Raw genomic sequence first — 55994 nt, 5'->3', positions numbered from 1 at the left:
GGCGGCGGCCTCGACGTCATCGGCCCGGTTCTCGGCGACCTGGTGTCCTTCGCCTGGTGCGACCGCCTGGCCCGCGCACTCGCCCCGATCAGGGACGTCAGCAGGGACGACCCCGGCGGCAACCTGCCCGGCGCGCTGCGCCTGCTCGACCTGATGGGCATGCCCGCGCCGTCCGCTCGGGCCCTGGCCGCCCGCTGGGGTCCGCGTGGCAGCACGGAGGCGCTGATCGGCGTCGGCCCCGACGGCCCGTTCTCGGTCGACCTCCGGCTCGACGGCCCGCACGCGCTGGTCGCCGGCACCACCGGCGCGGGCAAGTCGGAGCTGCTGCAGACGCTGATCTGCTCCCTGGCCGTGGCGAACCGGCCCGACCAGCTCACGTTCGTGCTGATCGACTACAAGGGCGGCGCGGCCTTCAAGGAGTGCGTACGCCTGCCGCACACCGTGGGCATGGTCACCGACCTGGACGGCCATCTCACGCAGCGGGCCCTCGACTCGCTCGCGGCCGAGCTGCACCGCCGCGAGCGGCTGCTGCTGTCGGCCGGGGCCAAGGACATCGACGACCACACCGGCCCGGGGATGCCGCGGCTCGTGCTGATCATCGACGAGTTCGCCGCCTTGGTGACCGAGCTGCCCGACTTCGTGGCGGGCCTGGTGGACATCGCCCGCCGGGGACGCTCGCTCGGCATCCACCTGATCCTCGCCACCCAGCGGCCCGCGGGCGTCGTGTCGGCGGACATCCAGGCCAACACCTCGCTGCGGATCGCGCTGCGGGTGACCGAGCCCGCCGAGTCCGTCGACGTCATCGACCTGCCCGACGCGGCACACATCTCCAAGTCCACGCCTGGCCGCTGCTACGTGCGTTCTGGGATGGGGCCGGCGGCGGCCGTGCAGACGGCCAGGGTCGGCGGACGCAGCCCGTCCTCCGGCGGCGACCCCGGCGTCCGCCTGCGGGTGCTCGACGTCGACTGGCGCGGCCTGGGCCGTCCTCTGCCCGCGCCTCCTCAGCCGCAGGGGGACGACTCCGCGACCACCGACCTGACGCTGATGACGGACGCGCTCATCGAGGCCGCCGGGCTGGCCCGGGTGCCGGAACAGCCCAGCCCGTGGCTCGACCCGCTGCCCGTCCGCCTCGTCCTCGACCTGCCCGAGGAGACGAGCGCCGGGCCGGAGGTGGCGCCCGTCCCGTTCGGCGTCACCGACCGTCCGTGGGCGCAGGACCGGCAGCCGCTGGCTCTCGACGTGGCGCACGGCGGCCATCTGCTCATCGCGGGCGCGGCCCGCACGGGACGGTCGACGGCGCTGCGCACGATCGCCGGGTCCATCGCGGCCCGCACCTCGCCGGAGGACGTCCACGTCCACGCGGTCGACTGCGGCTCCGGCGCGCTGCTGCCGCTGGTCGCGATGCCGCACTGCGGCGCGGTGGTGACCCGCGACCAGCTCGACCGCGTCGAACGGCTGCTGACCCGGCTGCGCGCCGAGGTCGGCCGCCGCCAGCAGTTGCTGGCCGAGGCCGGGCACGCCTCCCTGGCCGAGTACCGGCAGGCCGGCAACCGCCTGCCGTGGCTGGTGTTCATGCTCGACCGGTGGGAGGGGTTCGTCGCCGCGTTCGAGGGCTACGACTACGGCCGCCTGATCGAGGCCACGCTGCAGCTCATGCGGGAGGGGCCGGCGGTGGGGTTCCGCGCGGTGGTCACGAGCGACAGGTCGGGGCTGCTCGGGCAGGTCTCGACGGTCTTCGACGACCGGCTGCTGCTGCGCATGTCCGACGTGGCCGACTACGGTCTGGCCGGGCTGCCGGTGAAGGGGCTGCCGGCGTCCATGCCGGCCGGACGGGCGCTGTCGATGGGCGAGCACGGCATCGTGGAGCACCACGTCGCCCTGCTCGACGCGGACCCGGCCGGGCCGGCCCAGGTGGCCGCCCTGCAGTCGCTGGCCCGCGCCGCCGGAGGCGCTTCTGAGGGTGCGTGGCGGTGGAAGGGCGAGCCGCCGTTGCGGGTGGACGCGCTCCCCGCGCGCGTCACCGCCACCCAGACGCTCGCCCTCGAACCGTCGTTCACGCCGCCGTCCCCGCTGTGGGCGCTGGTCGGGGCGGGTGGCGACGCGCTGCGGCCGCTCGGGCTCGACCTGCTCGCCCACGGGCCGGGCGCGGTCGTCGCGGGGCCGTCCCGCTCGGGGCGTTCGTCGGTGCTGGTGACCGCCGCGCGGTCGCTGATCTCCCATGGCACGCCGGTCGTCGCGGTCGCGCCCCGCCGCAGCCCGCTGCGGGACCTCAAGGGCGCGCTCGCGGTGCTCGACGGGAACGCCACCGACCTCGCCGAGCTGGTGTCCGACCTGAGTCGGTACGTCGTGCTGGTGGACGACGCCGAGCTCGTCAACGCCGACAGCCCGCTCGGCACGGCGCTGGAGGAGATCCTGCGTACGGGGCGGGACGGTGACCACGGGCTGCTGATCGCGGGCACCACCGGGGACCTGGCCGTGGCCTATCGCGGGTTCGTGGCGGAGGCCAGGAAGTCGCGTACCGGGGTGCTGCTGTCGGTGCAGGGGCAGACGGACGGCGACCTGTTCTCGCTCCGCCTCCCCCGCGGCGCCGCCGGCGGCCCGCAGGGCCGCGGCCTGCTGGTCACCACAGGCACCCTCACCCCCATCCAGTCCGCCCTCCCCGACACCCCCTGACCCTCACCACCCGCCCGCACGGCTGGGCGGTCAGGGCTCGTCGGCGGGGAGGGTGAAGAAGCGGACGTGGAGGGGCCGGGCGTCCGGTGGCGCCTCGCCCTGCGGGTGGCCGTACTTGAGGAGCAGCGCGATGTACTCCTCGTAGAAGCGCTCCAGCCCCTCCTTGGTCATGCGGGTCATCGCCCTGGAGCCTCTCGCCCAGCCGGGGTCGGCCCGGAAGGCGGCGGGGAAGCGGTCGATGAGGGCGAGGTCCTCCTCGAAGTGGACCCGGTGGAACTCCTCCAGCGCCTCCCGTCCCTCCGGCGGCAGCTCACCGGGGTCTGGCAGCCGGATGTCGCGGGGCAGGACGGCCCGGCGCCACCAGCGCTCGCGGCCCGACGAACGCTCGGGGATCTCCTCGATGAAGCCGTGCTTCTCCAGCTGGCGCAGGTGATAGCTGGTGGTGCCGGTCTTGGCGCCGAGCAGTTCGGCGAGCGTGGTCGAGGTGGCAGGACCGTGCGCGTTGAGGTGCGTGAGCATACGGCGGCGCATGGGGTGCGCGAGCGCCTTGAGTCGCTCGGGATCGTCGAGAAGAAACCGCTCGCCCAGCTCGTCATCCTTCATGACGAGCAGCCTAGTACCGCAGAACGATATCTGCAGACATCTCTTTGCCGAGACTTCTCTGCAGACTATCGTCGGCAGTATGAACCGCATTCACGCGGCCGCGGTGGCCGCTCTCTCCACCGTCACCCTGACCATCGCCCCCGCCATCTCCCTCGCACCCCCGACCACCGGCACCCCGGCCCTCACCGGGCCACTCGCCGCCGCGACACCATCCGCCGCAGCGGCGTCCGCGCGGGGAGCGGACGCCGACCTCGGCCGCGCGCCCGGCGACTCCCCCCACGCCCCTCTCAGCCCGGCCGTCGCCGGGCCGCTCGCATCCGGGCGGGGGGATCGCGGTGATGTCGGTCGTGGTGTGTCGCCGCTGGTGGTGCCGGGGGATCTTGTCAGCAGGGAGGTGAGCTTCTCCGGAGGTGGGGGGCTCATGCTGCAGGGCAGCGTGGTCCGGTCGCGGGAGGCCGCTGACGCGCAGCCCGGGATGGTGCTGGTGCATGGGGCGGGTAGCGGGCCCCGGGAGAAGGTGCTGGAGGAGGCCATCGCCTTCGCGCGGCAGGGGATCACCGTGCTCGTGTACGACAAGCGGTCGGTCGGGTACTCGCTCTTCCGGCGGTCGTACGGGGACCTCGCCGACGACGCGCTCGGAGGGGTCGGGGCGCTGCGGCGGCAGCCGGACGTCGACCCCGCGAAGGTCGGCATCTGGGGGTTCAGCGAGGGCGGGTGGGTGGCGCCCGTCGCGGCGGCGAAGTCCCCCGACGTCGCCTTCCTCATCCTCGTCGGCGCCAACGGGCTCGCGCCGCTGCGCCAGCAGACCTGGGCGGTGGCGGCCGCGCTGCGCAAGTCGGGCGTGAGCGGTCCGCTGGTGGACGTGAGCGTGCCCAAGCTCTACCGGGTGATCGCGGACGGCGGGATGTTCCCTGAGCCGTACTTCGACCCGGCGCCGGTCGCCGCGCGGGTCAAGCAACCCGTGCTCGGCGTCTGGGGGGTGCACGACCTGCTGACACCTCCGCGCGAGTCGCCGCCCCGCCTGGCCGAGGCGCTGGAGCAGGGCGGGAACCGGAGCTACACGTTCCGGTTCTTCCCGGACGCCGACCACGCCGCCCATCTGAGCCCTGACGGCGGCGTCACGCGTCTGCCCGACCTCGCCCCCGGCTACGCTGACCTGGTCGGAAGCTGGGTCGCCGACGTGACCTCGGGACGGGTGCCGACGGCCTCGGTCTCGGGCCCCGCGCCCGTGCAGCCGGACGACACCGTGCCCGTGCCACCACCCGCGTGGTGGGAGTCGGCGGGCATGCAGCTCGCGGCGCTCAGCCTGTTCCTGGTCGCGTTCGGCGGCTACCCCGTGGCCGCCCTGACCCGCCGTCTCAGGCGGCTCAGCCGGCGCGGCACGGCGACGGCTTCCACGACTCCAGCAGCCATGGCTCCCCGAGCTCCTACGGCTCCTCCCGCTCCTGCGGCTTTCGCGGCTCCCGCGGCTTGCCTGCGGCCGGCGCGGGTGGTCAGCGCGGGCGGGCTGGTGACGATCGCCGGCGCGTTCGTCTTTCTCGCGTACCAGATCATGATCGGCGGGAAGCTGGCCGCGCCCGGGCCGGTGGTGGCGGACCGGCCACTGGTCTGGCTCGCGCTGCAGGCGCTGACGGCGGCGACCGCGGTGGCGACCGCGCTGACCGCGACGCGCCTGGCGCGGTCGTGGCGGTCGATCGGCGTCGGCGAGAGGTTCAGGCTCGGGCTGCTGGTCGCGGGCGGGGTCGTGTTCGTGCCGTGGGCGCTGTCATGGGGGCTGCTCCTCCCCTGACGGCGTCCCCGGACGGGCTGCCGGCCCCGGCGTTGTACGGGGTGCGGGGCCGGAGTGACCTTTATGCTGATGCGCGGGTTATGTCCTGTGGGAGGGGCTGTGCAGACCAAGAAGGACCTCTACCAGGCCCACCGGCTGCAGCAGCAGCGGCTCGGCATGGCGCTGCTGCAGGCGGAGCCCGACGTGCCCGAATCACCCATGCGGCGGCAGAACGTGGCCACGTTCGGCGGCGTCCTCATCGGCGTGCTGGTGCTCGCCGTGTTCGGGATCTGGGGCCTGGTCAACCCCGGCAACGCCACCAAGCTCACCGACCCGGGGCAACTGCTGGTCGAGGAGGAGACCGGCGCCGCGTACGTGTACAGCACGCAGCAGCACCGCCTGCTGCCGGTCGCGAACTACGTGTCGGCCCGCCTGGTCCTGGACGCCCCTGAGATCACGACCCGCGTCGTGTCCGCCGCCTCGCTGTCCGGCTATCCCCGGGGTCCGCTCATCGGGATCTCGGGGGCCCCCGACTCGCTTCCCCCCAAGGACAAGCTGGTCAAGGCCCCCTGGTCGGTCTGCGTGGCGAACGGCCCGGACAACAACGGCGTGCACAAGCCGTACACGACGCTGGTCGGTGGGCAGGACGTCGGCGGGCGGCCGGTCGGCGGGGACGCGATGGTGGTCTCGGACGGGCAGCAGAACTGGGTGATCTGGGGCGACCGGCGCATGCGGGTGGCCGCGCACGGCGTGCGGGCACTCAACGTGCAGCCCCGCCCGGTGCCCGCCGCCTGGTTGAACGCCCTCCCGGTGGGCCACGACTTCGACGGCCCCGACGTGCCGGGCCTGGGACGCAAGGTCCGCACCGCCGGCAAGGTCACGGCCACGGTGGGCCAGGTGTTCATCGTCCCCGGCCTGCCGGGCACCGCCGAGCGCTGGTACGTACGGATGGCGGACGGCCTCGCGCCCATCTCGCCCCTCCAGGGGCAGCTGCTGCTGGAGAACCCGGCCACCAAGAAGGCGTACGGCAAGCTCCAGGCGAAGCCCATCCAGATCGACGCCGCCACGGCCAACGCCACGCCGTCCGGCAGGACGCTCACGGACCCGACCCTGCCGCAGGCCATGCCGAAGGTGGTCGACCTGCCCGGTTCGGTGCCGCTGTGCACGGTGTACGCGGACACGAGGACGGGCTCCGCCGCGGCGAAGGTCACGGTCGGCAGCAGGATCGTGATCCCCCCGCCGCCGGCCACGGCCGTACCTGGCCAGTACGACCAGGTGCTGCTGCCGCCGGGCACCGCGGCGGTGGCCGGGGTGTTGCCGGGCGAGGGCCAGCTCGGCGCGGTGGCGAGCTCGCTGTCGCTGGTCACCGACCAGGGCGTGCGCTTCCCGCTGCCCTCGGCCGACGTGCTGGCCAAGCTCGGCTACGCCGCCGACGACATCGCGCCCGTGCCCGCGAGCATCGTGCACGGCATCCCGCAGGGCCCGCCCCTCGACCCGGAGGCGGCCCGGTCACCGCTCAGGTGAGCGGCTCACCAGCCGATCTCCGGCATGATCGAGGCGTCCTCGAGCTTGCTCGCGTCGAACTGGCTCTGCGGGTCGTCCACGAGGTCGGAGGCGGCCGGGTCGTAGATCGCGGCGGCCTCCAGCAGGTTCGGCTGCTTGTCGGGCACGGCGCTCAGGAGCGGCAGGTCCCGCGTGTACTGGTTGAGGCCGACGCCCACGGCCGCCATGATCGCCGAGACCTTGAGCACGATCTTCCAGTGCTGGGCGAAGATCCTGCTCAAGGTTTTGTGCCACTCCGCCGTCAGCGTGATGGCCTGCCGCTCGGCGTTCAGCCACGTGGGCACCGATATCGCCGCGCCGGCCCGCGCCACAAGGACGTACCTCGCCAGCAGGGCCAGCAGCGCGCTGAACGCATAGCAGAACATCATCAGGCAGTGGGTCGCCTGCGCCGAAGACTTCAGCGCTTCGCCACTGGCGCGCCGGTTGTTCTCCAGTGTGGTGAGGTGCTGGTCGAGGAGCTGGACCTTCTCCTGGAAGGATTCGTACGCCCGGCCCTTCCAGTCGCCCGACTCGCCGATCTGCTGGGCCAGCCGTTGCAGCTCACTACGCAGGCTCTGGAGGTCCATCGGACCCTCCGCCGCCATCGGCGGGCGCCACTCCTGCTTCTCGGTCGTGATGAGAACCGCCGGCTGCCCGGCGTCGCTCGGCGTCTGGTCGAGCCACAGGTCGGCGCCCCTGTCCTGTTCCGCGGGGTCGGAGACCAACATCCCCATGAGAGCGGCCAGCGGGGACGCGTACGGCATGATTGTCGCCGCCAGCGACGCGATTGCGACGGCGCCCAAAAAGTTGGTCAGATCACCCTCGTAGGCCACGGCTCCTCCTCCTTGCCCAGCACGGCGGGGGCATGTTCGTCGTCCAGGCCCCAGACTTCCTCGCCCTCGCCCGCGTGGGGGCCGCGCTCGCGGTCCTGCTGGTCCTTGTTCGCGCCGCCTCCCGTCATGGGCGGCGGGTAGAGGGGCACGCCGGTGTTGAGCGCACGGGCGATGCTCCCCTGCGAGCCGAGGCCCTGTGGGCCGTGCGCGGCGCCCGCGCCGCTCCCCTCGCCGAAGCCGACACCCGTACGCGGTATGCCGGTGCCCAGCCCGTCGGGGACCTTCGGCTGCGAGAGGCCGGAGGTGGGCAGGCCGGAGGTGGGCAGGCCGGAGGTGGGCAGGCCGGCGTTCGACAGGTTGCGGTCGAGGCCGGCCAGGTCGGTGGCGGCGGGCTGGTTCACGCCGTCGAGATCCGGCATTTTCGGCTGGTCGAGGTCGGGCCGGTCGAGATTCGGTTGTTCGAGGTTCGGCTGCTCAAGGTTCGGTTGTTCGAGGTTCGGCTGCTCCGGATTCGGTTGTTCGAGGTTCGGTTGTTCGAGCTGCGGCTGGTCGAGGTCCGGCTGCTCGAGGTTCGGCTGGTCCAGATCGGGACGGTCGATGCCCGGCTGGTCGATGCCGTCCAGGTCCGGCCGTTTCACGTCGCCGAGGTCGGGGCGCTCGATACCGAGGTCGTCCGCCGAGGGCCCGTCGATGCCGAGGCCGCCCGGACCGCCCAACCCGCCGGTCTTGGGCAGCTTGCCGAGACCGCCCATGCCCGGGCCGCCGAGGCCGGGCCCCGGGTCGGCCGCCTTGCCCGCCTCCTCGGCGAGCCGGGCGTTGTCGGCCGCCGTACGCAGTGCCTTCTTCCAGGATTCGAGCACCTCCCGGCCCTGCTCAAGCGCGTCGGCGGCGTGGTCGCGCATGTTGCGGTGCGCCACGTTGAGCCCGCCCCCGATGACGCCGAAGGTGAGGGTGTGCAACTCGATGGCCCGGGTCTTGTCGCTCATGTGGGTGAAGGTCTGGCCGTACATGCCCACGTGGTTGCCCAGGTCGCGAACTTTGGAGTGCGTCATCGCGAAGTCGGGGTCGTTGGCCCGTGGGCCGATACCGGCGGCGGACGGTGTGTCGCTTCCGGGCGACAGCGAGTCGGACATGCAACCCCCTTGGTCCCATCAGCCCCATACGCTACGACAACCGCGGATGCCCCGTACAGGCGAACAGGACGACATCGCGGGCGGTCACCACTTACCGAGCAGAGGCGCCACCCATAGCGATATTTCCGATTAACCAGCAGATCGCCCCATTGATATGGAAAATTAACGACGCCTCATGTGATGCTGGGGATGGATGTTCACTACTGTGACGATCAAGTCGACAGCGGCCGAGCTGCTGGAGTCAGCCGGTCAGCAAGAGAGGGAGATCCGTGGGCGCCGAGCCGCAGACTCAAGTAAGCGAATCCGATCTCAAGGCCGCGATCACTCTCATCGAGGACGCCGCCCAGAGACTGCGTGACATCCAGCGCAACCTCGACACCGCGGGCGTCACGCTCAAGGCCCACTGGGTCGGCCAGTCGGAGGCCGCCTTCGACGCCGTCCACAAGAAGTGGCACGAGCGCATGGACGTCATCCTCGGCAGCCTGACGCGGCTGGCCCAGAACATCGGAACGAGCGGCACGAACTACGCGGCGTTCAACCAGGAGCGCACCGAGGCGATCAACAAGATCGCCCAGATGATCAGCGCCGCTCCGATGTCGCGCTGACCCCCCTGCCCACCTGGAAAGTCTGGAGGCCGCGATGCCCGCGGAAGACATCTTCGACGTCACAAAGATCAACTACGGCGGTCTCGACGAGGGCGAGGTAGCCTTCGCCAAGGCCTACAACGACATGGTCACGGTGCTCGACCAGCTGGAGCGCGACCTGCTCGCCAAGAGCGCCATCTGGCAGGGCCAGGCCAAGACCGTCTTCGACGAGGTGCGGCAGCTGTGGGACCGCGAGGCGAACGACATGTCGCAGTTCATCGACCTGATGAAGCAGAACATCAACGTCACGTCGCTCAACATGCGTGAGGTCGAGCGGATCAACTCCATGATCTTCGACGGCCGGTAGGCACCGGACGACATCCCAGGGCTTCGGACATCGGAGGGGGGACATTGGGCAACGAAGGTGGCGTCGACGTCAGCCGGAGCGCGATCAAGAACGCCAGGAGCGACCTGGAGGACGCGCTCAAACTGTTGCGCGGCGAGAGCAAGGACGACGGCGGCACGGCGCCTCCGCTCTTCACCGCGTCGTCGCCCGTAAGCCGGCTCCTCTCCGACCACGAAGCCATGGGCGGCTTCTGGCCGGCCGCCGGCGGCTTCCAGACCAGCGCCGCCAACGGCATCACCGCCGTCACCAGCGCGTACGAGGAGATCATCTCGCAGGTCGAGAACGCCATCGAGCTGTTCGACCAGGTGCTGAGCAACTACGACGGCGTCGAGACGGGCAGCGAGGCCCGGTCGCGGTCGGTGCAGGTCTGATGGCCGAGCTGCAGCACGAGATCAGGACGCACCTCGACACCACGGTGTACGACGGCGTCACGCTCGACATGGTGCGCGAGAACATGGCCCGCAACAAGCCAGAACTGCTCCGCTCGGCGGCCGCCGAGCTCCTGCAGGCCAAGGACCGTCTCGACAGCCTGGCCGCGGTGCTCGAGCATCACCTGAACAAGCTGGACCAGCTCTGGACGAAGAGCGACGACTCCCGCGTGGCCAAGGCGTCGCTGCGCCGGCTGCAGGACGCGGCCGCCGACGTGTCGACCACGATCAGCAACGCGTCCGTGAACGACGATCAGTGCCCGGCCAACCCGCAGGGCGTCGCTCCTGCGTTGCTGCTGCAGGCGCACACCCTGGCCGAGTACGGCGGGAGCAACCTGCCCGAGTCGCCCGACCGTGACGTCTCCATCCTGGAGGCCGCCTTCCAAGGCGGCGTGATGGGCGCGGGAGGGGGCGCGGTGGTCGGGGCAGTGGCCGGGGCCGGCGTGGGAGCCGGACCCGGCGCGGTGATCGGCGCGGTCTTCGGCACCGTGGCGGGCGGCGTCACGGCCTTCTTCACCGACGGCCCGTTCGGCAACATCGTCGGCGAGTCCAAGCAGGAGAAGGACGCCAAGCTCGCCAAGGAGCACCTCCGGCTGCTGAGCGAGGCGACCCGGGCCAACAACGAGGTGTTCCCGCAGCGGCTGCAGACCGATATCCCGCAGTACTACGCCCCGTCCCCGAACGTGCCGCGGACGCCCTTCAGCGGCGGCGGGTACCCGGCCGTCGGCGCCGGCTTCCCCGGTGGAGCGGGCGACGGCCCCATCGGTCCTGGCCTGCCAGGCCAGGACGGGCTGTTCGACCCGAGCAGGCACCAGATCCCCGGCATGGACGGCCCGGGCGGGGCGGGCACGCAGCCAGGCCCCGGCGGCACAGCACCCGGCACAGTGCCTGGGACAGTGCCCGGCGCGCTGCCCGGAGCCGGCACGGGAACGGGAACAGGTGCGGGAGCGGGCGCGGCCCCCGGCACGGGGGCCGGTACGGGGGCCGACGCCGGCTACGGCGCGGGTCCCGGTCTCGACGGCGCCACGGGGCCCGGCGCGAACCCCGGTCACGGCGACCTCGCCGCGGGCGGACCCTCGGCGGGCCGCTCCGGCACCTCGCTGGCAGGGCTCCCCGACCCGTCCGTCCCGTACACGAGCGCGACCTCCCCCTCGGCCACCGGCCTCGGCAGCCCGTACGGCTCCACCGGCCAGACCACGACCGGGATCGGCAGCGCGTACGGCTCGACCGGCGGCGGAGTCGTCGGCGCGGGCGGCGGCGGCGCCGCGGGCCCGGCGTCCGTGCGCGGCGCGGGTGGCCTGCCGATGGTCCCGATGGTCCCTCCCTCGGGGAGCCGCGGAGCCCAGGAGCAGCAGGAGTCGACGCGCACCACGTACGTGCTCGACGACGAGGACTACTTCCGCAGCGACGAGACGACCACGTCGCCGTACATCGCAGGTGACAAGAGAGGCAGGGCATGAGCCGCGCGCCCGAGAAGGGATCGCCCCCACCGGAGCTCGCCCTGGCGCCGGACTTCCCCGGGCTGGGCGAGGACGACGGCCGGGGGCCGTACGTCGACCACGGCGAGCTGCGCGCGGTCGTCAAGCGGCTGCGCAAGCACCTGGGGACCCTGCGCGGCAACCCCCAGCCCTCCATGAGCGCCACGTGGAGCGGGCCGGGCACCGTGGGCGAGGTCGCGGGGCTCGGCAACGTCGGGCCGGCCGAGACGGGCGCGTGGGAGGTGGCCTCCAGCTTCGGATACAACACCAAGCAGGCGTACGAGGTGTTCGGCGACAGCTACTACCGGCTGCTCGAACAGGCCGAGCGCTGGGCGGACGCCGTGGAGCAGGCCATCTCCAACTACGAAAAAGGCCACATCGACAGCAGTGCGTGAGAATCGGCGGGGATGACGGAGATGGGCGACCAGTGGCAGCCGATCAGGGTTTACAGCTACCTGGGTGACCCGAAGCCGGGCTTCGGCGTCACCAGGCAGCGCGTCGTCGACTACCTGAACGGCGCCGACCCGGATTCGGTCGAGCAGGCGGGCCACAGCTACGTCGAGGCGGCAAAACTGATCCGCGGGCGGGACGGCATCCAGGGCGCGCTCATGAAAGCCGCCGAGGAGCTGTCCGAGGTGTGGCGCGGCGAGGGCGCGACGGAGGCGCTGAAAGCGCTGCGACTGCTGCACGCCAGCGCGGGCGCGCTCGGCGACGCCATGGACAGCACCGGCGAACCCATGACCCGGTACGCCGAGGCGATCCGGCGCTACCGGTCCAGCGTCCCCGCCCCGTCCGGCGGAGCGAAGAACACCGACGGCGGCGGCACGACTCCCCCGGTGATCGGCCAGGACACCGGAAGCTGGGGGACGGGCGGCACCGCCGCGGTGCTCGCCGACGACGCGGCCCGCGGGCACCTGGAGCGGCTGAACAACGAGATCGCGGTGCTGAACAGCCAGATCGCCGACGGGCTCGCGTTCAAACTGCCCGACATCCAGCCGCTCGACGTGGACACCGTGCGGGCCGACCGCCTCGACCCCGGCAGCGGGACGAACACGCCGACCGGCACCACCGCGTACTGGAACGGCGGGGGTTCCTCCGGCGGGGACGGCTCGGGGCAGGCGGGCGCAGGCGGGACCGGCATTGGCGGCGCCGCCGGAAGCGGTGGAGGCAGCGGCGCGCCCAACTCACCCGGCGGCCCGCAGGATCCGTCCCAGGACTCGCCCCAGGACCAGGGGCCGGGCCAGGGTCAGGGTCAGGACGGCGACGCGGGCCAGGGTCAGGGCCAGGACGGGAACGCCGGGCCGGGCGGGCAGAACCCCGCGCAGCCCGGCGCCGACGCCGCGCCGCAGGGGCCAGGCGACCAGCAGGACGTGCCTCCGGTCATCGGCGACACCTCGACCCAGCTCGCCGACGCCGCCCCGCCGACCGCACAGCCACAGACCACGACGCCGCAGACCGCGACAACCCTCACGCCGCAGCCGACATCGCAGCCCACGACGCATCCGACGACCGGGAACGTGTACGCGACGCCGAACGTCCACACCCCACCCGGCCAGTTCTCCACCACGCCCAGCCCGTACACCCCGAACTCAGGCACCTGGTACGGCTCGGGCGGCGCGGCCACGACCGCCGGGCCCGCCGTGCTCAGGGGTGGCGCGCCGACGCCGGGCGGGGGTGTGATGGCGTACCCGCCGGGGATGAGCGCGGCGCACGACGAGGGGCAGGAGCACACCCGCGAGATCTACGACCCCGAGGGCGACTTCTGGTCCACGCCGCAGTCCACGTCCCCCCACCGCATCGGCTGACCCGTCCCGAGGTCCTCATGGGGTGGGTCGGACGCGTTCAGCTGACCCCCGGCTCCGGGCGCGGGGTCTTTCAGGAGGTCAGGCGGGTGTGGAGGCGGTCGAGGTGGCCCATGACGTCCTCGAAGGTCCGGTCGTAGGCGGCGGCGGCAGCGCGGGCCTGCTGCTCCATGCCGTCGGGGTCATGGGCGAAACGCATCGGGTTGTCCTCGCCGAACGTTTCCTCCATCGCCTCCGACACCTGACGCCGCAGGTCGGCCGACGCCTCCTCCAGCACCTCCTTGATGCGCGCCGCCAGCTCGCCGGACGGCAGCCGCATGGCCTTGGGGTGCAGCCGGAGATCCTTCAGCCCGGTGCCGCCGAACTCGACGGTCACCAGCCCGTCCTCGTCCTCCGCACGGCCCACCAGTTCGGCGAGGGTCTTCTGGAGCTCGACCGAGCGCGCCATCTGGGCGTCGGCGTTGCGCAGGATCCGGTCGAGGTCGAGCCCGCCGAGTTCACGCTCGATCATCCGTACCTCCTCGAAAGCCACCGAAGACGCTGACAGCCACAAACCCTAGCGTCAGGAGGGGCTGGTGGGGATGTCCCGTTTCGGGCCGATCCAATCGAAGTCCTGGTAGTGCGGCGGCAGGCCGCCGTTCCTCGCCGGCTCCCCGAACGACGGGTACTCCTCGGAGTCGATGGTGATCGTCCGGAAGTTCACCGCCGCGTCGCCGCCGGGCGTGACGTAGCCGAACTGGTGGTTCTTCTTCACCATGGTCGACAGCACCTCGCCGCCCTCCTTGAGGGTGGTGGTCAGCGACGTGGCGATGAAGAGCGTGGCGACGTTGACCTGGGCGGTGATGTACTTCTCCAGCAGCAGCCCCCACACCGAGGTGTTGGGCACCCGCTGCAGGCTCTTGGCGACGACGAGCAGGCCCATCGCGGCGAACGACACCCGCATGACCCACGTCCAGAAGCTCCGGTACGACGCCGCGATCTCGTCCAGCATGCCGGCGCCCTTCGACAGCACGCCGCGCAGCACGCCGATCTCCCGGTGGAACATCCACAGGACGCGCTCCAGCTCCTCGGCGTCGCGGGCGATCCAGCCGGACCTGGCGGTGTTGAGTATCTGCGGGATGAGCTGTTTGATGCCGTCGTCGAGCCGCGCGGACATGCCGCTGTCCCAGACGGACACGGCCCGCGCCATGCCGGGTTCGTTCGCCAGCATGCCGCCCGCGATGGCGACGGCGGGCGCGATGCCGACGGCGAGCCTGCCCGTCCGCTTGAGCGCGTCGAGCGCCTTCTCCCCCAGCGACGGCAGGTAGGGGTTGTGCCGGGCGGCCACCGCCTGCGCCGGCATCATCGGCGAGGTGTACGGCCCGGGCTGCGCCGGGTACGTCGGCGGGCCGAACCCTCCTCCTGGCACCGGGCCTCGTGGCGTGGCGGCGTAGGGGTTGCCCGGCACCGGCTGGTTCGGGGTGACGCGGGTGTGCGCCCAAGGGTCCGGGGTGCTCATCAGCGATACCTCACGATGCTGGCCTCCTCGGCCGCCCGCCAGTTGCGCCTGGCCCGCTCCAGAGCCTGGGTCCAGCTCCGCACCGCCTGCTCGGCCTCGCCGAGGGTGGTGCCGGCCCAGGTGCGGAACTCCTCGTACGCGCCGCCGATCATCGCGCCGCCGATCATCCCGAAACCGAGCCCGTCGACGGCGGTGAGGGCCTGGAGCCCGTGGACGAACTCCAGAGCCGTCAGCAACTCCTCGTCGATGCGCTCGCGGGTGTGCGCGATGGTGGAGGAGGTGACGAAGAGGTCCTGTCCTGGAGTCGCCTGCTTGATCGTCATAAATCCGGATTCTTGTCAGCCGAACCGGCGGCCGTCGATCGCTTGCCGTGATCTTCACATCCGCTTCAGCACCCCGACGGCCCCGGCTCACCCGCGGTTCACCGGACGCCGATGACGTGACGCCCATGGACTTCACCGAACACGACGTGGACGAGCTGCTGCGCGAGAACGAGCGGGAGCTGCGCCGCCTCGCCGAGGCGTCCGCGAACCTGCGCCACGTCAGCGGCAAGGGCGAGAGCCGCAGCGGCCTGACCTCCGCGGTCGTGGACGCCGACGGCCGCCTGCGGAGCGTGGCGTTCTCGCCGCGCGTCCTGCGCCTCGACACCGCCGCCCTGGCGGAGGAGGTCGTCCAGGCGGTCCGTCAGGCGCAGGACGACCAGGACCGCCAGGCCCGCGAGCTGCTGGCCGTGCCGGACGCGCACACGCTCGGGCCGGCGGAGATCGCGCGGCAGTTCGAGGAGTTCCACGAGGCGTTCAGGACGGAGAGCGCCGACCGGAACGAGCGGCTGCGCCGCATGGCCGCCACCGACCCCCGCGACGCCTGACCGGCGGTGAAGGGGCGCGGCGCCCTACCCCGCGAGCCCGCGGATCCAGACGTAGAGGTCGAGCACGCCGAGCGCGAGCGGGAACAGTGCGACCAGCAGGATGACGTCCACGATCTCGCCCGCACGCCCCCAGAACGGCGACAACCGTCCGGACGGCAGCCACAGCCCCAGGCCGACGACCAGCATGGCGAGCCACAGCAGCACCATCACCACCGCCGCCGCGCCCACGACCCCGGCGCCGTCGGCGAGGGTGAACGCCATGGCCGCGAGGCCGCCGAGGCCCGAGCACAACAGCCAGAGCCGCTGACCGAGCCCGTGGAACACGCGGGCGCGCAGCAGCAGGACCAGCGAGAGCACGACGGCCATCGAGCCGGCCATCCAGCCGGGCGTGGTGACGAGGTGGACGAGGGCGCCGATCGCGGTCAGCGCGATGCCGATGACCATGCCGGTGGCGTACCTGCCGGCCTGGGCGGTCCTGGCCAGGATCGCCTCGCTGTCGAGCCGCTGGTTGTCGGCGCGCAGCTCCTCGGCGTTGGTGGGCATCGCCGGCAGCGGCACCCGGGCGATCCGGAACGCCAGCGTCGGGATCAGCGGGCTGAGCGCGATCAGCACCGTCACGGCCATGGCGGCCACGCCGGCCGGAGGCGCCGCGAACACCATCACCACGGCCGCCGCGACGGAGCCCGCCACGGCCGCGACGGCCGCTCCGAGGAAGCCCGCCACGCCGTCGGCCACCACCGCGCCGCCGATCGTGGCCGCGAGCGCGGTGCAGGTCAGCGCGGCCAGCAGGTGGGGCGCGCCCAACCCGCTCGGCGTGGAGCCGCTGACCAGTCCCTCCAACCCGGCAAGGAACGCGTACGGGAGGGCGGCGTAGCCGATCAGCGCGCCCGCCGAGGAGTCGCCGACCGCCCGCGACAACGCCGCGGCTACGCCGAGCAGCAGCGCGGCCAGCATTCCCGCGACCACGGTGACGCCGAGCGGCGGGCTCCCGGACAGCACGAGCACGGGCACCCCGAGCGCGAGCAGCACGGCCGCCGCGCCCGCGCCCAGCGCCCTGGTGTGCCGGCTCTCCCACTTGCCGGTGCTCTCCTTCACGCCGGTGGCGACCACGTCGGCCACGTCGTCGTAGAGCGCGGGCGGCAGCGCCGACTGGCGTGGCCGCAGGTAGAGGATCTCGCCGTCCAGCACGCCCAGCGCGGCGAGCGTCTGCCCCAGGTCGAACGGCGCGCCGCCGAGGCGCTGCAGCACCCAGCCGGGCGCGGCGGCCGCGTCGCCGCCGGCCTCGCCGACCGCCCGCAGCAGCCCGGGAAGCACGTGCGGCAGCGGTACGTCGACCGGCAGCGCGAGGTCCACCCGGCGGCGCGGGGCCACGATCGTGACGTGGCACAGCGGAGCCAGCGGCGACATCGGCGCTCGCGCCTGCGGGTGCCCGCCGGGGTGCATCGGTGGCTGCGGCGGTCCCGGAGGCATCGGCTGGTGGGCGAGCGAGGTCACGGCCACTCCAGAAACGACGACAAATCCTAAGAAAGACGGCATGGCGAACATAGCCGTATCTGGTAAGAAAGTGTCTCAGGTGACAGGAGGGTTGTCCCGCGAGTGAGCATCGTTGTCGTACGACGGCCTGAGCGCCGGCCGAGTCCCCAGCCACCCCGCGGCGAGATCCTGCTCGAATCACCGCCCGAGATCCCCGAGGTCCAGCCGGCCGGCCTGGCGGGGATGCTCATGTACGTCCCGATGCTGGCGGGCGGCGCGGCCATGGGCCTGATGTTCACCGCGAGCGGCCACGCCAACCCCCTGATGTACGTCGCCAGCGGCCTGTTCGCCGTCTCCATGCTGGGCATGACCCTCGGCCAGTTCGGCCGCAGCTCGGGCGAGCGCCGCGACCGGCTCAACGGGCTGCGCCGCGACTACTTCCGTTACCTGTCGCAGATCCGCAGACGCGTCCGCAAGGCCGCCGTCCAGCAGCGCGAGGCCCTCGAGTGGAGCGGCCCGGCACCCGACACCCTGTGGTGGGTGGCCATGGGCCCCCGCCTGTGGGAGCGCAGGCCTCGCGACGACGACTTCGGCACCGTACGGCTGGGCACGGGTGTGCAGAAGCTGGCCGTGCAGCTCGTACCGCCCGACACCAAGCCCGTCGAGGACCTCGACGCGCTGACCGCGGGCGCGCTGCGCCGGTTCGTACGGGCGCACTCCACCGTGGCCGGGCTGCCGGTGGCGGTCGCGCTCGACTCGTTCTCCCGCATCAACCTGAGCGGCGACCCGCGCGCCGTACGTGCCCTGGTCCGCGCGATGATCGCGCAGCTGGTCGTCTTCCACTCCCCCGACGACATGCGGGTGATGGTGTGCGCGGGCAAGGAGCGGATGGCGCACTGGGACTGGGTCAAGTGGCTGCCGCACGCCCTGCACCCCGAGGAGGTGGACGCGGCCGGACAGGTACGGCTCATGAGCGAGACCATGACGGCGCTCGACCAGCTCGTGGGCGACGACATGAAGGACCGGGCCAGGTTCCGGCCGGGCGGGAGCTCCGACGCGCTGCCGTACCACGTGGTGATCGTGGACGGCGGCCAGGTTCCGCACGACTCTCAGCTGGGCGGGGACGCCATCCAGGGTGTCACGGTGATCGACCTGTCAGACGCGGCGGCCCCGGTCGAGGAGGCCGCCACGCTGCGGCTGGAGATCCGGCAGGACGGGTTCCACATGGTGCGGATCGACCACGCGGGCAAGCAGTCCACGACCCGCCTCGGCGATCCCGACGTCCTCGACTACGCCCGCGCCGAGGGCCTGGCCAGGCAGCTCGCCCCCTTGCGCGCCTCGGCCGGCTCGGGCGGCGAGACGCAGGACCTGCTCGGCACCAACATGACGCTCACCGACCTGCTCGGCGTGGGCGACCCGGCGCTCATCCAGCCCGCCCTCACCTGGCAGCCGCGAGCCGGCCGCAACAGGCTGCGGGTGCCCATCGGCCTGGGCGGCGACGGCCGGGTGGTCGAGCTCGACATCAAGGAGTCGGCGCAGGGCGGCATGGGGCCGCACGGCCTGGTCATCGGCGCGACCGGCTCCGGCAAGTCGGAGCTGCTGCGCACGCTCGTCCTCGGCCTGGCCATCACGCACTCGTCCGAGATCCTGAACTTCGTGCTCGTCGACTTCAAGGGCGGCGCGACCTTCCTCGGGCTCGAGTCGCTCTCACACGTCTCGGCCGTCATCACCAACCTGGAGGACGAGCTCCCCCTGGTCGACCGCATGCACGACGCCCTGCACGGCGAAATGGTGCGGCGGCAGGAACTGCTGCGCGCCTCGGGCAACTTCGCCTCGCTGCGCGACTACGAGCGCGCCCGCGAGCAGGGCGCCGACCTGCGCCCGCTGCCGACGCTGTTCATCGTGCTTGACGAGTTCAGCGAGCTGCTGGCCGCCAAGCCCGAGTTCGTCGACCTGTTCGTCATGATCGGCCGCCTCGGCCGCTCGCTCGGCGTGCACCTCCTGCTGGCCTCGCAGCGGCTGGAGGAGGGACGGCTGCGCGGCCTCGACACGCATCTGTCGTACCGGATCGGCCTGCGGACGTTCTCCGCCATGGAGAGCCGGGTCGTGCTGGGTGTGGCGGACGCGTACGAGCTGCCGTCCGCGCCGGGCAACGGATACCTGAAGTTCGACACGACCGGCATGACGAGGTTCAAGGCCGCGTACGTGTCGGGCGCCCACCACGGCGACCCCGCGCAGGCCGTCGCGTCCGGCGCCCAGGCCCCCGTACGCGAGGTCGTCGAGTACGGCCCGGACCTGGTGCCGCTGCCCGAGCCGCCCGAACCCGCCGACGACGAGGAGGAGCCGGACGACGAACCCGCCTCCGCGGGGCAGCGCAGCCTGCTCGACGTCGTCGTGAGCCGACTGGCCGGGCACGGCCCCGCCGCGCACCGCATCTGGCTGCCGCCGCTGGCCGAGCCGCCCACCCTGGCGCATCTGCTGCCGCCGCTGTCGGTCACGCCCGAGCACGGGCTCACCACGGCCGGCTGGCAGGGCAGGGGCAAGCTGCACGCCGTCATCGGGATCATCGACAAGCCGTTCGAGCAGCGCCGCGACCCGTACTGGCTGGACGTCTCAGGAGCGGGCGGGCACGTCGGCGTGGCCGGAGGCACCCAGAGCGGCAAGAGCACGGTGCTGCGCACGCTGGTGGCGAGCATGGCGCTCATGCACACCCCGCGCGAGGTGCAGTTCTACTGCCTCGACTTCGGCGGCGGCGCGCTGGCGTCGCTGGAAGGGCTGCCGCACGTCGGCGGCGTGGCCACCCGCCTCGACCCGGAACGCGTACGGCGCACGGTGGCCGAGCTGGGCGCCCTCCTGGAGCGGCGCGAACGCGACTTCGCCGAGCAGGGCGTCGAGTCGATGGCGGCCTACCGCCGGCTGTGCGCGGAAGGCGCGATCGAGGGCGACGGCTGGGGCGACGTGCTGCTGGTCGTGGACGGCTGGCTGACGCTGCGGCAGGAGTTCGACTCGCTGGAGCCGGTGATCACCGACCTCGCCGCCCGCGGGCTCGGCTACGGCATCCACCTCGTCGCCGCGAGCAACAAGTGGTCGGAGTTCCGGCCCAGCGTCCGCGACCTGCTCGGCACCAAGATCGAGCTGAAGCTCGGCGACGCCTACGAGTCGGAGGTGAGCAGGAAGAAGGCCCTGGCGGTGCCAGAAGGCGCGCCGGGGCGCGGGCTGACCAAGGACGGCTTCCACTTCCTGACCGCGCTGCCCAGGATCGACGCGGTGCAGGACGTCACCGACCTGGCGGCGGGCGCCCGTGCGCTGGTCACGGCCGTGCGGGAGTCGTGGCAGGGGCCGCCCGCGCCGCCGGTCAGGCTGCTGCCCGCCGTACTGCCCGTCTCGTCGCTGCCCGAGGAGCCCGAGCGGATCCCCATCGGCATCGACGAGGCGACCCTCGCCCCCGTGTCGCTCGACTTCGACGCCGACCCGCACTTCGTGGTCTTCGGCGAGAACGAGAGCGGCAAGTCGAACCTGCTGCGGCTCATCGCGGAGGGCCTGGTGGCCAGGAAGGAGCCGAGCCAGGCCATGATGATCGTGGTCGACTACCGCCGGTCGCTGCTCGACTCGGCGGCCACCCCGCACCGCATCGGCTACGCGGCCTCCAGCGCCGCCGCCGCCGACCTGATCAACGACGCGAGGGGCGCCCTGCTGAGCCGCCTGCCCCCGGCCGACCTGACGCCCGAGCAGCTGCGCGACCGCAGCTGGTGGCAGGGCTCCGACCTGTACATCGTCGTCGACGACTACGACCTGGTCGCGACCTCGTCCAACCCGCTGACACCGCTGGTCGACCTGCTGCCGCAGGCCCGCGACATCGGTCTGCACCTGGTGCTGTCGCGCCAGATGGGCGGCGCAGGGCGGGCCATGTTCGACCCGGTCATCCAGCGCCTGAAGGACATGGCCACGCCCGCGCTGCTCATGTCGGGCAGCCGGGACGAGGGCTTCCTGTTCGGCAACGTCCGCCCGCAGCCGCTCCCGCCGGGCCGGGGCCACCTCGTGGACCGCCGGCACGGCTCCCGGCTGATGCAGACCGCGTACCTGGACACCGAGGGGGCGGCGCATGGCCGATCTTGACCTCCACCTGTCGGCGCTGGAGAAGTGCCGTACGGCCATCTACGTGACCGCCGGCCAGTACCTGGACATCCTGACCGACCGCAATCCCGGCGAGCTGACCTACGACGACCGCGGCGAGGTACGCAACCAGCGCACGCCCGTCGCCAGGGAGACCTTCGGCGCGCTGGACGACTCCGCGGCGCTGGCCGCGGAGGCCGGCCGGGTGTGGGACACGATCATCGGCGAGATGGACGCCGCCCGCCGGAAGCTCAAAGGGGTCGAGGGCGGGCTGAGCAGCGTCGAGGAGAACGTCCGCACCGCGCACCGGGCCACCTCGTGAGCGCCGGCCCGGCGCCGGGGAGGGACGAGCTGGACGCGATGCTGCGGAAGGTGACCGGCGCGCCGGGAGACATCGACGACCTCGCGCGCGCCTGGCGGAGCGTGGCCGGCGAGATCGAGGAGTTCGCGGGCGGGATGTCGGCGGCGGTCCGTACGGCGGACGACGCCTGGCGGGGCCGCTCGGCCCAGCAGTTCGTCACGTACATGGGCAGGTACGGCGCCGCGGCGGGCTCGCTCCGGGCGGCCCTGACCGGCTCCGCCGCCGCCCTGGAGTCGGCCGCCTCCGCGCTGCGCGAGGCGCGCACGGAGATCGCCGCGATCTGCCGCGACCTGGACACCAGCCTGGCGAACTACCGCAGGCGCTTCTACGCCGACCAGCCCGACGCCACCGAGGCCGACCTGCGGCCTGGCCTGGCCAGGCTGGTCGGCCAGGCGAGGACGGCTGCGCAGGAGTGGGTGGACAGCGCCGACGAGGCCGTGACAAAGGCGAAGAACACCGTCAAACAGTTCGTGGACGAGCACGGCCCCACCTTCCGCGCCATTCCTGACGTCTCCCGCCAGGAGTTCACGCCCGCGCCCGGCCGGCGCATCGAATGGCTGCGCGAACCCGGCTACCAGGAGCGCGGCGGCGTCCCCGCGACCACCGCCCTGTCCGGCGCCCCGGCCGCCGCTCATGCCCCCTCGTACGGACCGAGCGGCCCGCCGCCGGCCGGCGGCGGGCCCGCGCCGACCGAGCAGGTCAGGAAGTGGATCGAGGAGGCCATCGCGATCCTGGCCCGCCACGGGGTGCCGGCCTCGAAGATGAACCCCGACGACATCTGGACGATCGTGCGGCACGAGTCGGGCGGCAACCCCCATGCGATCAACAACTGGGACTCGAACGCGGCCCAGGGCACGCCGTCCAAAGGACTCATGCAGACCATCGACCCGACGTTCAACGCGCACGCGCTGCCCGGCCACCGCGACATCTACGACCCGGTGGACAACATCATCGCCGGCGTCCGCTACGCGATCTCCCGCTACGGCTCGGTCGCGAACGTCCCCGGCGTGGCCAACACCAGACAGGGCCTGGGCTACGTCGGCTACTGACGCGCACCACGCACCCACCGGCCCCCGCGCGCGACAACCGGCCGGCTCCGGGCCTGGCGCGATCGGGCGAACCGCTCAGCCGCAGTTGCCCCAGGAGGTGCTGGTGCTGCCCGAGCCGGTGCTGCCCGACACGCGCACGCACTTCCCCCTGGCCGGCAACGTGACCGGACCCGCGTAGTAGTCGAAGCTGCCGCTGTCGGTCAGGGTCCCGCCGCCCTGCACCTCCAGCTTGACGCTCACGGACGTCCGCACGCCGATGTCGGCGGTCTTCATGGTGACGGCGCAGTTCTCCCCGGTGCTGTCGTTCCACAGCTGGTACGTCACCCCGCCGGCGAACGAGCTGGAGCGCTGGACCACGAAACCCGACCCGCACGCCGCCGTGGGCGTGTACGGGTTCTGGGCCTGCGCGGCCACCGTCGGCTTGGCCGAGCTCTTCGTCGGCGTCGGTGCCGCGGTCGTCCGCGTCGGCGTGGGCCGCGCGGACGTGCGCGTCGGTGTCGGCCGCGCGGACGTACGCGTGGGGGTGGGCTTCGCCGACGTACGCGTCGGGGTCGGCCGTGCGCTGGTCCTCGTCGCCTGCGGCTTACGGGACGGCGTCGGCGTCTTGCGCGGCGACGCCGTCCGCTTGCCCGTGGCTGTCGGACGGGACGTCGGCACCACGACCGGCTGCGTCGGCACCACCGGCACCGTGGGAACCGTCGTCAGCTCGGGCACCGTGGGCGAGGCGGACGTCCACTCCGACGGCAGCTGCATCGGCCCGACGCTCTGGTCGTTCGTGGCCCACGGCACGTCGGCCTCTGGCTGCGTCCGCGGGTCGCCGGCCTGGTCGGCCCCCTGCGGCCCGGTCGGGGTCGGCATCGGCACCGGGGTGGTGCCGGGCTGCGCGACGGAGGCGGAGTTGACCTGGTTCAGCTCGACGTACCTGTTGGCGCCCCACAGGCCGACGGCCGCGACGAGCGCGACCACGCCGACCCCGGCGACCACCATCATGGGGAAGCCGCGACGCGGCACCTGGGAGGACGGGCGGGGCGACACGGCCTCGCCCCTGACGGCGTACGGCGGCGGCGGGCCGTCCTCCGGCGGCCCCCACATCGGCGCCTCGGCCCGCTGCGGCACCCCCGCCACCGGCACCCCACTCAACGGCCCCTGCACCGCCCCCGGCGGCGGCCCTTGCGACGGCACCCCTTGGGACGGCCCCTGTGGCGGAAGCACCTGCATCGGCCCGTGCGGCGGCCCTTGTGGCGGCAACACCTGCCCCGGCCCCCGAGGCGGAAGCACCTGCATCGGCCCTTGCCCCGGCCCCTGAGGCGGAGGCACTTGCATCGGCCCTGGCGGTGCCTGCATCGGCCCTTGCGGCGGCAGCACCTGCATCGGACCTTGCCCCGGCCCCTGAGGCGGCAACACCTGCATCGGCCCCGGCCCGTGCGGCGGCGGGACCTGCATCGGCCCCTGCGGCGGCACCCCGAACGGCCCCGGCCCAGACATCGGCACCCCGACGACCGGCTCCCCGGAAGTCCCTCCTTGAACCGGCCCAGCAAGGGGTCCCGACCCGGCAGCAGAACCAGCGACCGGGCCTCCAGGCACAGGCCCGGCTCCAGCACCCGCCCCGGCCCTCGGCCCGGCAACAGCCCCCGACCCCGGCCCAGCCACAAAACCCTGCCCAGAGCCAGGACCCCGCTCAGATTCTGCGGACACCGGACCAGAGCCAGGACCCCGCTCCGATTCTGCGGACACCGGACCAGAATCGGAACCCGAGCCGGAATCGGAATCCGAGCCGGAGCCAGGTGCGGGACCGGAAACAGGACCGGCACCGTTGACGGGCCCCTGCTTCGAGCCCTCGGCCACGGAACCAGGAACGGGACCCGGACCTGAGTCGCCACGGGAACCACGGACAGCCCCCTGCGCCGCGTCCGCGGAATCAGGTTCAGGGGCCGAGTCCGCAGAATCCGGGTTAGGCGTCGAAGCCACAACCGCCGAAGCAGGCACGTCACCCACAGAACCCGGCTCAGCGGCCGAGCCCGCAGAAGCGGGGTCAGGGGCCGAACCAGCCGAAGCCGACGCCGAACCCACGGGGACCGGGTCAGCGGCCGAACCGGCCGGGGCGGAGGTCGAGCCCTCAGGAGCCGGGTCAGCGCTCGGGTCCGAGGAGGCCGGGGCTGCGGTCGTGGTTGCGGAGACCGGGGCGGGGGTTGCGGGTTGGGCGTCGGGGGTCGAAGTGGTGGGGGGTGGGGTGGTTCTCTGGGTGGATGGGGTGGGGTTCTGGGTGGGTGGGGTGGGGTCGGCGGGGTGGCCGAGGATCTGCATGAGGGCGCTGTAGGCGGTCGGGCGCGAGCCCGCCTCCTTGGCCATGGCCGCGAGCAGCACCCGGCGCATCAGCTCGGCCTCGACCCCGACCCCGACCCCGACCTCGGGCTCGGCGTCGAGGACCGCCTCGCGCCCGTCGAACGGCGGCTCGCCGGTCGCCGCGAACACGATGGTCGCCGCCCAGGCGAACACGTCCGCGTGCGGGCCGTACGGGATGCCCTTGAGCTGTTCTGGGGCCTGGTAGGCGACCTCTCCGACGGGTTCGCCCACGGCGGCGTCGGTCACCCTCGGGCCGTCGGGGCCGAGGATCACGTTGTGCGGGGTGAGCGAGCGGTGTGACAGGCCCGCGAGGTGGACGGCCGACAGGGCGGTCAGCACCCCGATGGCGATTCTCTCCAGCGCGTCCCCGCTCAGCGGACCGTCGTCGGCGATCGCCCGGGCCAGGCTCCTGCCCTCGACGTACTCGCGGACGATGTACGGCCTGCCGTCCAGCGACCCGGTGTCCAGGACCCTGGCGACGTACGAGCTGGAGACCCGCTGGGCGGCCGGCAGCCCGGCGGGCACCTCGGAACCGGACCCCGGCTCGGCAGAGGGCGCCTGTCCCGACCCGGCGGACGCCACGGGAGCCGACCGCGCGGACACATCCGGATCCGGCTGGGTGAGGGCGGGCAGGAGCTTGATGGCGACGGTGGGCGCATCGTCGGCCTCGCGGCCGAGGAAGACCTCGCCTCTCGGACCCTGTCCCAGCAGACCGATGATCTCGAAAGCGCCGATCCGCTCGGGATCTTCAGGTCGTAAAGGGAGCATGTCCCGCCCTTTCCCCAAAAAGCATGATCGGGGACATTCAACCAGATGGGTCACACCAGCATCAGGAGTTTCGGACCGGTGAGCTGACCGTTCACCGTCCCGTTCCCTCGAAGCACTCCTCACGGAGGAGGACCTCAACGCCCTGGACGCCATCCTCTGCGCCGGCCCATCGGGATGAACGCCCGGGCCACCAGCACGAGCAGCCCGAGCCCGAGCCCGGAACCGGCGACGGTGAGGGCGAGCCGGACGGCGTCGCGGTCGACGGGCGGGGCCTTGGCGACCGCGCCGCGCGGCAGCGGGCTCGGCAGCGGCGGCGCGACCACGGGGGCGCCCTCGGGTTCGAGCGGCAGGATCGCGCTGAGGGCGAGCATGGGGTTGACCATCCCCGCGCCCTTCCCACCGCCGACCGCGCCGTCGGCGGTGGCGATGATCCGCCGTCGTACCTGGGCCTGGTCGAGCCGGGGGAAGCGGGCCCGCACGAGCGCCGCCACCCCGGCGACATAGGGGACGGCGTAGCTGGTGCCGTCGAGGTCGGTCCGGTAGACGCCGCCCGGCCAGGTGGAGGTGACGTCCTGCCCTGGCCCCAGCACGGACACGGGCGTCTCCTTGTTGGAGAACTCCGCCAGCGCCCCGTTCGGCCCTGACGCGCCCACCGCGAGCACCCCTTCGTAGCCCGCCGGGTACTCGGGGACGGGCGTGCCGTCCTCCTTCGTGGTGTTGCCGGCGGCGGCCACCACGACGACGTCCTTCGCGAGCGCGTACTCCACGGCCCGCTTCAGGTCCGGCTGATCCGCCGTCGAGATCGACAGGTTGATGACGTCCGCGCCCTCGTCGGCGGCCGACTCGATGGCCTTGACCAGCAGTTTCGGGTCACCGTTCCGCTCGGAGTCGGTCTGCTTGTACGACAGCAGCCGCACCCCCGGCGCCACGCCGTAGAACGGGACGCCCTTGATGTACTGGGCGCCGATGATGCCGGCCACGGCGGTCCCGTGCCCGACGCAGTCGTTGAAGCCGGTGCCGACGAGGTCGGCCCGGCCGGCCAGCCGGATCTGCGGATGGGACACGCCGCTGTCGATGACCGCGACGGTGACACCGGCGCCGGTGGACAGTTGCCAGGCACGCCTCGGGTCGAGCCGCTTCTGCGCCCAGGACTCGCCGATCGCCAGGGTGCCGCGGGCGGGCCGGCAGGCCTCACGGGCGACGGCGGGCATCAGCGGCAGCTGCAGAGCGAGCGCGCTCGCCATGAGGGCGCGACCAATCATGGCGGCAAAGCGTAGCCTGCCCGGCCAGAAGGGGCAGAGCGGCGATCAACGGAAGAAGCCCCGGCGCCGTCGCCAGGGCCTCAACCCGCGGTCACCTCGTCGCGGACTCGATGTTCTGGCGGTACGTGCCGATGACGCGCGACGCCTCCCTCAGCTCCTCGGACATGCGCTGGAAGGAGACGCGGTAGTTCTCCCACGCGTCCTTGAACTTCTGGGCGCCCGGGCCGGTCCAGACCGTGCCGACCTTGGCGGCCTCCTTGTTGAGCGCCGCCATGGTCGCCTGGACGGCCTCGGCCTGCTGGTCGAACTGGGCCGCCATCGTCTGCATTTCATGCGGGTCGCCGCCGAGCATGCTCTGGCTCATGCATACCTCCTGGAACGGGTGAAAGCGCCATCACAGTAAGACGGCCCACCAGGCGTCGCCCGCGTTATGCCAAGCGGCTATGGTCTACCAGAGGATCGTTCGGATGCGCGCGGGGAGCTGTCCGTCCATGCGGAAGATGGTGGTGACCGGCCCTGACCGTGCGTCGGCCGTGCCCTCGTCGTGCCCCCGCATCGCCGCCGATACCTTTCTGTTCCCGGGCTCCTCGGGAGCCGGGCGCGACGCGGGGCAGGTGCCCCACGTGACGGCGGCACGTCGCCCGGCCGCCGGACCGAGACGGAAGACACGAGGAGAGGACGTAGTGCGGTGCGGAAGGTTCTGATCGCCAACCGCGGCGAGATCGCCGTACGGGTGGCCCGCGCGTGCAAGGACGCGGGGATCGGCAGCGTGGCGGTCTACGCCGACCAGGACCTCGACGCCCTGCACGCCAAGGTCGCCGACGAGGCGTACGCGCTGGGCGGGCAGAGCCCGGCCGAGACCTACCTCGACATCGCCAAGCTGCTCGACGTCGCCCGCCGCTCGGGCGCCGACGCCGTCCACCCCGGCTACGGCTTCCTCGCCGAGAACGCCGACTTCGCCCAGGCCGTCATCGACGCCGGGCTCGTCTGGATCGGCCCGCCGCCCTCCGCCATCGCCGCGCTCGGCGACAAGGTACGCGCCCGCCACATCGCCCAGAAGGTCGGCGCGCCGCTGGTCGCCGGCACGAAAGACCCGGTGTCAGGCGTCGACGAGGTGGTGGCCTTCGCCGAGGAGCACGGGCTGCCGATCGCCATCAAGGCCGCGTACGGCGGCGGCGGGCGCGGCATCAAGGTGGCCCGCCACATGGAGGAGGTCGCCGAGCTGTACGAGTCGGCCGTGCGCGAGGCGGTCGCCGCGTTCGGGCGCGGCGAGTGCTTCGTCGAGCGGTACCTCGACCGGCCGCGCCACGTCGAGACCCAGTGCCTGGCCGACCACGAGGGCAACGTGGTCGTCGTCAGCACCCGCGACTGCTCGCTGCAGCGCCGCCACCAGAAGCTGGTGGAGGAGGCGCCCGCGCCGTTCCTGACCGACGAGCAGGTCGAGCTCCTGTACGCGAGCTCGAAGGCCATTCTCAAGGAGGCCGGCTACGTCGGCGCCGGCACGTGCGAGTTCCTCGTCGGCCAGGACGGCACCATCTCCTTCCTCGAGGTCAACACCCGGCTGCAGGTCGAGCACCCGGTCACCGAGGAGGTCTCGGGTCTCGACCTCGTACGCGAGATGTTCAGGATCGCGGGCGGCGAGCCGCTCGGCTACGACGACCCGGCGCTGCGCGGCCACGCGATCGAGTTCCGGATCAACGCCGAGGACGCGGGCCGCAACTTCCTGCCCGCCCCCGGCACGCTGACCGTCCTGCGCCCGCCGTCCGGGCCCGGCGTGCGGCTCGACTCCGGGTACGAGGCCGGCATGACCGTGCCGGGCACGTTCGACTCCCTCGTGGCCAAGCTGATCGTGACCGGCCGCACGCGGCAGGAGGCGCTGGAGCGGTCTCGGCGGGCGCTCGCCGAGTTCGAGATCGCCGGCATGCCGACCGTGCTGCCGTTCCACCGGGCCGTCGTGTCCGACCCGGCGTTCACGTCGTCGCCGTTCTCCGTCCACACGCGGTGGATCGAGACCGAGTGGGACAACACCGTCGAGCCGTACGCGGGCGACGTGACCGCCGCCGAGGCGCCCGAGCGCGAGTCCGTCACGGTCGAGGTCGGAGGCAAGCGGATCGAGGTCGTCCTGCCCGCCGGGCTCGGCGCGGGCCAGGTGCCCTCGCCCGGGCCCGCCCGGGCGCCGCGCCGTTCCGGCGGCGCGGCGAAGAAGGGCGCGGCGGGCGGCGACGCGCTGGTGAGCCCGATGCAGGGCACCATCGTCAAGGTCGTGGCCGCTGACGGCGACACGGTGAACGAGGGCGACACGGTCGTGGTCCTCGAGGCCATGAAGATGGAGCAGCCGCTCACGGCCCACAGGTCGGGCACGGTCACCGGCCTGGCGGCGGCCGTCGGCCAGACGGTCACCGCGGGCGCCACGATCTGCGAGATCAAGAACACCTGAGCCACCCCCGGCGCGTGACCGATCCCGGTCTCTTCCGCCGCGATGTACGCCTATGAGCGTCCGGACGGGTAGCGTGCCCCTTGAGGAACTTTGCCGACCGCCCGTTCGTCCTCAAGGGCGAAGGAGGCTTGCTGCCCATGACTCATTCGCTGCGCCGCGCAGGGGCCGCGATCGTGGCTCTGATCGCCGGTCTGTTCGTCGTACTCGCGTTGTCCCCTGCCGCTCAAGCGGCGGCTCCCCCTGACGCGAAGTCGGTGGTGTCCCACTGGAAAGACCAGAAAGACCCACTCTTCGTCGCGCCGGGCTCGGCTCTGTCGTCGGACCAGCAGTCGGAGATCCGCGACGCCCTCAAGGGCGCCGACACCAGCGTCTACGCCGTGGCGCTCCCCGACGGCACCCTCGACGGGTCCAGCATCGGGGCGTACATCAACCAGCTCAACACCGCGGCGGCCGCCGCGGGCCGGCCGCGGGCGACGTTCGCGGTGCTCGACGGCACGACGCTGTTCGCCGCGTCGAGCGCGCTGCGCCAGTCGGGCCTGGCGGGTGAGCTGGCCAACCGGTCCGTCACCGCCAACGAGGGCAACGTGGTCGACGGCATGAAGGACTTCGTCAACCGGGTCGACCTCGCGGCGAACGGAAAGGTCCGCAACGCGCTCGACTCCGGCAGCCAGGCCAACCCCGGCGCGGGCGGCACGGGCGCGCTGATCGCCCTCGGCGCTCTGGTCGTGGTCGGCGGCGGCGGCTACCTCCTCTACTCAAGCAACAAGAAGAAGAAGCAGGCCATCCAGGACGCCAAGGACCTCGCCGCGGTCAAGCAGACCGTCGACGAGGACGTCACCAAGCTCGGCGAGGAGATCACCGCCCTCGACGCCGACGTCACGCTGTCCGGCGCGGGTGGCAGGCACATCGACGAATGGCAGACGGCGCTCGACTCCTACGAGAAGGCGAAGACGCAGCTCGCCACCGTCGAGCGGGCCGACCAGGTCCGCGAGGTCACGCAGACCCTCGAGGACGGCCGTTATGCCCTGGCCGTGGTGAAGGCCAAGGTCAACAACGAGCCCGTGCCCGAGCGGCGCGCCCCCTGCTTCTTCAACCCGCAGCACGGCCCGTCGGTGCGCGACGTGCGCTGGGCCCCGCCCGGTGGCGCCGTCCGCGACGTGCCGGCCTGCAAGATGGACGCCGAGGCCGTGGAGCGCGGCTTCGACCCGCAGATGCGTGAGGTCATGGTCGACGGTCAGCGCCGGCCCTACTACGACGCGGGCCCGGCCTACCAGCCGTACGCCTACGGCTACTACGGCGGCTTCGGCGACGTCATGACCGGCATGTTCATCGGCACCATGATGGGCAGCATGCTGAGCGGCGGCTTCGGCCTGGGCGGCTACGGCGCGGGTTACTCCGAGGGCTACGCCGACGCGGGCGGCGACTTCGGCGGCGGCGACTCCGGTGGCGGCTGGGGCGACTTCGGCGGAGGCGGCGACTTCGGCGGGGGCGACTTCGGCGGCGGCGACTGGTAACCCACCGCGTAAGCGTCATGGAGGGGCTCCGCACGAGTGGCGGGGCCCCTTCCTTGTGCCCCGCGAGTGCGGACCCCGCGAGTGCGGGCCCGGCGAGTGCGGGCCCGGCGGGTGCGGGCCCGGCGGGTGCGGGCCCGGCGGGTGCGGGCCCGGCGGGTGGGGGCCCGGCGCAGCCCCTGCTTGTGCCCGCCCCTCGTGGGGCGAGCAGAATGGCCCGTGTGATGTATGTCGCCGAGGGGCCGCGGGTGGCGCTGCGGTACGTCTGCCTCCAGGACTTCGACGAACTCGTGGTCCTGCACAAGGAGAGCGCCGAGATGCTGGCCCGCTGGATGCCGGGGCAGCCCATCGTCACGTACGAGGACTTCGAAAGATACCTGTCCCGGTTCGCCGACGAGCTGCACGAGGGCTTCCTCGTCTGCCGGCGCGACACCGGCGCGATCGTGGGCCGCGTCAACGTCAACAACATCGTCCGCGGCACCCATCAGAGCGCCACCATCGGCTACTGCGCCTACGCCTCCACGACCGGCCACGGCTACATGACCGAGGGGCTGCGGCTGCTCGTCGGGCACGCGTTGGGCGAGATGGGGCTGCACCGGCTGGAGGCCAACATCCAGCCGACGAACGCCGCCTCGCTCGCCCTCATCCAGCGCGTCGGCTTCCAGCGTGAGGGCTACTCCCGCAACTTCCAGTTCATCGACGGCGCCTGGCGCGACCACGAACGCTGGGCCGTCACCGTGGAGATGCTGCCCTAGTCGTTCGTCGGGAGCAGGGTGCCGAGCGGGCCGAGGTCGAGGTTGAGGTCCTGCGGCGTCAGCCCGAAGCGGTCGCACAGGTCACCCATCGCCTCCTCCAGGCGCATCAGCGTGACCCCGAGCGTCTCGATCTGGTCGTCCGTCAGGTCGCCCTGCTCCATCCTGCGGACGCACTGCCGCTCGACGAGCTGCCGCACCAGTTCGACGACGGTCAGCACGAGCCGGGTCAGGTCGCGTTCCACGGTGTCCGGGTCGGCGACGATCCGCCGGCTCGGCCGTTCCACCGGGCTCACCGGGGTCCACCTCCCTCGAGTTCGTCGATGGACACGATGAGGGCCCGCAGCGAGATGCGGACCAGGTCGACGTCGGCGATGGACAGCACCAGGTCGCCGGTCACCACCACGCCTCCCGCCAGCAGCCGGTCGAGCAGGTCCACGAGGGCGACGCGCTCGGGCGGCAGTCGTTCGTGGGCGACGACGTCCCGCATCACCTGGTCTCCATGACCGTGAACGAGTACGGCGCCCAGGGTCCGGTCACCCGTAGCTCCACGCCGTCGCCGCCGAGGTCTCGCGCCAGCTCGGCGAACTCGTCCTCGCGCTTGTCGTCCACGAGGTAGGCGCCGTTCAGCAGCATCCAGTCGTGCCGGCCCGACAAACTGGGGTCCTGGGCGCGGTGGCGGCAGCCCGCCACCGACAGCGCGCTCAGCGCCCGGTGGATGTGGTCGGCGCGCTGGAGTGCCTGGCGGCGGATCTGCTCCCTGCCGCGCAGGTTCGCCCGCCGCCGCTGCAGGTACGCGGTCCCCGGCCGCCCCGCGTGCGGAGTCGCCGCGGCGGGCTCGTCCTGACCGTCCGCACCGTCCGCGGACGCGACGGCGTACGCCTTGACGCCCCACTCGCGCCGCCCGGTCACGTGGTCGAGCACCCGCAGGAAGTCCTGCCCGCGCCGGTCGAGCAGGTCGCGTACGGGCCCGTCGCCGTCGTACACGGTGACGAGCCGGACGGGGGCCGTCGCGGTGGCCGCCGCCACGGCGTCCACGACGCGGTGGTGGGCGCGGGCCGTCTCGGCCACCCAGTCCATGTCCTCCAGCGACCGCCGCAGCGGCTGCTCGCCGAACCGGTCCAGCGGCACCGTGCTCACGTACGCGACAAGCCCCGGCCCGCCGCTGATGGTGCGTACCGGCAGGTCGGCGACGCCGTCCGGGCACTGAGACAGGACGTCGCGGGCCACGGCGTACAGGTAGGTGCCCTCAGGCATCGAGGCCCTCCTGCTCCAGCGCGGACAGGCGGCGGCGCAGGCGGCGGTTCTCCTCCACCAGCTCGCGGTCCCTGCCCGACAGCCACGGGTCGTGCTGCCACCAGTCGATGCCGAGTTCCCTGGCGGTGTCCACGGACGCGATCAGCAGCCGCAGCTTGATCGTCAGCAGTTCGATGTCCAGCAGGTTGACCCGGATGTCACCGGCGATCACGACGCCCCGGTCGAGCACCCGTTCCAGGATGTCGCCGAGGTTGGTCGGCTCGCGGTTCATGGGTGCGGCTCCGTAGCCGGCGCGCATGGGGCCGCCGGACTGCATGACCCGGTCCATCAGTACGCCTCGCTGAAGTCGGCGTTGGCCCGCCGGTAGCGCCGTGTCCTCCGGTACGACACCAGACGACCCTCCTTGTCGATGGTGAGCAGATAGATGGCGAGCATGTCGCTGGAGGAGGGGATCCGGCGGCTCTCGACGACCTCGACGCTGACGAGCCAGCCGTCCTCGGTCGGCTCCACCGAGGTCACGCCCTCGGACTGCCTCGAGGTGAGCTCCGTGATGTGGCGAAGGGCGATGCCGCCCGCCGTCGCGGCGTTCAGCGGGCGGCGCGGACGCTCGGGCGCGCGCCCGCGTGGCCCGGACTCGTCGGGCTCGTCCGAGGTCTCGGGCGGATGGGCGCGCGTCTTCATGACGCCCGCGCGTCGGGTGGTGGGCATCGATCACCTCCGGGTGGTGGCGGTCAACCGTTGCAGCGCCTCGTCGACCGCACGGCGCTCCTCCTCCTCGGAGATCAGCCCGGCGCGCCGGGCCTCCTCGATCTCCTCGAGGCGCCGCCGTACGGACGCGGGGTTGTGCAGTTCCGTCTCTGCCTGTTCCTGAATCCGTTGTGCGAGCCAGACCAGACCGCGCAGCGGCCCGTACAACGGAAACGTCAGGAGTCCCGTCACCAAACCCACGGCTCAGACCTCCTGCTGCGTGGTGACGAAGTCGTACGGGGCGAGCGGGCCGAGCAGGCGCAGGTCCACGCGCCCCTCCCAGCGTTCGCCGAACGCCGTGAGCGTCTCCTCCAGCTCCCGCTGCCTGCCCGTCTCGACGAGCAGCGCCACGTGCACGGCGTCCTGCTCGTGCGTGGGCTCGCGGACCACCGCCATCTCGTAGTGGCCGGAGAGCCCGTCGACCAGCAGCTGGGTGTCCATGTCGCGCTTGGCCTCGATGCTCTCGGCGACGATCTCACCGAGCCTGATCCGTTCGTCGCGGGTGGCCATCTCGTCCCGCCCGCGGATGAGCCGGCGCAAACTCTCGGCCTCCGGGCTCTCGGCGAGGATCTCCGACAGCAGGGCCCGTTCGACGTAGCGGCCCCGGACGATGAACTCCGCCATGCCCTCCAGCTCGCGCAGGGCCGCGCTGAACTCGTCGTGGTGCGGTTCGAGCAGCTCCCGCACCACGGCGTCGGCGTCGGACAGCACGGCGCCGAACCGGAACGGCAGCACCGGCGACTTCGCGGCGGTGGCGTCGAGCAGCCGTTCGTGGGCGTAGTAGTCGCCCGGGCTGCCGAGCGGCTCGCCGGCGTCGACGTCGCTCACGAGCGCGGCGATCTCGCCGTGGCGGACGAGCCGCACCTTGCCCGCGGGTTCGCCCAGCCCTTCGGTCTCGGGCGGGCTCTTCAGGTCGGCGGGCACGATGCCGTAGACGTAGGAGGCGAGGTTCTCGGCCTTGCCGGCGCGCTGTTTCGGCACGGAGGCCGTGGAGACCTTCGGACGTCCCATGGTGCTTACTCTTCCTCTCGCTGGACTCGCGGCCGCCTGCGCGGCGCCTCGCGCGACTCGCGCGGCTCACGCTCGACGGTGACCTCGGGCTCGTCCTGCCGCTGACCGGTGAGTTCGCCGGCCGCCGAGCCCTGGACCATGTCCTGGGGCTTGCCCCCACCCTTGGTCGCGGCGAGGACGTCGGTCAGTCCCTCTTCGCTCTCCGCGAGGTCCAGCCGGTTGGCCGCCTCGGCGAAACGCAGGTACGTGTCCACGCTCGCAACCACGACCCGGGCGTCGATCGTGAGGATCTCGATCCCGACGAGCGACACCCTGACGTACGCGTCGATCACCAGCCCTTTGTCGAGGATGGTGTCGATGACGTCGGCCAGGCCCGTGGGCGACGGACGTCCGGCCATCTGGCCGGTCCCGGCCGGTTGCACAGACGTACTCATGGATATCTCCTCTCGTTCGTGTTGCCTGCCCATCAAAAAGGACACAGAACCCCATACAACAAAAAAACCGACAGGCTTGCCACACTTTGCGCGTACGGGTGGACACGTTCCGCGTTCTTGGGGAGAACGGGCGTTTCTACCAGGTCGCCACGAGCTCGCCCGCCAGGTACCTGCGCGCGTTCTCGAGCTGCACCCGGTTGATGGTCTTGATGCGGTCGAGCCTGGCCCGGTTGTCGGCGATGATCCGCTGCTGGCTGTCTCGGTACGCCGCCCGCCGCGCGGCGTAGTAGCCGGTGGTGTCCCGGCACGCCACGTCGGCGGTGGCCGTCGCGATCTCGGCCGCCGTCACCTTGCGCGGCTGCCCGGACTTCGCCGTACGGGCCCATCGCGGGTCCGCGACGGCGGCCCCCGCGTAGGGGTAGTCGAAGCCCTCGTCCTTCATGCAGTCGCTCCACACCTGCTCGGCCCGGCGGACCCGCGGATCGGCGGACGCCTGGCCCGACGCGTCGTTGGCCAGCAGGAAGAAGTCCTGCTCCTCGCGCACCCTGGCGGCCTTGCTGCCGAGCAGGCCCACCGAGCCCTGGTCGAGGATCGCCTCCGTCCGGCGCAGGCAGCCCCCGGCCGGTACGGCCCTGCCGTGGAACTTCCCGCGCTTGCCCTCCAGCACGACGATCTGCTCGTCCGACACGGGATAGGTGGTGTAGTCGATCACGGGCGGGCTGGGCGGCCCGGCGTAGCCGTAGATCTCCACCTGCCGGTCGCCCAGCCAGCCGAGATAGGCCGCGTTGCGGTGCTCCTCCGGCCCGCGAGCGCTCGGCGGCGAGGGCTTCAGCTCCACCCCGTACGTACGCGTGCAGTCGGCGAGCAGCCGGAACCGGACCTCGTCCACCACGCGGCGCTCGGCCGCCGACAGGTCGTAGGCGTCGAGCGGGAGGGCGAGGTCGAAGCCCGCGTCGCCCGCGCCGCACCCCGAGAGGGCCGCCACGAGCAGCACGGCGACGCCACGCGCAACGGTCACTGCGGAACTCCGTCTGACGGCATCGGCACCTCGCCGATACTGCCACCCGGCGCCCCGCCCGGTGCGCAGGTACACCACTACTGGCTTGACAGGCGGAACGGGTGCGCTCAGCGTTGCGGCATACGCGCCACTTCGAGGGGGTTCCGTCATGGCCGTACACGAGATCCGCATCAATCCCGCACTCCCCCTGCGTGACGAACCAGGCACCGGCCACAACCGGTGGCATCCGGACATCCCACCCGTCGTCCGCTGCGCCCCCGGCGACGAGGTGGTCATGGAGACCCGCGACGCGTTCGACGGCCAGATGGGCCCCGACGCCACGCTGAAGACCGTCGAGGCCCCCGACCTCGACCTCGTCCACCCGCTCACCGGCCCCGTCCACATCGAGGGCGCCGAACCGGGCGACCTGCTGGAGATCGAGATCCTGGAGGTCGTCCCCGACGGGTACGGCTACACCGTGCAGGTGCCCGGCTTCGGGTTCCTGCGCGACGAGTTCCCCGAGCCGTTCATCGTGCGCTGGCAGCTCGCGGACGGCTGGGCGGTCTCCGACGACCTGCCCGGCGTCCGCGTCCCTGCCGCGCCGTTCATGGGCACGATCGGCCTCGCGCCCGGCCACGACTCGCTGGCCAGGATCACCGCCCGCGAGCAGGCGGCGCTGGCGCGCGGCGGCTTCGTGCTGCCTCCCTCGCCCGCGGGCGCGGTGCCCGCCTCCCCCGCGGGCGCGGCCGGGCTGCGCACTATCCCGCCGCGCGAGCAGGCGGGCAACATCGACATCAAGCAGTCAGGAGCCGGTACGCGGCTGTACCTGCCGGTCGACACGCCGGGCGCGCTCTTCTCGGCGGGCGACGCGCACTTCGCGCAGGGCGACTGCGAGGCGTGCGGCACGGCCATCGAGATGAACGCGACCCTCCGCGTGCGCTTCCACCTGCACCCCGGCGAGGCCGCCGCCAAGGGCATCCGCGCCCCGCGCTTCGCCCGCTCCGACTACTGGGTGGCCCCCGAGTACGCGGCCCCGCGCCGCTTCTACGCCACGACCGGCATGTCGGTCACCCGGGACGGCGAGGTCTTGGCCGAGAACGCCACCCTGGCCGCCCGCAACGCCCTCCTCGACATGATCGACCACCTCGGCGAACGCGGCTGGACGGCGCAGCAGGCGTACGCCATCTGCAGCGTCGCCGTGGACCTCAAGGTGAGTCAGCTGGTCGACGTCCCGAGCTTCCTGGTCTCGGCCTTCCTCCCGGAGGACATCTTCACCGGCTGAAGGTGGGGGCGAGTGCTCGGGCGAGCCGCTCCGTCCAGGCGCTTGCCTCGCCTTCGACCTGCGGGTACTCCCCCTGGAACTCCGGCCAGTCCACGTCCAGCGCCCGGATCGCGTCCGGGCCGAACTCCGCCACCTCCCGTTCGGTGAGCTCCTGCGACAGCGACAGCACCTGCCGCAGGAGCTCCGGCGGGAGGGTGAACCGCTCGGCCAGCAGCACCGCGTCGTACAGGTCCTTGCCCTGCGGATACATGTCGGTGGCCAGCCAGAGCAGCTTCCAGGCCAGCGAGAGCTCGGGCGTGGCCGCCTGGACCAGCGTCGGGTCGCCGCCCCCGGCGCGCGGGATCAGCGCGGGCTCCGGCGGCGCCGGCAGGCGCTCGTCGAAGACGAAGTCGAGCTGCACCGTGCCCGGCGGCAGGTCCTCGGCGTGCCAGGTGAACAGCAGGCGGCGCCCGGGGGCCCGCTCGTAGGTCCAGATGTCGTCCACGGCGATGTCGCCGGCGTCGAGGGTCACCGTGCCGGACACCCGCGGCGCGCCCGCCACCGCTGCGATCAAACCCTTGAACATCGCCGCCGTGAGCGGGCTCTCCAGGGTGACGCTCTGGGGTACCACCACCCAGTCGAGGTCACCCGGGTCGCGAGCCTGCTCCCCGATCCACGCCTCCAGCAGGAGGCTGCCGCGCAGGACGAGGTTCTCGCACCACGGCGACCCGGCGACGACGCGGACCAGATGGTCGATGACCGTGCGGCGCGCCCATCGCCATCGGCGTCCGGTCTCCTCGTCCGCGAAGACGGGCTCGCCGGCGCGGAACGCGTGGACGAACTGCTTCAGGGCCGGGTCGAAGATCGGCGGCTGACGGACCTGGCCGCCGTGCGCGGCCGGAAGGTACGTCCCGGGGAAGTGGGGAGAGCCCCGCTCAGGGGTCCGCTCGCCGCCCCACCGCTCCCATGACGTGGTCATCGCTCCTCGATCCAGCCGGCGTCGATCGCGGGGTTGTCGTCGTGCACGACGAACTCCCGCTCGGTCTCCTGCACGGCGAAGCCGCGCGAGCGTAACTCCGCCACGAGCGCGTCGAGACGCCGTCCCGCCTCGGCGAGGCCCACGCCCCGGCAGCGCTGGGTGACGAAACGCTCGTGCGTGCCGTCGTCGCGCCGCCTCCTGGCGTTGCGCGACACGTGCGCGGCATGCCGTCCGCCCACCTCCGCCAGCGCGGCCACGTCATCGCGCGCCACGACCTTCACGTGATGCTCGAAATAGCAGCCGGCCAGCTCCACCGCCTCTGACGCGCTGCGCGGCACGTCCTCGTTCCACGGCGCGGCCTCGATCTTGACCCGGGCGACCGCGAAGCCCTCACCCCGCAGCCGGGCCACGCAGGCGTCCGCGGCGACCCGCTGGTCGGTGAGCGTGCCGCGTCCGGCGAGGGTGACCATCGGCTGGGACGGCACCTCGCCCCTGGCCAGCACGATGTGCGTGAGCTTCGCATCGTTGCCCGCCGCCCACCGCGCGAGGCGCTCCACGTCGTCGCCCTCGGCCGCGACCGTCACGTGAACGTCGAAGACCCCCGCGAACTCCGGCACCGGGGCTAGATCGACACGCCGGGCTGCATGAGGCGGCGGGCGGCCTCGGTGACGGAGCCCGACAGCGACGGGTAGACCGCGAACGTGTGGGCCAGCTGGTCGACGGTCAGCCGCTGCTGGACGGCCACCGACACGGCGAGGATCAGCTCGGACGCGCGCGGCGCCACCACGACACCGCCGAGCACGATGCCGGTGTGGGGGCGGCAGAACAGCTTGACGAACCCGTCGTTGAAGCCCTGCATCTTGGCCCGCGCGTTGGTGGCCAGCGGCAGCTTGACCACATTGGCCTCGATCTCGCCCGCCTCGATGGACTGCTGCGACACGCCGACCGCGGCGATCTCGGGGTCGGTGAAGATGTTGGAGGCCACGGTGGCCAGCCGCAGCGGCTGCACGGCCTCGCCCAGCGCGTGCCACACCGCGATGCGGCCCTGCATGGCCGCGACGGAGGCGAGCATCAGCACGCCGGTGCAGTCGCCGGCCGCGTAGACGTTGGGCGCGGACGTGCGCGAGACCTTGTCGACCTTGATGAAGCCGCCCCTGTCGAGCTGCACCCCCGCCTCCTCCAGCCCGATGCCGGAGGTGTTGGGCACCATGCCGACCGTCATCAGCGCGTGCGACCCCTCGGCCGTGCGGCCGTCCTCCAGGGTCACCACCACGCCGTCGGCGGTGCGCTTGACGGACGCCGCCCGCGACCGGCCCATGACGTTCATGCCGCGCCGCCGGTAGACCTCTTCGAGCACCTCGGCGCCGTCGGCGTCCTCGTTGGGCATCATCCGGTCGCGGCTGGAGACGAGCGTGACCTCCGCGCCCAGCGACCGGTAGGCCCCGGCGAACTCTGCGCCCGTCACGCCCGAGCCGACCACGATGAGGTGCTCGGGCAGCTCCTGGAGGTCGTAGAGCTGCCGCCAGTTGAGGATGCGCTCGCCGTCGGGCTCGGCCCCCGGCAGCACGCGCGGGGTGGCGCCGGTCGCGATCAGCACCATGTCGGCCCGGATCGTACGGTCGCCCGCCCGCACCACCTGCGGGTCGACGAGCCGCCCGCGCGCCCTGACGATCTCGACGCCCTCGGCCTCGAGCCGGGTCGAGATGTCGGCCGACTGCGCCTGCGCTAGCTCCTTGACGCGCTTGTTGACCAGCGGCAGGTCGACGCCGACCGAGCCGACGTCGCCGTCGGTGCCGCCGGTGAACGACACGCCGAGCGAGGCCGCATCGAGGAGCGCCTGCTTGCGGACGGAGGTCGCGATCAACGTCTTGGACGGCACGCAGTCGGTCAGCACGCACGCGCCGCCGGGGCCGTCCTGTTCGACCAGCGTGACGTGGGCACCCAGTTGGGAGGCGACCAGCGCTGCCTCGTAGCCGCCCGGTCCGCCGCCAATGATCACGATGCTCGTCACCGTTCCATTGTCCCGTACGTACCGGACTGCACTGCAACCGGCCTCTGACCACTTCCGGAGGAGGCGTTCGCGACCTGGGATGGTCGGGATTTTCATCTGATTTGCCGTTTAATACCGGCATGCAGGAGGACGATCTCCGCGTGTGCCTGCGGGTGCTCGCCGAACTGGCCGAGGCGCCGCACGACGACCCCGATCTCGTACGCGTCCAGCAGGCCGTCAGCGCGTTCACCAAGCGCACCCGGCAGAACGCGCGGGCCGCGGAACGGCGCCGGCGGGTGGCCGAGGACGCCGCGGCCCTGGCGAGCCCTCGCCCCGGACCCCGGACGGAGGCCCACGCCGTCGTGCCGCTCCAGGAGGGCCGGGCGGAGTACCCCCCGGCGGCCGGCAGGTGGTCGCCGGTCGGCTCCGGCGACAAGGTGCGGCGGTGCTACATGTGCAAGAGCCATTTCCTGGGCGCGGGCCGGCTGTGCCCGCCGTGCGACGCCGAGAACCGGGCGCACAGGCACGCGCGCGCCGACCTCACAGGCAGGCGGGCCGTGGTCACCGGCGGCCGGGTGAAGGCCGGGTTCGAGCTGGTGCTGAAGCTGCTGCGGGACGGCGCCGAGGTGACCGCGATCACCCGGTTCCCGCATGACGCGCGCCGCAGGTTCGCCGCCGTGCCCGACAGCCCCGACTGGGCCGCCAGGCTGACGGTCACCGGGATGGACCTGCGCGACGTGCCCACGCTGCTGCGCTGGTGTGACGCGCAGGTGGAGGCGGGCCGGCCGCTGGACATCCTGGTGAACCTCGCCGCCCAGACCGTACGGCCCCCGGCGCAGTCATATGCGGCGCTGCTCGCGGCCGAACGGGCCGCCGAGCTGACCGCCGGGCCCGCCACGGTGCTCACCATGGAACTCGCCGCCGCCGACCGAGACGGCCTGATCCCCGATCTGTCGCCGGACAACTCCTGGACGCGCCTGGTCGAGGACGTCGATCCGGTGGAGTTCCTGGAGGTGCAGCTGATCAACGTCACCGCGCCGTTCCTGCTGCTCGGCCGGCTCCGCCCGCTGCTGGAAAGCTCGCCGCACCCCCGCAGGTACGTGGTGAACGTGTCGGCGGCCGAGGGCCAGTTCGACCGGCGCTACAAGAGCCCGGGGCACCCGCACACCAACATGGCCAAGGCCGCGCTCAACATGCTGACCCGCACCAGCGCCGACGAACTGGCCACCCACGCCGTCTACATGACCAGCGTGGACCCCGGGTGGTTCTCCGACCAGCAGCCGGAGCCGGACCGCCGCCGACGCGCCGCGGCCGGTTTCCGCCCGCCGCTGGACGACGTGGACGCGGCGGCCCGCGTCTACCACCCGATCGTGTGCGGCGAGCGCGGCGACCCGCCGTACGGGTGCCTGCTGAAGGACTACCGGGTCGCACCCTGGTGACCGGTCAGGCAGCCGCGGCGCCCGCGGCGACGAGCAGCTCGGGCAGGGTGCCGACGAAGCCGCGCGCCAGCAGCAACAGCGCCACCGTCCACGCCTTCGGCCGTCCGCCGAGGTTCTGGTGCACCAGCTCGGCCAGCCGGCGCAGCACCCGCGGATCCGGCGGCGCCGCCGGGCCGGGCGCCAGCACGGCGTCCGGGGACACCATGGACAGCACGTCGTCGGCCGACAGCTCGCGATGCCGCAGCGCGTCGGCCACGCGCGGCCCGTAGACGGCGGCGGCGTCCCAGTCGGCCCACCGCGAGGGCGAGCGAAGCCGGTGGCGGGGACCGTGGCCGGTCTCGTCGCAGAAGAACGGCCGCAGGACGACGTCCCCTGCCCTGCCGGTCAGCGTGCGGAGCGCCGCCGTGCCGCGCAGGCCGGGAATCCACAGCGACTCCGCGTACAGCTCCAGGGCCTCGGCGGGGAGGACGGAGGCGATCTGCTCGGCCGTCAGGGTGCCCGCCACGAAGCCGTTGCCCGCCACCTTCACCGCGGCGGGCGCGCCCAGCAGCGCCAGGCGCTCGCAGACGTCCGCGAGCAGCTCGGGGGTGGGCGCGGTCACGAGCGGCGCCACCTCGGGGTGGTCGGAGACGGCCTGCCGGAGCAGCTCGTACGGCGTGTCGTGGCGCAGCGCCAGCAGCCGCGCGACCGGGTAGGGGAAGGGCCCCTCGCGCCGCCGCCGTTCCGGCTCGGCCGCCAGCAGGGCCGTCCAGTCGATCCGGGGCGCGCAGGGGTGCCGGCGGTGGACGACCGAACGCACCAGCGCCGCTGACCCCAGCGGGTCGCGGCCCGCCGCGTCGCCCAGCTCGGCCACCGAGGTGAGCCATTCCGGCCGCCGCACCCTCTCGCTCAGCTCACGGAGCCGCTCGGCGCCGTCCTGACTGCGCAGCGCGGCCCGTACGTACGCGCCGACGCTCGGCTCGGACTCCTCCGGTCCCCAGCGAACCCCGGGCAGCCGGTCCTCCAGCTGCCGCAGCTCGGGCGAGCGGTGGGTGTCCAGCAGCAGCCGGCAGGCCCGTACGGCGCCGTGATGCTCCGCGCCGGGGCCGAGCGCGCGCAGGGCGTGGGCGGCGATGTCGGGGTCCGGGGAGTGCAGGAGAGCGTTCAGCAGCCGTACGGAGCCGGCTTCCCGCAGGACGTGTTCCGGCAGCGGGACCGGGGTGACGCCGTCGCGCCGGGAGGTCTGGCCGGCCAACTGCCGCAGGACGTTGCGCGGCGTCGCGGGCGACAGGAAGAGCGCGCCGTTGACCTCGGGGTCGTCCAGGTCCAGCACCCGGCCGAGCAGGCACGACTTCGGGTCGTACAGTGCCGGATCGGTCAGCAGGTCGGCGGGCGGGCGGCCGGCGCGCCGCAGTGACGCCTCGACGACCGCCTGGTTGAGCATTCCGTAACTGGTGTGGGCCCGCGTGGTCAGCGTTCCGAAGCTGGTGTAGGCCTCAGAGGTCAGCGGGTCGCCGAGCAGCGCGTCCAACTCGCCGGGGGTGGCGAAGCGCAGCAGGCCCGCGGCGCAGGCGCGGATGTCGGCCGCCCAGACCCGGGCGACAGCGGCATAAGTCACGGACCGACACCGTACGGGGTTGGAGATCACCTCCGCCACCGCCGGCATGCCTGACCGTCGCGTGACACGGCTTCGTACCGGAGGTGGGACGACTCGGCCGCGGGGCGTGACAGGATAGCGCGGTAGCTGGATGAGCATCACCCGTCGAGAGGGGTGGGTCGTGGCTTGGCTTTCGCACTCGGGGAAGCCGAATGACCGCAGGCTTTACGCTGCCTACGGCTCCAACACGGATCCGGAGCAGATGGCCATGCGTGCGCCGCATTCCCCGATCTGGGGTGTGGGCTGGCTGCAGGGCTGGCGGTTGACGTTCGGCGGCTACGACACGTCCTGGGAGGGCGCGCTCGCGACGATCGTCGAAGATCCCGACGAGCAGGTGTTCGTGGTCCTCTACGACGTGCCCGAGTGGGAGGAGACCTCGCTCGACCAGTGGGAGGGCGCGGTGCGCGGGGCCTACCACAAGGTCCGGCTGCGCGTGCAGACGCTCGACGGCGAGGTCGTGGCCTGGTTCTACGTGCTCGACGGCTACGAGGGCGGCCTGCCCTCGGCCCGCTACCTGGGCAGCCTGGCCGAGGCGGCCGAGCGCGCCGGCGCACCCGACGACTACGTCAAGGAGCTCCGGCAGCGCCCCTGCACGTCGATCTGAGTTCAGAGCACGTAGCGCGTGAGGTCGGCGGTGAGCAGGTCGGTGAGGAAGGCCGCCTGTCGCGGGTCGTCCCAGTCGCCGACCTCGCCGCCGTTGACGACGGTCCACACGCCCCACTCCAGCAGCATGTAGACGAGAGCGGTCGGCCACAGCTCCCGCTCGGCGTCGGTCAGTGACACGTGGGCGAGGTAGGCGTCGCGGAAGGCCGTCCACTCCTTCTCGTCGAACAGCCGCGCCGGCCCGCCCACCAGGTCGTTGTGGAAGAGCAGCACCGCGAGGGCGAGGTCGAGCAGCCGCGGCAGGCGTTCCCCGTTGTCGGGGTCGACCAGCACCGGCCCGGTCCCGGCGTACACGAGGTTGACCGCCTTGTAGTCCATCGACGCGTCGGCCACGGGCAGGGCGGCGTCGCGGATGGCCGGCAGCGTGGTGGTCATGAACGACCCCAGCAGCGGGGTGAACCGGGCGAGCACCTCATCGCGCAGGTCGGGCCGGTGGGCGGCGAGCACCTTGTCGAGCCCCGTGACGTCCTCGGCGACCGACTCCTCGTCGTGGTCGGGCCACTCGAAGTCCGGCAGGCCCGTCGAGTCGGCGGCGTCACCGGCAGCGTGGAGGCGTCCGAGCAGGTCGCCCGCGGCGCGGACGTCCGACGGCGAGCCGTCGTAGGCGCGCCCGTCGATCCACGGGTAGGCGACCCAGTCGTCGTCGCCGATGCGGTGCGGCCCGGCCACCGGCGTCACCACCGGCAGCCCGGCGCCCGCGAGGTGGCGGACCCAGCGGCCCATCTCCTCGGCCGCGTGGGTGCGTTTGACGGCGACGGGCACTCCGTCGACCACTCCGCGGAACACCGGCGCGTAGGCGTAGAGCGAGTCCTGCGGCTCGATGCCGAACCGCAGGAACACGTCTGCATATTCCGTCATATGGGCGACTCTAACGACGGGGGGAAACGCTTACCACCGAATTCAGCTCAGGGGCTTGCCGCTGGTCTCCTTCAGCACGAACACGTAGACGATCGTCGAGACCAGGGCCAGCGCCGACATGTACCAGGGGAACAGTTCGGGGTTCCCTGCCTCCTGGAGGGCGGTGCCGATGAACGGCGCGGTGCCGCCGAAGATCGCGACGGTCAGCGAGTACGGGAACCCCGCGCCCGCCGCCCGCACCCTGGTCGGGAAGAGCTCGGAGTTGACCGCCGCCGAGATGGAGGTGAAGCAGCCGAGGAACACCATGCCGACGAGCTGCACGACCAGCAGGCTCGCGTACGCGTCGGTGAGCAGGCCGAGCAGCGGCACCGGCAGCAGGAGGAACCCTGCCCCGAACGTGATGAGCATCGGCCGGCGCCCGATCCGGTCGGAGAGCATGCCGAGCAGCGGCTGCAGGATCATGAAGAAGACCAGCGAGATCGTGCCGATCTGGAGCGACTCGGCCTTGTCGAAGCCGACGGTGATCTGCGCGTACGTGGGCAGGAAGCTGGTCCAGGTGTAGTACGCCACGGTGCCGGCGACGGTGATGCCCACGATGGTGGCCGCCGACCTCGGGTGCTGCTTGAGGAAGTCGAACATGCCGGGCCGCTCGGCCCTGCCCTGCCGGATCTCCTCCGCCACCGCCGAGGTCTCGTCGGCGCCGCTGCGGATCCACAGGCCGACGAGGCTGAGCACGGCGCCGACGACGAACGGGATGCGCCAGCCGTAGCTGTCCATCTCGGCCGTGGCGAGGACGGTGGCGAGCACCGCGGCCAGACCCGAGGCCAGGAGCTGGCCGATGGTGGTGCTGACGTACTGGAAGCTCGAGAACAGGCCGCGGCGGCCCTCGGGGGCCGACTCGACGAGGAACGTGGTGGCGGCGGCGAACTCGCCGCCGACCGACAGGCCCTGGACGAGCCTGGCCAGGGTGAGGATCGCCGGCGCGAGCACGCCGGCTGCCGCGTACGTGGGGGTCAGTCCGACGATCAACGACCCGACGCCCATGAGGACGATGGTGAACGTCATGGCGGCCTTGCGCCCGTACCGGTCGGCGAACGCGCCGACGACCAGGCCGCCGAGCGGGCGCATGAAGAACCCGACGGCGAAGACGGCGAACGAGCTGAGCAGCGGCACGAGGCTGTTGCCCGAGCTCGTCGGGAAGACCTGCGCGGAGAAGTAGGTGGCGAGGAAGGTGTAGGCGTACCAGTCGTACCACTCGACGACGTTGCCGATGCTCGCCGCCATGAGCTGGCGGACGCGGCTCTTCGGGATGCCGAGCGGTGACGGGGCGGTGGGGGATGTCGCCACGCTGCACTCCTTTACTGACGTGTACCGGATGCCTTACTGTGCAAGTCGGAGACCAAAACAGTCAATTGTCGTGGAATATATTTATCTTCCCGACACAGAGATGGCTTCAGGTGGACGTTCTCGACCGGCGGCTCGTCGCCGCATTGCAGGTGAGCCCGCGCGCCTCCTGGGGCGAGATCGGTCGCGCCGTGGGCGAGCACGAACGCACGGTCGCCCGGCGGCTGCAGCGGCTGATCGCCGACGGCGTCGTCCGGGTCACCGCCATCCACGACGACCTGCGCACCGGCCACGGACGCCCGGTGCACCTGCACGTCCAGGTACGGCCGGGCGCCGCCGGCCACGTGGCCGGGGCGCTGGCCGAACGGCACGACACCCGGTCGGTCTACACGCTGACCGGCGCCGCCGACATCGGCTGCGAGCTGGTCGCGCCCACCCGCGAGGACCTGCACCGCATCCTGTCCGAGCAGCTCACCGGCATCGACGGGATCGAGCGGACCCAGGCGCAGGTCGTGCTGCACACGTTCCGTACGGTGGCGGAGTGGCACGCTCCCTGTCTGACCGAGCAGGAGGTGGCCGAGCTGCGGCCGGCGCTGCCTCCGGCGTGCCTGCCCGACGAGGACGGCCTGTCGCCGCTGGAGCAGCAGATCGCCGACCTGCTGGTCGCCGACGGGCGCATCGCGTTCACCGCGGTCGCCGAACGGCTGGGGCTCTCGCTGCCGACCGCCCGCAGACGGCTCACCTCGCTGATCGAGCGGCGGCTGCTGCTGCCGCGCGCCGAGGTGGAGCCCGCGCTGCTCGGGCTCGAGGTCGAGGCGATGCTCTGGCTGAAGGCCCGTCCGCACGGCCTCGACCGCGCCGGCCGGCAGCTGGCCGCGCACCCCGACGTGCGCTACTGTGCCGCGACCACCGGAAGTCACTCCCTCATCGTGCAGGTCGTCGCGGCCCACGAGGCCGACCTCTACCGTTTCCTGACCGGGGTCGTCGGCCGGCACGACGAGATCACCGACATCGACCTCACCCTGATCACCCGCGCCTACAAGCGCGGTCATCTGCACAAGTCCGGACTGCTCACCTTGGACCACCGTTGGGAGACGCCATGACACCCGCCCTGTCCGCCGCCGAGAACGAGGTCGCCGACCTGTGCGTGGAGCTCATCCGCGCCGACAGCAGCAACTACGGGGACGGCAGCGGCCCCGGTGAGCGCGCCGCGGCCGAGGTCGTCATGGCCAGGCTGGCCGAGGTCGGCATCGAGGGCACGTACATCGAGAGCGCGCCTGGGCGCGGCAACGTGATCACCCGGGTGGAGGGCTCCGACAGCTCGCTGCCCGCGCTGCTCGTCCACGGCCACCTGGACGTCGTGCCCGCCAACGCCGCCGACTGGTCGGTCGACCCGTTCGCGGGCGAGCTGCGCGACGGCTACATCTGGGGCCGCGGCGCCGTCGACATGAAGGACATGGACGCGATGATGCTGGCCCTGCTGCGGCAGCTCAAGCGCGAGGGGCGCAAGCCGCGCCGCGACATCGTCTTCGCGTGGGTGGCCGACGAGGAGGCCGGCGGCGTGTACGGCGCCAAGTACCTCACCGCGAACCACCCCGAGCTGTTCGAGGGCGTGACCGAGGCGATCAGCGAGGTCGGCGGCTACTCGCTGGAGGTCGACCCGTCGCTGCGGCTCTACCTCATCGAGACGGCGCAGAAGGGCCTGTCGTGGCTCAAGCTGATCGCCGACGGCACGGCCGGGCACGGCTCGATGCTCAACTCCGACAACGCCGTCACCGAGCTCGCCAAGGCCGTGGCCAGGATCGGCGAGCACGACTGGCCGCTCACCTACACCGCCACGGTGCGGCAGTTCCTCACCGAGGTCGCCGACGCCTTCGGCATCCCGTTCGACGAGAACGACCCGCAGCCGATCCTCGACAAGATCGGGCCGCTCGTCCGGTTCGTCGGCGCGACGCTGCGTCACACCACGAACCCGACGCAGCTCGACGCCGGTTACAAGGCCAACGTCATCCCCGGCCAGGCCACGGCCGTTGTCGACGGGCGCTTCCTGCCCGGCTTCGAGGACGACTTCTTCAAGACGGTCGACTCGCTGCTCGGGCCGAAGGTGCGGCGCGAGTTCATCCACCACGACATCGCGCTGGAGACCACGTTCGACGGCGCGCTGGTCGAGTCGATGATCGCGGCGCTGAAGGCCGAGGACCCGACGGCGCGGGCGATCCCGTACTGCATGTCGGGCGGCACCGACAACAAGACGTTCTTCGCCGACCTCGGGGTGCGCGGGTTCGGGTTCGTGCCGCTGCGACTGCCCGCCGACATGGACTTCGCGTCGATGTTCCACGGCGTCGACGAGCGGGTGCCGGTGGAGGCGCTGCAGTTCGGCGTCCGGGTGCTCGACCGGCTGCTCCTAAACTACTGAGACGTGACCAAAGACGCATACTCCCTGGCCGGCGAGGCCGCCGCGGCGCTGCGCAGCGCCGCGGCGCTCGACACCTTCGACGTGGCGCTCGTCATGGGGTCGGGGTGGGTGCCCGCGGCCGACGCCATCGGCGAGACCCTGACCGAGATCGCCTTCTCCGACCTGCCCGGCTTCCGCGCCCCGGCGGTGGCGGGACACGGCGGCACGATCCGCGTCGTCCGCACCCCCGGGGGCCGTACCGCGCTGATCTTCCTCGGGCGTACGCACCTGTACGAGGGCCTCGGCGTCGACGCGGTCGTGCACGGCGTGCGCACGGCGGCGGCGGCCGGCGTCCGAACGCTCGTGCTGACCAACGCCGCCGGCGGGCTGCGTCCCGAGACGCAGGACGTCGGCGACCCGGTCCTGATCAGCGACCACATCAACCTGACCGGGGCCAACCCGATCACCGGCACCACGTTCATCGACCTCACCGAGGTCTACTCCCGCCGCCTGCGCGACCTCGTCCGCGAGATCGACCCCGGCATCGCCGAGGGCGTCTACGTCGCCTTCCGCGGCCCGACGTACGAGACCCCTGCCGAGATCCGCATGCTGCGCACGCTGGGCGGCGACATGGTCGGCATGTCCACCGTCCTGGAGGCCATCGCCGCCCGCGAGGCCGGCCTCGAGGTGCTCGGCGTCTCCCTGGTCACCAACCCGGGGGCCGGGCTGTCCGGCGAGCCGCTCAACCACGAGGAAGTGCTGGAGGTCGGCCGCGCCACGGCCGCCCGCATGGGCGTGCTCCTCGCGAAGGCGGTGGACCGCCTGTGAGCGGCCTGCTGGCGCGGGCGCGCGACTGGCTGGCCCAGGACCCCGACCCCGACACCCGCGCCGAGCTGTCCGACCTCATCGAACGCCAGGACCTCGCCGCCCTGCGCGAGCGGTTCGCGGCCAAGCTGGAGTTCGGCACGGCGGGGCTGCGCGGCGAGCTGGGCGCGGGCCCGAACCGGATGAACCGTGTCACCGTCATGCGCGCCGCCGCCGGGCTGGCGGCGGTGCTCGGGCCGGGCAAGCACGTGGTCATCGGCTACGACGCCCGGCACAAGTCCGACGTGTTCGCCCGTGACACGGCCGCCGTGCTGACCGGGGCGGGGCTGCGCGCCTCGCTGCTGCCGCGGCCGCTGCCCACGCCCGTCCTGGCCTTCGCCGTACGCCACCTCGGTGCGGACGCGGGGGTCACCGTGACGGCGAGCCACAACCCGCCGCGCGACAACGGCTACAAGGTCTACTGGGGTGACGGCTCCCAGATCGTGCCGCCGATCGACGCGGAGATCTCGGCCGCCATCGACGCCGTGGGCCCCGTGGACGAGCTGCCCCTCAACGGCCCCGGCGAGCTGGTCGAGCTGGGCGAGGACGTCGTCGCCGCCTACCTCGACGCCGTGACGTCGCTCCCCCTCGGCGACGCCCGCGACCTGCGGGTGGCCTACACGCCGCTGCACGGCGTCGGGGCGGACGTGCTGACCCGGGCGTTCCTGGCGGCCGGGTTCGAGGCGCCGATCGCGGTCGCCGAGCAGCGCGACCCCGACCCCGACTTCCCCACGGTGGCCTTCCCCAACCCGGAGGAGCCCGGCGCGATGGACCTCGCCGTCGCGCTGGCCGCGCGGACGGGCGCCGACCTGGTGCTGGCCAACGACCCCGACGCCGACCGGTGCGCGGTGGGCGTGCCGCTGCCGGACGGCGGCGTACGCATGCTGACCGGCGACGAGGTCGGCGGCCTGCTGGCCGAGCACGTGCTCGCCCACACCACGGGCGACCGCCTGGTGGCGACCACGATCGTGTCCTCCACCCTGCTCGCGAAGATCGCGCGGGCGTACGGCGTCCGCTACGGCGAGACGCTGACCGGCTTCAAGTGGATCACGAAGGCCGGTCCAGGGCTGGTCCTCGGCTACGAGGAGGCGCTCGGCTACAGCATCGGCACCAGCGACGGCCTGCCGGTCCGCGACAAGGACGGCATCGCGGCGGCGCTGACCGTGGCCGGCATCGCGGCGGCGGCCCGGCGCGCCGGCCGTACGCTGCTGGACCTCCTCGACGACCAGGCACGGCGGCACGGGCTGCACGCGACGGCGCAGGTGTCGTTCCGGGTGGCCGACGTGTCGCTGATCGCCGACGCCATGGCGCGCCTGCGCGCCGAGCCGCCGAAGACGCTCGGCGGCCTCACGGTGGAGCGGGCCGACGACCTGTCCCGCGGCGACGGCGGCCTGCCCCCGACCGACGGTCTGCGCTACCACCTGTCGGACGGCGCCCGCGTCGTCATCCGCCCCTCAGGCACCGAGCCCAAGCTGAAGTGCTACCTGGAGGTCGTCGTCCCGGTCACCACCGACGTGTCCGAGGCCCGCACCCAGGCGACCCGGGCACTCTCCGCCATCGAGCAGAGTCTCAGGGACGATACTCTCGCGCTGTAGACGACCAGATCTGGCGGTTCCAAAAGTGGAACCACCAAATCTGGCCGTACGCTCGACCCGGGAGGGTCGATGGCCGGATTCATAGGACGCGACCGCGAACTCGCGACGCTCGGCCGATATTTCGCGATCTCGCGTAGTGGGTGCGAGGCGGACGGGGTGACGCACATCGGCCCGGAGCAGTTGCTCGACGCCTGGCGGTAGGCGGGCGAAGCGCGGGGCGACGCCCGCCCGGACGCGTCAGGCTAGTCGGAGTTGCAGGTCGGTGTCCCAGTTGTCGGGGTCGGGGTCCACCATCGGGTTGGTCCGGTAGATCTCCAGGCGACAACCCCAGTGCTCGGTGCCGTCCTTCTCGGTCAGGTCCAGGGCCAGGCCCTGGCCGGTGGTCCACGCGAGGACGGACACGACGACGTCGGCCAGCCGGCCGGGGTGGCCGTGGTGGGTCTCCGTCACGTAGCGGCCCGCCGGGAGCGTGGCGGCGAAGACGTCGTCCTCCCCGTCCACCGGCTCCCGCACCGGCACCCCCGCCTGCACCACGAACCGGTCCGCGGCCAGGTCGATGCTCTCGTACCGGATGAAAGGGGCGTCGGCGGGCTGGTGGCCGCGCGCGGCGAGCCGGCCGACGATCTCGCCGATGCGGTCGGCCACCACGGCGAACGTGGTCGTGGTGACGGTCGCGCGCACCCCGAGGTACGGACGCTCAGGAACTTCGATGATTTGTGGCATGAATTCCTCCTTCACCCGTCAGTACGAGGCAAGCCCTCAGAACTCATCGGCAGGCCGAAAAAGGGGAACAGTCCCGGATCGAGGTAGGTCGTCTGCTCCGCGATCAGACCACCCTCGACCTCCATGACGACCAGGGCGAACGCCTCGCCGTTCAGGTACTGCCCGAAGGCGGGACAGCCGTTGGCCCGCGTACGGACGAGACGGGAGCCCGCGCAGGGCGCGCCGGAGGCGCTCAGCACCGCGTGGATGCTCTCCCGTCCGCGCAGCCACCACGTGAACGGCGGCATGGACGAGATCGCGTCCGCACGTAACAGGGACACGAGCGCGGCCACGTCGTAGCGCTCGAACGCCGACACGTAGCGGTCCAGCAGCGCCTCGTCCACCTCGGTGTCGGTCTCCCGGGTCGCCGGCAGCGCGGCCCGCGCCCGCTGCAGGGCGCTGTTGACGGCGGCGACGCTCGTCCCGAGCAGGCCCGCCGTCTCGGCGGCGCTCCACCTCAGCACGTCACGCAGGACGAGCACCGCGCGCTGCCGGGGCGGCAGCAGCTGGAGGGCGGCCACGAACGCCAGCCGCACCGTCTCGCGCGTGACCACCAGGTCGGCGGGGTCGAGGACGCGGGCGTCGGGCACCGGCTGGACCCACCGGCTCTCCGGGAGCGGGACGCCGAGTTCGGCTCCGGGCACGGCGGCGGGCGCGAGGTCCATGGCGCGGGCGCGGCGCTGGGGGCCGCGCAGCATGTCGAGGCAGACGTTCGTGGCGAGCCGGAACAGCCACGGCCGCAGCTGCCCCCTGGCCGGGTCGTACGTCCGTAACGCCTTGACGAACGTCTCCTGCACCGCGTCCTCGGCCTCGAAGCCGGAGCCCAGCATGCGGTAGCAGTAGCCGGTCAGCTCGGCCCGGTGCGGTTCGAAGCCGTGGGCGTGGTCCGCGGCGAGCTCCTGGGAAGGCATCTCCGGGCCGCTAGGGGACGGCGATGGCGACGACCAGCAGCACGATCGTCGCCACGACCAGGCCGATGGCGTCGTACGCCCACGTCGTGCGGACCTGCGCGGCGGTCTCGTCGCGCAGGCGGGCAGCCTCGGCGCGCTCGCGGATCTGCTCGCCCACGTAGTCGGCATGCGTCTTGCCCGCGAACGCCTCCAGGGCCGCCTGCTCGCCCTTCGGCAGCGTCGCCTCGGTCGGGAAACGCCCGCCGCGCGCCGGGGGCGCGCCGCGCCGCCGCTGCGCCTTGGCCCGCTCGCGGGCGCTGCTCATCGGCGTCCAGAGCCGCAACCGGCCCTCGTCGCCGTGGTGGACGGAAATGGCGTGCGAGACCGTCACCTCGTCGATCGCGGCCCACGGCACGAACGTGGTGCGGAACGGGTTGCGCCCCACCAGACCGCCCTCGGTGAACACGGTGGCCGGGCGCAGCGCGACGGCGTACACGAACGCCGTCAGCACCGCGAGCACGGCGAGCGCCACCAGCGACGCCTTGCCGGTGTAGCGGGCGATCAGGTCGTAGACGTTGACCGCGACGAACGCCAGCCACACCCAGCCCAGCACGAACGAGGCCCTGGAACGGTAGGTCTGTTTCACGGCTGCCACTTGATCTGTGCGAACCCTGGCTTGATCACGCCGTTGATCAGCGCGAGCCGCTCGTCGAACGGGAGGAACGCCGACTTCATGGCGTTGACGGTGAACCACTGCAGGTCGTCCCAGTCGTAGCCGAACGCCTCGACGAGCTTGGCGAACTCCAGCGACAGGCTGGTCGAGCTCATGAGCCGGTTGTCGGTGTTGACGGTGACCCGGAAGTGCAGCCGCCGCAGCAGCCCGATCGGGTGCTCGGCGATCGACGCGGCAGCTCCGGTCTGCAGGTTCGACGTCGGGCACATCTCGAGCGGGATGCGCTTGTCGCGGACGTACGCGGCGAGCCGCCCCAGCTTGGTGCCGCCGTCGCCGGACACGGAGATGTCGTCGATGATGCGCACCCCGTGGCCGAGCCGGTCGGCGCCGCACCACTGGATGGCCTGCCAGATCGACGGCAGGCCGAACGCCTCGCCCGCGTGGATGGTGAAGTGGGCGTTCTCGCGCTGCAGGTACTCGAAGGCGTCGAGGTGGCGGGTGGGCGGGTAGCCCGCCTCGGCGCCGGCGATGTCGAAGCCCACCACGCCGCCGTCGCGGTAGCGCACCGCGAGCTCGGCGATCTCGCGGGAGCGGGCCTGGTGGCGCATGGCGGTCAGCAGGGTGCCGACCCGGATCTCGCGTCCGCGCGAGCCCCGCTCGAAGCCCTCCAGCACGGCCTCCACCACCTGGTCGAGGCTCAGGCCCATGGAGGTGTGCTGCTCGGGCGCGAAGCGCACCTCGGCGTAGACGACGCCGTCGGCGGCGAGGTCTTCGGCGCACTCGGCGGCGACCCGCGCCAGGGACTCACGGGTCTGCATGACGCCGACCGTGTGCGCGAACGTCTCCAGGTAGCGCTCGAGCGATCCGGAGTCGGACGCCTCCTCGAACCACTGGCGCAGGTCGTCGGGGTCGCGGGTGGGCAGCCGCTCGTAGCCGGACTCCCTGGCGAGCTCGACGATCGTCTCGGCGCGGAGCCCGCCGTCGAGGTGATCGTGGAGCAGAACCTTGGGAGCCCGCCGGATCTCGTCAAGCGTGGGGCTCATCTGGCCATGATATGAGCATCCGCCGGCTCAGTCGCGGCCCGCGCCCTCCGGGGAGAACGCGGGCAGGCAGACGGCGATGTACTCGGCGCCTTCCGGCCCGGCGCTGTAGCGGACCTTCTCCCCCGGCGACGTCACCACCGTCTGGCCGGCCTCGACCCGGGTGACGTCCCCGTCGTGCTCGACGAGCACGACGCCGCGCAGGACGACGGTGTACTCGGTGAACGACGGCGTCTGGGGCGGTTCGTCCCAGCCGGGTGGGGCGGTCATGTGGGCGATGGAGATCGCCTCGTCGCCGCCGGCCACCCGGCCGACGTGCTCGTCGATCACCTTGCCACCGGGAACGGGGATACGGGCCGGGCCCTCGATCTTTCTCACCACGCAGGTCAGTGTGCCACGTCGATGACCAGCCTGTTCGGCGACCCCATCTCGGTGACCTTGAAGGGGGCCTTCCTGCCGAGCACCAGGGCGACGCCGACCTGCGCCTCGAAGTCGCCGGTGCGGACGACGTCGCTCACGTTGCCGAGCTTCGCCGGGTAGACCGGGCCGCCCTTCCAGGTGAGCCGTCCCTGCTCGTCGTGGGCGCGCGCGGGGAACAGCGTGAGCTGCAGGAACGCGCCGCCGCTCACGTCGGCGGGACGGCCGGAGCCGTCGTGGACGAGCTCGTCGACCCAGCGGACGGTGTAGCCGGGGACGCCTCCGTCGAGCTCGACCACGAGCCGGTCGAACGTGCCGTGGGAGGCGTAGCGGACCGCCTTCACCACGGCGGGCTCCGTGCCGCCGCGCTCGACCTCGACCTCGGCGGTGCTCATCGCCGCGTCGGGCGCCGGGGAGCCGGGGCTCGGTGACCCGAGCTCGGGCTGCGTCGTCTCGGGCAGCGTCGTCTCGGGCTGGGCCGTCTCGGGCAGGACGGTCTGCGGGGCGGTGCCGCAGGCGGTCACCACCGTGAGCCCGGCGGCCAGGGCGAGTCGGAGCGGCGGGCCGGGCACCCGGCAGCGCGGTTTCCGGCCTGCGGGCTGGGATGGCGAGCGCATGCCGGGTAGATGCCCCACCCCCCGGCCCCGCAAGCCGCGACACGCCCAATCGGTATGGCCCCAGGACTCAGACGGTCTCGTACGCCGGCTCAGGCTCCGGCGGCGCGACCGGCTTGCGGCCGCGCAGGCCGGTCGCCGAGATGGCGAGCCCGACCAGGGCGAGCACGAGCGAGACCACGATGGCCGCGCGCAGCGACCCGATGGACGGCGTCCCCTCGCCGCCGGAGGTCAGCACCGCGGTCACGACCGCGAGGACGATCGCGCCGCCCACCTGACCCGAGGTGTTGAGCAGCCCGGAGGCCAGCCCCTGCTCGTCGTCGTCCACGCCGGTGGTGGCCTGGATGTTCAGTGACGGGAACGACAGCGCGAACGCGATGCCCAGCAGGACCATACCCGGGAGCACCATGCCGCCCAGGCTGGGGTTCCGGTCGATGCCGAGG

56 protein-coding genes (2 of these 56 cut by a window edge) are annotated in these 55994 nt (G+C 72.5%); 24 read left to right on the top strand and 32 right to left on the bottom strand.

What is annotated here, in order from left to right:
- Positions 1-2673, top strand: partial view of an FtsK/SpoIIIE domain-containing protein gene (locus BLR04_RS13035; protein WP_090763356.1) — the 3' portion only. It extends 1908 nt beyond the left edge of the window; only the last 2673 of its 4581 coding nucleotides appear in the window; its start codon lies off the left edge, out of view; its stop codon occupies positions 2671-2673.
- Positions 2674-2703: 30 nt separating this feature from the next.
- Here the strand turns inward: BLR04_RS13035 and BLR04_RS13030 are convergent, their stop codons facing one another.
- Positions 2704-3276, bottom strand: coding sequence for an ArsR/SmtB family transcription factor (locus BLR04_RS13030; RefSeq protein ID WP_090763353.1), 573 nt, complete (start codon positions 3274-3276; stop codon positions 2704-2706).
- A 79-nt stretch (positions 3277-3355) separates the two neighbouring features.
- On the opposite strand from BLR04_RS13030, the gene BLR04_RS13025 reads away from it, so the two are divergent.
- A complete protein-coding gene (locus BLR04_RS13025; protein ID WP_143022027.1) occupies positions 3356-5065 on the top strand; it encodes an alpha/beta hydrolase family protein in 1710 nt (569 codons plus the stop codon).
- A 99-nt stretch (positions 5066-5164) separates the two neighbouring features.
- Positions 5165-6568, top strand: coding sequence for a type VII secretion protein EccB (gene eccB / locus BLR04_RS13020; protein ID WP_245740215.1), 1404 nt, complete (start codon positions 5165-5167; stop codon positions 6566-6568).
- A gap of 5 nt (positions 6569-6573) precedes the next feature.
- On the opposite strand, the gene BLR04_RS13015 is transcribed toward eccB, so the two are convergent.
- Positions 6574-7419: a WXG100 family type VII secretion target gene (locus BLR04_RS13015; protein ID WP_090763347.1), complete on the bottom strand. Its 846-nt coding sequence runs from the start codon at positions 7417-7419 to the stop codon at positions 6574-6576.
- Positions 7398-8552, bottom strand: a complete 1155-nt coding sequence (locus BLR04_RS13010) for a hypothetical protein (protein WP_090763345.1) — start codon at positions 8550-8552, stop codon at positions 7398-7400. The genes BLR04_RS13015 and BLR04_RS13010 overlap by 22 nt, the downstream gene beginning before the upstream one ends.
- Before the next feature lie 269 nt (positions 8553-8821).
- Between BLR04_RS13010 and BLR04_RS13005 the strand changes: the two genes are divergently transcribed.
- The 6 genes from BLR04_RS13005 to BLR04_RS12980 are packed head-to-tail and all read left to right on the top strand — an operon-like array spanning position 8822 to position 13253.
- The gene (locus BLR04_RS13005; RefSeq protein WP_090763342.1) at positions 8822-9157 is read left to right on the top strand and encodes a WXG100 family type VII secretion target; all 336 of its coding nucleotides are present in this window, start codon (positions 8822-8824) and stop codon (positions 9155-9157) included.
- A 34-nt stretch (positions 9158-9191) separates the two neighbouring features.
- Positions 9192-9503 carry a WXG100 family type VII secretion target gene (locus tag BLR04_RS13000; protein WP_090763339.1) on the top strand — a complete coding sequence of 104 codons (312 nt, stop codon included), beginning with the start codon at positions 9192-9194 and terminating at the stop codon, positions 9501-9503.
- Between the two features lie 44 nt (positions 9504-9547).
- A complete protein-coding gene (locus BLR04_RS12995) occupies positions 9548-9913 on the top strand; it encodes a hypothetical protein (RefSeq protein WP_090763336.1) in 366 nt (121 codons plus the stop codon).
- Positions 9913-11430 (top strand): WXG100 family type VII secretion target, encoded by a 1518-nt coding sequence (locus tag BLR04_RS40595; protein WP_090763332.1) that lies wholly within the window; start codon positions 9913-9915, stop codon positions 11428-11430. Before BLR04_RS12995 ends, BLR04_RS40595 begins: the two co-directional genes overlap by 1 nt.
- A complete protein-coding gene (locus BLR04_RS12985; protein WP_090763331.1) occupies positions 11427-11843 on the top strand; it encodes a hypothetical protein in 417 nt (138 codons plus the stop codon). The genes BLR04_RS40595 and BLR04_RS12985 overlap by 4 nt, the downstream gene beginning before the upstream one ends.
- A 12-nt stretch (positions 11844-11855) precedes the next feature.
- Positions 11856-13253 carry a hypothetical protein gene (locus BLR04_RS12980; RefSeq protein ID WP_090763329.1) on the top strand — a complete coding sequence of 466 codons (1398 nt, stop codon included), beginning with the start codon at positions 11856-11858 and terminating at the stop codon, positions 13251-13253.
- A gap of 70 nt (positions 13254-13323) precedes the next feature.
- On the opposite strand, the gene BLR04_RS12975 is transcribed toward BLR04_RS12980, so the two are convergent.
- From BLR04_RS12975 to BLR04_RS12965, 3 genes are read right to left on the bottom strand one after another with little or no spacing between them, the layout of a single operon-like run.
- Entirely contained in the window at positions 13324-13761 is a 438-nt protein-coding gene (locus BLR04_RS12975) for a YbaB/EbfC family nucleoid-associated protein (RefSeq protein ID WP_090763327.1), read from the bottom strand.
- 51 nt (positions 13762-13812) lie between these two features.
- Positions 13813-14748: a hypothetical protein gene (locus BLR04_RS12970; RefSeq protein WP_090763324.1), complete on the bottom strand. Its 936-nt coding sequence runs from the start codon at positions 14746-14748 to the stop codon at positions 13813-13815.
- On the bottom strand, positions 14748-15071 hold the full coding sequence (locus BLR04_RS12965; RefSeq protein WP_090763322.1) for a hypothetical protein: 324 nt from the start codon (positions 15069-15071) through the stop codon (positions 14748-14750). Before BLR04_RS12965 ends, BLR04_RS12970 begins: the two co-directional genes overlap by 1 nt.
- Before the next feature lie 125 nt (positions 15072-15196).
- On the opposite strand from BLR04_RS12965, the gene BLR04_RS12960 reads away from it, so the two are divergent.
- Positions 15197-15616, top strand: a complete 420-nt coding sequence (locus BLR04_RS12960; RefSeq protein ID WP_090763319.1) for a YbaB/EbfC family nucleoid-associated protein — start codon at positions 15197-15199, stop codon at positions 15614-15616.
- Positions 15617-15640: 24 nt separating this feature from the next.
- Here BLR04_RS12960 and eccD read toward each other — a convergent pair whose 3' ends face one another.
- Positions 15641-17110 carry a type VII secretion integral membrane protein EccD gene (gene eccD / locus BLR04_RS12955; RefSeq protein ID WP_245740214.1) on the bottom strand — a complete coding sequence of 490 codons (1470 nt, stop codon included), beginning with the start codon at positions 17108-17110 and terminating at the stop codon, positions 15641-15643.
- 102 nt (positions 17111-17212) lie between these two features.
- Between eccD and eccCa the strand changes: the two genes are divergently transcribed.
- Genes eccCa through BLR04_RS12940 form a run of 3 tightly spaced genes read left to right on the top strand, consistent with a single transcriptional unit; the run spans position 17213 to position 22612 of the window.
- Positions 17213-21205: a type VII secretion protein EccCa gene (gene eccCa, locus BLR04_RS12950; protein ID WP_090763313.1), complete on the top strand. Its 3993-nt coding sequence runs from the start codon at positions 17213-17215 to the stop codon at positions 21203-21205.
- Complete coding sequence (locus BLR04_RS12945; protein ID WP_090763310.1) at positions 21192-21524, top strand: hypothetical protein; 333 nt, start codon at positions 21192-21194, stop codon at positions 21522-21524. The genes eccCa and BLR04_RS12945 overlap by 14 nt, the downstream gene beginning before the upstream one ends.
- Positions 21521-22612 carry a transglycosylase SLT domain-containing protein gene (locus BLR04_RS12940; protein WP_218128868.1) on the top strand — a complete coding sequence of 364 codons (1092 nt, stop codon included), beginning with the start codon at positions 21521-21523 and terminating at the stop codon, positions 22610-22612. The genes BLR04_RS12945 and BLR04_RS12940 overlap by 4 nt, the downstream gene beginning before the upstream one ends.
- Positions 22613-22687: 75 nt before the next feature.
- Here the strand turns inward: BLR04_RS12940 and BLR04_RS42305 are convergent, their stop codons facing one another.
- The 3 genes from BLR04_RS42305 to BLR04_RS12925 all read right to left on the bottom strand — a co-directional run bounded on the left by BLR04_RS42305 (position 22688) and on the right by BLR04_RS12925 (position 27349).
- Complete coding sequence (locus BLR04_RS42305; protein WP_176903058.1) at positions 22688-25723, bottom strand: serine/threonine protein kinase; 3036 nt, start codon at positions 25721-25723, stop codon at positions 22688-22690.
- 134 nt (positions 25724-25857) lie between these two features.
- Positions 25858-26985, bottom strand: coding sequence for a S8 family serine peptidase (locus BLR04_RS12930; RefSeq protein WP_090763304.1), 1128 nt, complete (start codon positions 26983-26985; stop codon positions 25858-25860).
- A 91-nt stretch (positions 26986-27076) separates the two neighbouring features.
- Positions 27077-27349: a WXG100 family type VII secretion target gene (locus BLR04_RS12925; protein WP_090763301.1), complete on the bottom strand. Its 273-nt coding sequence runs from the start codon at positions 27347-27349 to the stop codon at positions 27077-27079.
- 324 nt (positions 27350-27673) lie between these two features.
- Here BLR04_RS12925 and BLR04_RS12920 point away from each other — a divergent pair, with 324 nt between their 5' ends.
- The 3 genes from BLR04_RS12920 (at position 27674) to BLR04_RS12910 (ending at position 31688) form a co-directional block, all read left to right on the top strand.
- On the top strand, positions 27674-29422 hold the full coding sequence (locus BLR04_RS12920; RefSeq protein ID WP_090763298.1) for an acetyl/propionyl/methylcrotonyl-CoA carboxylase subunit alpha: 1749 nt from the start codon (positions 27674-27676) through the stop codon (positions 29420-29422).
- Between the two features lie 137 nt (positions 29423-29559).
- Positions 29560-30936, top strand: coding sequence for a hypothetical protein (locus BLR04_RS12915; protein ID WP_245740213.1), 1377 nt, complete (start codon positions 29560-29562; stop codon positions 30934-30936).
- A gap of 221 nt (positions 30937-31157) precedes the next feature.
- The gene (locus BLR04_RS12910) at positions 31158-31688 is read left to right on the top strand and encodes a GNAT family N-acetyltransferase (protein ID WP_245740241.1); all 531 of its coding nucleotides are present in this window, start codon (positions 31158-31160) and stop codon (positions 31686-31688) included.
- On the opposite strand, the gene BLR04_RS12905 is transcribed toward BLR04_RS12910, so the two are convergent.
- From BLR04_RS12905 to BLR04_RS12865, 9 genes are all read right to left on the bottom strand, one after another.
- On the bottom strand, positions 31685-31981 hold the full coding sequence (locus BLR04_RS12905; protein ID WP_245740212.1) for a gas vesicle protein K: 297 nt from the start codon (positions 31979-31981) through the stop codon (positions 31685-31687). The genes BLR04_RS12910 and BLR04_RS12905 overlap by 4 nt on opposite strands.
- The gene (locus tag BLR04_RS12900; RefSeq protein WP_090763290.1) at positions 31978-32175 is read right to left on the bottom strand and encodes a gas vesicle protein; all 198 of its coding nucleotides are present in this window, start codon (positions 32173-32175) and stop codon (positions 31978-31980) included. Before BLR04_RS12900 ends, BLR04_RS12905 begins: the two co-directional genes overlap by 4 nt.
- Entirely contained in the window at positions 32175-32942 is a 768-nt protein-coding gene (locus BLR04_RS12895; RefSeq protein WP_090763287.1) for a GvpL/GvpF family gas vesicle protein, read from the bottom strand. The genes BLR04_RS12900 and BLR04_RS12895 overlap by 1 nt, the downstream gene beginning before the upstream one ends.
- Positions 32935-33270, bottom strand: a complete 336-nt coding sequence (locus BLR04_RS12890) for a gas vesicle protein (RefSeq protein WP_245740211.1) — start codon at positions 33268-33270, stop codon at positions 32935-32937. The genes BLR04_RS12895 and BLR04_RS12890 overlap by 8 nt, the downstream gene beginning before the upstream one ends.
- Entirely contained in the window at positions 33270-33650 is a 381-nt protein-coding gene (gene gvpO / locus BLR04_RS12885; RefSeq protein ID WP_218128865.1) for a gas vesicle protein GvpO, read from the bottom strand. Before gvpO ends, BLR04_RS12890 begins: the two co-directional genes overlap by 1 nt.
- A 3-nt stretch (positions 33651-33653) precedes the next feature.
- On the bottom strand, positions 33654-33890 hold the full coding sequence (locus BLR04_RS12880; protein WP_090763281.1) for a gas vesicle protein GvpG: 237 nt from the start codon (positions 33888-33890) through the stop codon (positions 33654-33656).
- Between the two features lie 3 nt (positions 33891-33893).
- The gene (locus BLR04_RS12875; protein ID WP_090763279.1) at positions 33894-34700 is read right to left on the bottom strand and encodes a GvpL/GvpF family gas vesicle protein; all 807 of its coding nucleotides are present in this window, start codon (positions 34698-34700) and stop codon (positions 33894-33896) included.
- Between the two features lie 5 nt (positions 34701-34705).
- On the bottom strand, positions 34706-35134 hold the full coding sequence (gvpJ, locus tag BLR04_RS42715) for a gas vesicle protein GvpJ (protein ID WP_090763276.1): 429 nt from the start codon (positions 35132-35134) through the stop codon (positions 34706-34708).
- A 136-nt stretch (positions 35135-35270) separates the two neighbouring features.
- The gene (locus BLR04_RS12865) at positions 35271-36152 is read right to left on the bottom strand and encodes a hypothetical protein (protein WP_090763273.1); all 882 of its coding nucleotides are present in this window, start codon (positions 36150-36152) and stop codon (positions 35271-35273) included.
- 148 nt (positions 36153-36300) lie between these two features.
- Between BLR04_RS12865 and BLR04_RS12860 the strand changes: the two genes are divergently transcribed.
- Complete coding sequence (locus BLR04_RS12860) at positions 36301-37413, top strand: acetamidase/formamidase family protein (RefSeq protein WP_090763270.1); 1113 nt, start codon at positions 36301-36303, stop codon at positions 37411-37413.
- On the opposite strand, the gene BLR04_RS12855 is transcribed toward BLR04_RS12860, so the two are convergent.
- Genes BLR04_RS12855 through BLR04_RS12845 form a run of 3 tightly spaced genes read right to left on the bottom strand, consistent with a single transcriptional unit; the run spans position 37403 to position 40382 of the window.
- Positions 37403-38371, bottom strand: a complete 969-nt coding sequence (locus BLR04_RS12855) for a nucleotidyl transferase AbiEii/AbiGii toxin family protein (protein ID WP_090763267.1) — start codon at positions 38369-38371, stop codon at positions 37403-37405. The genes BLR04_RS12860 and BLR04_RS12855 overlap by 11 nt on opposite strands.
- Entirely contained in the window at positions 38368-38988 is a 621-nt protein-coding gene (locus BLR04_RS12850) for a hypothetical protein (RefSeq protein ID WP_090763265.1), read from the bottom strand. Before BLR04_RS12850 ends, BLR04_RS12855 begins: the two co-directional genes overlap by 4 nt.
- A 5-nt stretch (positions 38989-38993) precedes the next feature.
- The gene (locus BLR04_RS12845) at positions 38994-40382 is read right to left on the bottom strand and encodes an NAD(P)H-quinone dehydrogenase (RefSeq protein WP_090763261.1); all 1389 of its coding nucleotides are present in this window, start codon (positions 40380-40382) and stop codon (positions 38994-38996) included.
- Positions 40383-40501: 119 nt separating this feature from the next.
- On the opposite strand from BLR04_RS12845, the gene BLR04_RS12840 reads away from it, so the two are divergent.
- Entirely contained in the window at positions 40502-41800 is a 1299-nt protein-coding gene (locus BLR04_RS12840) for an SDR family NAD(P)-dependent oxidoreductase (protein ID WP_090763258.1), read from the top strand.
- Between the two features lie 4 nt (positions 41801-41804).
- On the opposite strand, the gene BLR04_RS12835 is transcribed toward BLR04_RS12840, so the two are convergent.
- A complete protein-coding gene (locus BLR04_RS12835; protein WP_143022026.1) occupies positions 41805-43397 on the bottom strand; it encodes a hypothetical protein in 1593 nt (530 codons plus the stop codon).
- A 160-nt stretch (positions 43398-43557) separates the two neighbouring features.
- Here BLR04_RS12835 and BLR04_RS12830 point away from each other — a divergent pair, with 160 nt between their 5' ends.
- The gene (locus tag BLR04_RS12830; protein WP_281191417.1) at positions 43558-44040 is read left to right on the top strand and encodes a gamma-glutamylcyclotransferase family protein; all 483 of its coding nucleotides are present in this window, start codon (positions 43558-43560) and stop codon (positions 44038-44040) included.
- A gap of 2 nt (positions 44041-44042) precedes the next feature.
- Here the strand turns inward: BLR04_RS12830 and BLR04_RS12825 are convergent, their stop codons facing one another.
- Complete coding sequence (locus BLR04_RS12825) at positions 44043-44957, bottom strand: phosphotransferase (RefSeq protein ID WP_090763249.1); 915 nt, start codon at positions 44955-44957, stop codon at positions 44043-44045.
- Between the two features lie 42 nt (positions 44958-44999).
- Positions 45000-46304, bottom strand: coding sequence for an MFS transporter (locus tag BLR04_RS12820; protein WP_090763246.1), 1305 nt, complete (start codon positions 46302-46304; stop codon positions 45000-45002).
- A 110-nt stretch (positions 46305-46414) separates the two neighbouring features.
- On the opposite strand from BLR04_RS12820, the gene BLR04_RS12815 reads away from it, so the two are divergent.
- The 5 genes from BLR04_RS12815 to BLR04_RS42300 all read left to right on the top strand — a co-directional run bounded on the left by BLR04_RS12815 (position 46415) and on the right by BLR04_RS42300 (position 51356).
- Positions 46415-47404, top strand: coding sequence for an Lrp/AsnC family transcriptional regulator (locus BLR04_RS12815; protein WP_090763243.1), 990 nt, complete (start codon positions 46415-46417; stop codon positions 47402-47404).
- Positions 47401-48717, top strand: coding sequence for a M20/M25/M40 family metallo-hydrolase (locus BLR04_RS12810; protein WP_090763240.1), 1317 nt, complete (start codon positions 47401-47403; stop codon positions 48715-48717). The genes BLR04_RS12815 and BLR04_RS12810 overlap by 4 nt, the downstream gene beginning before the upstream one ends.
- Before the next feature lie 3 nt (positions 48718-48720).
- A complete protein-coding gene (locus BLR04_RS12805; RefSeq protein ID WP_090763236.1) occupies positions 48721-49524 on the top strand; it encodes a purine-nucleoside phosphorylase in 804 nt (267 codons plus the stop codon).
- The gene (locus BLR04_RS12800; RefSeq protein WP_245740209.1) at positions 49521-51155 is read left to right on the top strand and encodes a phospho-sugar mutase; all 1635 of its coding nucleotides are present in this window, start codon (positions 49521-49523) and stop codon (positions 51153-51155) included. The genes BLR04_RS12805 and BLR04_RS12800 overlap by 4 nt, the downstream gene beginning before the upstream one ends.
- A 69-nt stretch (positions 51156-51224) precedes the next feature.
- Positions 51225-51356, top strand: coding sequence for a hypothetical protein (locus BLR04_RS42300; protein WP_281191416.1), 132 nt, complete (start codon positions 51225-51227; stop codon positions 51354-51356).
- Positions 51357-51392: 36 nt separating this feature from the next.
- On the opposite strand, the gene BLR04_RS12795 is transcribed toward BLR04_RS42300, so the two are convergent.
- The 7 genes from BLR04_RS12795 to BLR04_RS12765 form a co-directional block, all read right to left on the bottom strand.
- Positions 51393-51878 (bottom strand): GyrI-like domain-containing protein, encoded by a 486-nt coding sequence (locus BLR04_RS12795; RefSeq protein WP_090763861.1) that lies wholly within the window; start codon positions 51876-51878, stop codon positions 51393-51395.
- Between the two features lie 11 nt (positions 51879-51889).
- Positions 51890-52828 (bottom strand): sigma-70 family RNA polymerase sigma factor, encoded by a 939-nt coding sequence (locus tag BLR04_RS12790; RefSeq protein WP_090763234.1) that lies wholly within the window; start codon positions 52826-52828, stop codon positions 51890-51892.
- Between the two features lie 10 nt (positions 52829-52838).
- Entirely contained in the window at positions 52839-53453 is a 615-nt protein-coding gene (locus BLR04_RS12785) for a PH domain-containing protein (RefSeq protein WP_143022025.1), read from the bottom strand.
- Entirely contained in the window at positions 53450-54523 is a 1074-nt protein-coding gene (locus tag BLR04_RS12780; RefSeq protein WP_090763228.1) for an adenosine deaminase, read from the bottom strand. Before BLR04_RS12780 ends, BLR04_RS12785 begins: the two co-directional genes overlap by 4 nt.
- Before the next feature lie 27 nt (positions 54524-54550).
- Entirely contained in the window at positions 54551-54901 is a 351-nt protein-coding gene (locus BLR04_RS12775) for a cupin domain-containing protein (protein WP_090763225.1), read from the bottom strand.
- Between the two features lie 5 nt (positions 54902-54906).
- Positions 54907-55554, bottom strand: coding sequence for an AMIN-like domain-containing (lipo)protein (locus tag BLR04_RS12770; protein WP_090763221.1), 648 nt, complete (start codon positions 55552-55554; stop codon positions 54907-54909).
- 67 nt (positions 55555-55621) lie between these two features.
- On the bottom strand, positions 55622-55994 hold the 3' portion of the coding sequence (locus BLR04_RS12765; RefSeq protein WP_090763218.1) for an MFS transporter. Its footprint extends 1040 nt past the window's final position; only the last 373 of its 1413 coding nucleotides appear in the window; its start codon lies off the right edge, out of view — the gene reads right to left on this strand; its stop codon occupies positions 55622-55624.

It is taken from the genome of Nonomuraea maritima, assembly GCF_900100395.1.
GTDB classification, from domain to species: Bacteria; Actinomycetota; Actinomycetes; order Streptosporangiales; family Streptosporangiaceae; genus Nonomuraea; species Nonomuraea maritima.
This window is presented reverse-complemented; position numbering and strand designations above follow the sequence as displayed.

What these genes read in the sequence shown, in the direction of transcription:
- BLR04_RS12960 (WP_090763319.1), top strand. Translation starts at nt 15,197, where the DNA reads ATGGACTTCACCGAACACGACGTGGACGAGCTGCTGCGCGAGAACGAG.
- BLR04_RS13010 (WP_090763345.1), bottom strand. Translation starts at nt 8,552, where the DNA reads ATGTCCGACTCGCTGTCGCCCGGAAGCGACACACCGTCCGCCGCCGGT.
- BLR04_RS12790 (WP_090763234.1), bottom strand. Translation starts at nt 52,828, where the DNA reads ATGCCTTCCCAGGAGCTCGCCGCGGACCACGCCCACGGCTTCGAACCG.
- BLR04_RS12890 (WP_245740211.1), bottom strand. Translation starts at nt 33,270, where the DNA reads ATGGACCGGGTCATGCAGTCCGGCGGCCCCATGCGCGCCGGCTACGGA.
- BLR04_RS12965 (WP_090763322.1), bottom strand. Translation starts at nt 15,071, where the DNA reads ATGACGATCAAGCAGGCGACTCCAGGACAGGACCTCTTCGTCACCTCC.
- BLR04_RS12925 (WP_090763301.1), bottom strand. Translation starts at nt 27,349, where the DNA reads ATGAGCCAGAGCATGCTCGGCGGCGACCCGCATGAAATGCAGACGATG.
- BLR04_RS12770 (WP_090763221.1), bottom strand. Translation starts at nt 55,554, where the DNA reads ATGCGCTCGCCATCCCAGCCCGCAGGCCGGAAACCGCGCTGCCGGGTG.
- gvpJ (WP_090763276.1), bottom strand. Translation starts at nt 35,134, where the DNA reads ATGAGTACGTCTGTGCAACCGGCCGGGACCGGCCAGATGGCCGGACGT.
- BLR04_RS13030 (WP_090763353.1), bottom strand. Translation starts at nt 3,276, where the DNA reads ATGAAGGATGACGAGCTGGGCGAGCGGTTTCTTCTCGACGATCCCGAG.
- BLR04_RS12970 (WP_090763324.1), bottom strand. Translation starts at nt 14,748, where the DNA reads ATGAGCACCCCGGACCCTTGGGCGCACACCCGCGTCACCCCGAACCAG.
- gvpO (WP_218128865.1), bottom strand. Translation starts at nt 33,650, where the DNA reads ATGCCCACCACCCGACGCGCGGGCGTCATGAAGACGCGCGCCCATCCG.
- BLR04_RS12930 (WP_090763304.1), bottom strand. Translation starts at nt 26,985, where the DNA reads ATGATTGGTCGCGCCCTCATGGCGAGCGCGCTCGCTCTGCAGCTGCCG.
- BLR04_RS12945 (WP_090763310.1), top strand. Translation starts at nt 21,192, where the DNA reads ATGGCCGATCTTGACCTCCACCTGTCGGCGCTGGAGAAGTGCCGTACG.
- BLR04_RS42305 (WP_176903058.1), bottom strand. Translation starts at nt 25,723, where the DNA reads ATGCTCCCTTTACGACCTGAAGATCCCGAGCGGATCGGCGCTTTCGAG.
- BLR04_RS13000 (WP_090763339.1), top strand. Translation starts at nt 9,192, where the DNA reads ATGCCCGCGGAAGACATCTTCGACGTCACAAAGATCAACTACGGCGGT.
- BLR04_RS12825 (WP_090763249.1), bottom strand. Translation starts at nt 44,957, where the DNA reads ATGACGGAATATGCAGACGTGTTCCTGCGGTTCGGCATCGAGCCGCAG.
- BLR04_RS12915 (WP_245740213.1), top strand. Translation starts at nt 29,560, where the DNA reads ATGACTCATTCGCTGCGCCGCGCAGGGGCCGCGATCGTGGCTCTGATC.
- BLR04_RS12910 (WP_245740241.1), top strand. Translation starts at nt 31,158, where the DNA reads ATGTATGTCGCCGAGGGGCCGCGGGTGGCGCTGCGGTACGTCTGCCTC.
- BLR04_RS40595 (WP_090763332.1), top strand. Translation starts at nt 9,913, where the DNA reads ATGGCCGAGCTGCAGCACGAGATCAGGACGCACCTCGACACCACGGTG.
- BLR04_RS12980 (WP_090763329.1), top strand. Translation starts at nt 11,856, where the DNA reads ATGACGGAGATGGGCGACCAGTGGCAGCCGATCAGGGTTTACAGCTAC.
- BLR04_RS12895 (WP_090763287.1), bottom strand. Translation starts at nt 32,942, where the DNA reads ATGCCTGAGGGCACCTACCTGTACGCCGTGGCCCGCGACGTCCTGTCT.
- BLR04_RS12975 (WP_090763327.1), bottom strand. Translation starts at nt 13,761, where the DNA reads ATGATCGAGCGTGAACTCGGCGGGCTCGACCTCGACCGGATCCTGCGC.
- BLR04_RS12780 (WP_090763228.1), bottom strand. Translation starts at nt 54,523, where the DNA reads ATGAGCCCCACGCTTGACGAGATCCGGCGGGCTCCCAAGGTTCTGCTC.
- BLR04_RS12855 (WP_090763267.1), bottom strand. Translation starts at nt 38,371, where the DNA reads ATGACCACGTCATGGGAGCGGTGGGGCGGCGAGCGGACCCCTGAGCGG.
- BLR04_RS12810 (WP_090763240.1), top strand. Translation starts at nt 47,401, where the DNA reads ATGACACCCGCCCTGTCCGCCGCCGAGAACGAGGTCGCCGACCTGTGC.
- BLR04_RS12795 (WP_090763861.1), bottom strand. Translation starts at nt 51,878, where the DNA reads ATGCCACAAATCATCGAAGTTCCTGAGCGTCCGTACCTCGGGGTGCGC.
- BLR04_RS12860 (WP_090763270.1), top strand. Translation starts at nt 36,301, where the DNA reads ATGGCCGTACACGAGATCCGCATCAATCCCGCACTCCCCCTGCGTGAC.
- BLR04_RS12875 (WP_090763279.1), bottom strand. Translation starts at nt 34,700, where the DNA reads ATGGGACGTCCGAAGGTCTCCACGGCCTCCGTGCCGAAACAGCGCGCC.
- BLR04_RS12900 (WP_090763290.1), bottom strand. Translation starts at nt 32,175, where the DNA reads ATGCGGGACGTCGTCGCCCACGAACGACTGCCGCCCGAGCGCGTCGCC.
- BLR04_RS13025 (WP_143022027.1), top strand. Translation starts at nt 3,356, where the DNA reads ATGAACCGCATTCACGCGGCCGCGGTGGCCGCTCTCTCCACCGTCACC.
- BLR04_RS42300 (WP_281191416.1), top strand. Translation starts at nt 51,225, where the DNA reads ATGGCCGGATTCATAGGACGCGACCGCGAACTCGCGACGCTCGGCCGA.
- BLR04_RS12840 (WP_090763258.1), top strand. Translation starts at nt 40,502, where the DNA reads ATGCAGGAGGACGATCTCCGCGTGTGCCTGCGGGTGCTCGCCGAACTG.
- BLR04_RS12985 (WP_090763331.1), top strand. Translation starts at nt 11,427, where the DNA reads ATGAGCCGCGCGCCCGAGAAGGGATCGCCCCCACCGGAGCTCGCCCTG.